This window comes from Ferrovibrio sp. (assembly GCF_025869515.1).
In the GTDB taxonomy this organism is placed as follows: Bacteria; Pseudomonadota; Alphaproteobacteria; order Ferrovibrionales; family Ferrovibrionaceae; genus Ferrovibrio.
Genome location: NZ_JAOZVR010000102.1, coordinates 1 through 41,601, shown reverse-complemented (window position 1 = coordinate 41,601; position 41,601 = coordinate 1). Strand labels below are relative to the sequence as shown.

Annotated in this window: 41 protein-coding genes; 13 read left to right on the top strand and 28 right to left on the bottom strand. The window is 65.0% G+C overall.

Annotated features, from left to right (window positions below):
* The 3 genes from OJJ21_RS17920 to OJJ21_RS17910 form a co-directional block, all read left to right on the top strand.
* Positions 1-1,239: hybrid sensor histidine kinase/response regulator (locus OJJ21_RS17920; protein WP_297688342.1), on the top strand; the 1,239-nt coding region annotated here is incomplete at its 5' end.
* Positions 1,236-1,649, top strand: a complete 414-nt coding sequence (locus tag OJJ21_RS17915) for a response regulator (protein WP_297688341.1) — start codon at positions 1,236-1,238, stop codon at positions 1,647-1,649. The genes OJJ21_RS17920 and OJJ21_RS17915, both read left to right, overlap by 4 nt.
* A gap of 177 nt (positions 1,650-1,826) precedes the next feature.
* On the top strand, positions 1,827-2,726 hold the full coding sequence (locus OJJ21_RS17910) for a DUF2971 domain-containing protein (RefSeq protein ID WP_297688340.1): 900 nt from the start codon (positions 1,827-1,829) through the stop codon (positions 2,724-2,726).
* A 104-nt stretch (positions 2,727-2,830) separates the two neighbouring features.
* Here the strand turns inward: OJJ21_RS17910 and OJJ21_RS17905 are convergent, their stop codons facing one another.
* Positions 2,831-3,244 carry a helix-turn-helix domain-containing protein gene (locus OJJ21_RS17905; protein ID WP_297688338.1) on the bottom strand — a complete coding sequence of 138 codons (414 nt, stop codon included), beginning with the start codon at positions 3,242-3,244 and terminating at the stop codon, positions 2,831-2,833.
* Positions 3,245-3,392: 148 nt separating this feature from the next.
* On the opposite strand from OJJ21_RS17905, the gene OJJ21_RS17900 reads away from it, so the two are divergent.
* Positions 3,393-3,983: a flavodoxin family protein gene (locus OJJ21_RS17900; RefSeq protein WP_297688337.1), complete on the top strand. Its 591-nt coding sequence runs from the start codon at positions 3,393-3,395 to the stop codon at positions 3,981-3,983.
* Positions 3,984-4,057: 74 nt separating this feature from the next.
* On the opposite strand, the gene OJJ21_RS17895 is transcribed toward OJJ21_RS17900, so the two are convergent.
* The gene (locus OJJ21_RS17895) at positions 4,058-4,477 is read right to left on the bottom strand and encodes a nuclear transport factor 2 family protein (protein ID WP_297688335.1); all 420 of its coding nucleotides are present in this window, start codon (positions 4,475-4,477) and stop codon (positions 4,058-4,060) included.
* A 148-nt stretch (positions 4,478-4,625) separates the two neighbouring features.
* Between OJJ21_RS17895 and OJJ21_RS17890 the strand changes: the two genes are divergently transcribed.
* On the top strand, positions 4,626-6,956 hold the full coding sequence (locus OJJ21_RS17890) for a pentapeptide repeat-containing protein (protein WP_297688333.1): 2,331 nt from the start codon (positions 4,626-4,628) through the stop codon (positions 6,954-6,956).
* Positions 6,957-7,005: 49 nt separating this feature from the next.
* Here the strand turns inward: OJJ21_RS17890 and OJJ21_RS17885 are convergent, their stop codons facing one another.
* The 7 genes from OJJ21_RS17885 to purC all read right to left on the bottom strand — a co-directional run bounded on the left by OJJ21_RS17885 (position 7,006) and on the right by purC (position 12,201).
* Positions 7,006-7,422 carry a VOC family protein gene (locus tag OJJ21_RS17885; protein WP_297688331.1) on the bottom strand — a complete coding sequence of 139 codons (417 nt, stop codon included), beginning with the start codon at positions 7,420-7,422 and terminating at the stop codon, positions 7,006-7,008.
* A gap of 7 nt (positions 7,423-7,429) precedes the next feature.
* The gene (grxD, locus tag OJJ21_RS17880; protein ID WP_297688329.1) at positions 7,430-7,771 is read right to left on the bottom strand and encodes a Grx4 family monothiol glutaredoxin; all 342 of its coding nucleotides are present in this window, start codon (positions 7,769-7,771) and stop codon (positions 7,430-7,432) included.
* A 23-nt stretch (positions 7,772-7,794) separates the two neighbouring features.
* Positions 7,795-8,025: a BolA family transcriptional regulator gene (locus OJJ21_RS17875; protein ID WP_297688327.1), complete on the bottom strand. Its 231-nt coding sequence runs from the start codon at positions 8,023-8,025 to the stop codon at positions 7,795-7,797.
* Between the two features lie 30 nt (positions 8,026-8,055).
* Complete coding sequence (gene purL / locus OJJ21_RS17870) at positions 8,056-10,209, bottom strand: phosphoribosylformylglycinamidine synthase subunit PurL (RefSeq protein ID WP_297688343.1); 2,154 nt, start codon at positions 10,207-10,209, stop codon at positions 8,056-8,058.
* Between the two features lie 38 nt (positions 10,210-10,247).
* On the bottom strand, positions 10,248-10,943 hold the full coding sequence (purQ, locus tag OJJ21_RS17865) for a phosphoribosylformylglycinamidine synthase subunit PurQ (protein WP_297688325.1): 696 nt from the start codon (positions 10,941-10,943) through the stop codon (positions 10,248-10,250).
* Between the two features lie 156 nt (positions 10,944-11,099).
* Positions 11,100-11,354, bottom strand: coding sequence for a phosphoribosylformylglycinamidine synthase subunit PurS (gene purS / locus OJJ21_RS17860; protein ID WP_297688324.1), 255 nt, complete (start codon positions 11,352-11,354; stop codon positions 11,100-11,102).
* Positions 11,355-11,436: 82 nt separating this feature from the next.
* A complete protein-coding gene (gene purC, locus OJJ21_RS17855) occupies positions 11,437-12,201 on the bottom strand; it encodes a phosphoribosylaminoimidazolesuccinocarboxamide synthase (RefSeq protein WP_297688322.1) in 765 nt (254 codons plus the stop codon).
* A 223-nt stretch (positions 12,202-12,424) separates the two neighbouring features.
* Between purC and OJJ21_RS17850 the strand changes: the two genes are divergently transcribed.
* Positions 12,425-12,742, top strand: coding sequence for a DUF1476 domain-containing protein (locus OJJ21_RS17850; protein ID WP_297688320.1), 318 nt, complete (start codon positions 12,425-12,427; stop codon positions 12,740-12,742).
* 71 nt (positions 12,743-12,813) lie between these two features.
* Here OJJ21_RS17850 and OJJ21_RS17845 read toward each other — a convergent pair whose 3' ends face one another.
* The 7 genes from OJJ21_RS17845 to OJJ21_RS17815 form a co-directional block, all read right to left on the bottom strand.
* Positions 12,814-13,698, bottom strand: coding sequence for a DMT family transporter (locus OJJ21_RS17845; protein WP_297688318.1), 885 nt, complete (start codon positions 13,696-13,698; stop codon positions 12,814-12,816).
* Positions 13,695-14,693, bottom strand: coding sequence for a helix-turn-helix domain-containing GNAT family N-acetyltransferase (locus OJJ21_RS17840; protein ID WP_297688316.1), 999 nt, complete (start codon positions 14,691-14,693; stop codon positions 13,695-13,697). The genes OJJ21_RS17845 and OJJ21_RS17840 overlap by 4 nt, the downstream gene beginning before the upstream one ends.
* A gap of 48 nt (positions 14,694-14,741) precedes the next feature.
* Positions 14,742-16,163 (bottom strand): alpha,alpha-trehalose-phosphate synthase (UDP-forming), encoded by a 1,422-nt coding sequence (gene otsA / locus OJJ21_RS17835; RefSeq protein ID WP_297688314.1) that lies wholly within the window; start codon positions 16,161-16,163, stop codon positions 14,742-14,744.
* A complete protein-coding gene (locus tag OJJ21_RS17830; protein WP_297688312.1) occupies positions 16,148-17,965 on the bottom strand; it encodes a glycoside hydrolase family 15 protein in 1,818 nt (605 codons plus the stop codon). The genes otsA and OJJ21_RS17830 overlap by 16 nt, the downstream gene beginning before the upstream one ends.
* Complete coding sequence (gene otsB / locus OJJ21_RS17825; RefSeq protein ID WP_297688310.1) at positions 17,962-18,765, bottom strand: trehalose-phosphatase; 804 nt, start codon at positions 18,763-18,765, stop codon at positions 17,962-17,964. The genes OJJ21_RS17830 and otsB overlap by 4 nt, the downstream gene beginning before the upstream one ends.
* A 99-nt stretch (positions 18,766-18,864) precedes the next feature.
* Positions 18,865-19,722 (bottom strand): alpha/beta hydrolase, encoded by an 858-nt coding sequence (locus OJJ21_RS17820; protein ID WP_297688308.1) that lies wholly within the window; start codon positions 19,720-19,722, stop codon positions 18,865-18,867.
* An 11-nt stretch (positions 19,723-19,733) separates the two neighbouring features.
* Entirely contained in the window at positions 19,734-20,474 is a 741-nt protein-coding gene (locus OJJ21_RS17815) for an NnrU family protein (protein ID WP_297688306.1), read from the bottom strand.
* A 217-nt stretch (positions 20,475-20,691) separates the two neighbouring features.
* Here OJJ21_RS17815 and OJJ21_RS17810 point away from each other — a divergent pair, with 217 nt between their 5' ends.
* Positions 20,692-21,216 carry a MarR family transcriptional regulator gene (locus OJJ21_RS17810; protein ID WP_297688304.1) on the top strand — a complete coding sequence of 175 codons (525 nt, stop codon included), beginning with the start codon at positions 20,692-20,694 and terminating at the stop codon, positions 21,214-21,216.
* 33 nt (positions 21,217-21,249) lie between these two features.
* On the opposite strand, the gene OJJ21_RS17805 is transcribed toward OJJ21_RS17810, so the two are convergent.
* Positions 21,250-22,578: a tetratricopeptide repeat protein gene (locus OJJ21_RS17805; RefSeq protein ID WP_297688303.1), complete on the bottom strand. Its 1,329-nt coding sequence runs from the start codon at positions 22,576-22,578 to the stop codon at positions 21,250-21,252.
* A gap of 213 nt (positions 22,579-22,791) precedes the next feature.
* On the opposite strand from OJJ21_RS17805, the gene OJJ21_RS17800 reads away from it, so the two are divergent.
* From OJJ21_RS17800 to OJJ21_RS17775, 6 genes are all read left to right on the top strand, one after another.
* Positions 22,792-23,487 (top strand): TetR/AcrR family transcriptional regulator, encoded by a 696-nt coding sequence (locus OJJ21_RS17800; protein WP_297688301.1) that lies wholly within the window; start codon positions 22,792-22,794, stop codon positions 23,485-23,487.
* 9 nt (positions 23,488-23,496) lie between these two features.
* On the top strand, positions 23,497-25,266 hold the full coding sequence (locus tag OJJ21_RS17795; RefSeq protein ID WP_297688300.1) for an adenylate/guanylate cyclase domain-containing protein: 1,770 nt from the start codon (positions 23,497-23,499) through the stop codon (positions 25,264-25,266).
* 155 nt (positions 25,267-25,421) lie between these two features.
* A complete protein-coding gene (locus OJJ21_RS17790; protein WP_297688298.1) occupies positions 25,422-27,350 on the top strand; it encodes a PAS domain-containing sensor histidine kinase in 1,929 nt (642 codons plus the stop codon).
* A gap of 104 nt (positions 27,351-27,454) precedes the next feature.
* Positions 27,455-28,021 carry a DUF1003 domain-containing protein gene (locus tag OJJ21_RS17785; protein ID WP_297688296.1) on the top strand — a complete coding sequence of 189 codons (567 nt, stop codon included), beginning with the start codon at positions 27,455-27,457 and terminating at the stop codon, positions 28,019-28,021.
* Between the two features lie 2 nt (positions 28,022-28,023).
* Positions 28,024-29,523 carry a thymidine phosphorylase family protein gene (locus OJJ21_RS17780; RefSeq protein WP_297688294.1) on the top strand — a complete coding sequence of 500 codons (1,500 nt, stop codon included), beginning with the start codon at positions 28,024-28,026 and terminating at the stop codon, positions 29,521-29,523.
* Complete coding sequence (locus tag OJJ21_RS17775) at positions 29,520-31,127, top strand: MBL fold metallo-hydrolase (RefSeq protein WP_297688292.1); 1,608 nt, start codon at positions 29,520-29,522, stop codon at positions 31,125-31,127. The genes OJJ21_RS17780 and OJJ21_RS17775 overlap by 4 nt, the downstream gene beginning before the upstream one ends.
* Here the strand turns inward: OJJ21_RS17775 and OJJ21_RS17770 are convergent.
* The 11 genes from OJJ21_RS17770 to OJJ21_RS17720 form a co-directional block, all read right to left on the bottom strand.
* Positions 31,093-33,753, bottom strand: a complete 2,661-nt coding sequence (locus OJJ21_RS17770) for an HAD-IC family P-type ATPase (protein ID WP_297688291.1) — start codon at positions 33,751-33,753, stop codon at positions 31,093-31,095. The two genes, OJJ21_RS17775 and OJJ21_RS17770, sit on opposite strands and share 35 nt — an antisense overlap.
* A gap of 71 nt (positions 33,754-33,824) precedes the next feature.
* Positions 33,825-35,798, bottom strand: a complete 1,974-nt coding sequence (locus tag OJJ21_RS17765; protein WP_297688289.1) for a TonB-dependent receptor — start codon at positions 35,796-35,798, stop codon at positions 33,825-33,827.
* Between the two features lie 131 nt (positions 35,799-35,929).
* The gene (locus OJJ21_RS17760; RefSeq protein WP_297688287.1) at positions 35,930-36,304 is read right to left on the bottom strand and encodes a histidine triad nucleotide-binding protein; all 375 of its coding nucleotides are present in this window, start codon (positions 36,302-36,304) and stop codon (positions 35,930-35,932) included.
* Between the two features lie 18 nt (positions 36,305-36,322).
* Positions 36,323-36,655 carry a phosphoribosyl-ATP diphosphatase gene (locus tag OJJ21_RS17755; RefSeq protein WP_297688285.1) on the bottom strand — a complete coding sequence of 111 codons (333 nt, stop codon included), beginning with the start codon at positions 36,653-36,655 and terminating at the stop codon, positions 36,323-36,325.
* 38 nt (positions 36,656-36,693) lie between these two features.
* Positions 36,694-37,455: an imidazole glycerol phosphate synthase subunit HisF gene (hisF, locus tag OJJ21_RS17750; protein WP_297688283.1), complete on the bottom strand. Its 762-nt coding sequence runs from the start codon at positions 37,453-37,455 to the stop codon at positions 36,694-36,696.
* Positions 37,452-38,189: a 1-(5-phosphoribosyl)-5-[(5-phosphoribosylamino)methylideneamino]imidazole-4-carboxamide isomerase gene (gene hisA, locus OJJ21_RS17745; RefSeq protein WP_297688281.1), complete on the bottom strand. Its 738-nt coding sequence runs from the start codon at positions 38,187-38,189 to the stop codon at positions 37,452-37,454. The genes hisF and hisA overlap by 4 nt, the downstream gene beginning before the upstream one ends.
* Positions 38,186-38,734, bottom strand: coding sequence for a GNAT family N-acetyltransferase (locus OJJ21_RS17740; protein ID WP_297688279.1), 549 nt, complete (start codon positions 38,732-38,734; stop codon positions 38,186-38,188). The genes hisA and OJJ21_RS17740 overlap by 4 nt, the downstream gene beginning before the upstream one ends.
* Before the next feature lie 24 nt (positions 38,735-38,758).
* Positions 38,759-39,403 (bottom strand): imidazole glycerol phosphate synthase subunit HisH, encoded by a 645-nt coding sequence (gene hisH, locus OJJ21_RS17735; RefSeq protein ID WP_297688277.1) that lies wholly within the window; start codon positions 39,401-39,403, stop codon positions 38,759-38,761.
* Between the two features lie 13 nt (positions 39,404-39,416).
* Complete coding sequence (locus tag OJJ21_RS17730) at positions 39,417-39,899, bottom strand: DUF2628 domain-containing protein (RefSeq protein ID WP_297688275.1); 483 nt, start codon at positions 39,897-39,899, stop codon at positions 39,417-39,419.
* Between the two features lie 8 nt (positions 39,900-39,907).
* Positions 39,908-40,498 (bottom strand): imidazoleglycerol-phosphate dehydratase HisB, encoded by a 591-nt coding sequence (gene hisB, locus OJJ21_RS17725; RefSeq protein WP_297688274.1) that lies wholly within the window; start codon positions 40,496-40,498, stop codon positions 39,908-39,910.
* 144 nt (positions 40,499-40,642) lie between these two features.
* Positions 40,643-41,131 carry a hypothetical protein gene (locus tag OJJ21_RS17720; protein ID WP_297688272.1) on the bottom strand — a complete coding sequence of 163 codons (489 nt, stop codon included), beginning with the start codon at positions 41,129-41,131 and terminating at the stop codon, positions 40,643-40,645.
* Positions 41,132-41,601: the final 470 nt, after the last annotated feature.

The following is a 41,601-nucleotide window of genomic DNA, read 5'->3' as shown; positions in this document are numbered from 1 at the left end:
GATCTGTCGGCGCTGCGGGTGCTGCTGATCGGCCTGCCGCAGCAGCAGCAGGCGGCGGCGCGGCAGGCCCTGGCCGCCCTGCCGGCAGCCAGCGTGGCGACGGCGCCGAGCGTGGCCGCCGCGCAGGCCGTCGTGGCGGACATGACAGTCGACCTGGTGATGATCGACGCGCGCTGCCCCGATGGCGCGCTGACGGCTCCGTCGGTGCTCGGCATCGTCACCACTTACGCGCTGCTGGCGCCGCGCAGCCTGGTCTCGACCATCGATGCCGCGGCGCGCACGCATTTCTCCCTCGCCCTGACCTATCCGCTCAGCCTCGCCGGCCTGCGCCGCGCCGCCGGCATCGCGCTCGGGCAGATCGCGGCCGGCAGCACCGAGGCGGCCTTCCGCGCCGACATGGCCTTCGCGCCGCCCGGCCTGGAGCTGGCGCGTGCCGCCAATGCCGTGATCCTGGTGGCGGAAGACAACGCCACCAACCGCCTGGTGATCCACCAGCTGCTGGCGCGCATGGGCTATGCCTGCGAGGTCGCCGATAACGGCGCCGCGGCGCTGGCGCTGTATGAACGCCACCCCTATGGCCTTTTGCTGACCGATTTCCACATGCCGGAAATGGACGGGTTCGAACTCACCGCGCGCATCCGCGCCATCGAGGCCGGATCGCCGACGCCGGGCCGGCCGCGCCTGCCGGTCATCGCGCTGACCGCCGATGCCCTGACCGGCACCGAGCAGCTCTGCCTCGATGCCGGCATGGACGGCTATCTGACCAAGCCGGTCAATTCCCGCGCCCTGGCCGCGATGCTGGCGCAATGGCTGCCGCAGGCGCTGCCGCTGCGCCGCCCGGCCCAGGCCGAACCCGGCGCGGCCGCGAACGATCCGGACTGGGACCGCGACATCTTCGACCCGACGCCGCTGACCGAGGCCTTCGGCGGCTTCGATGCCACCGCGCGACAGCTGCTGCAGGAATTCGTCGTCGATGCGGCCGGGCGGATCGCCGCCATCGAAGCGATGGCCGGCACGGCCAGGGCGGCCGAGCTGCGCGGCCAGGTGCATATCCTGAAAGGCGCGGCCCGCTCGGTGGGGGCGCGACGGCTCGGCACCATCGCCAGCGACCTGCAGGATGCCTGCGATGCCGGGGATGACGAAACAATCGTCCTGCTGGCCGGGATTCTGGTGCCCTGCCTCGACGAGCTGCGGCTGGCGCTGCCCCTGATTCTGAACTCCGACGGTGCCACGACATGATCGACGACAGCGCACGCTACAGGGATCTGCGCATCCTGGTGGTGGAGGATGAATCCTTCGCGCGCCGCATCATCACCGGCCTGCTGCGGCAGATCGGCTTCACCCTGATCGAGGAGGCGATCGACGGCGAGAAGGGATTCCGCGAGGTGATCCGGACGCGGCCGCAGCTGGTGCTGTGCGATGTGCATATGGAGCCGGTCGACGGCCTCGGCTTCCTCAGCCAGCTGCGCGAATTCGCCGGCGTCGAGATCGCCGCCACGCCGGTGATCTTCCTCACCGCCGACAAGCAGCAGGAAACCGTGATCTCGGCCAAGCAGCTCAAGGTCGACGGCTACCTGGTCAAGCCGGTCTCGCTGGCGGCGCTGAAGCAGCGGCTCGACGCCGTGCTGAAATTCCATAACCTGATCTGACGCGGCGGGCGCCGCCGGGCCGTACCCGGTGAAGACGGAACCGAACATGGTCGTCGAGTCTTACTCGCGCTAAGCGCTCCGGTTCAGTACGAAACAACGAAGGCCGCTCGCAAGAGCGTCCTTTTTAGTTATAAAATTAAAAAGGCTATTTCAAAAAAAGACTCAATTGGGGTACCCATGTCTGAAATCGGCGACCAAGTTCCCACCATTTTTCACTATTGCAGTGCCGCTGCTTTCAAATCCATCATTGAGAGTAAGTCGCTATGGTTGACCGACCTACACCAAACCAACGATGCAAGAGAAGGTAGAGAGGTTACCGAAGCAGTCGTCGATTTGCTTAGAGAAATGAAAGTGGAGGAATACCAAATTAAACGTTGGAGAGAAACCTACGATTCTTCGTACGACCTCTGTCAAGGATATGGGTTCTGCCTATCAGAAGATGGGGATTTGCTTAGTCAGTGGCGTGGATATGCTGATGACGGACATGGTTTCGCAATAGGCTTTAATGGGAATCTATTGCGAGATATTGCGAAGAAGCGAACCAGTAGTGCGGAAGGCTTCCCATTATATAGCCTCCAGCAGGTAGAATACGAACGCCACATCCAGAAGAACAGCCTTAAAAACGAAGCTGAGGTCATTCGAAATTGCGTCACTGATGGCGCATTAAATCACCATCGCATTCCAAGTTTACTGTCATTTGAATCGGACGAAGAGACAAAAATAAAACAAGAAAAGGCATGGCATACTCTTTCCATGGTTCACTTCGTTCTAAGTTACATAAGGCGCTTTGGTATTAAGCATTCATCATTTAAGGAAGAAAAAGAATGGCGCTTATTTGCTGCTCATCTCAATACTGACAGCGGATTCTCTGAGGCAGTGACGGGTGTTTTAAATTTTCTTCCACGCAGGCACTCTCTTGTGCCTTATCTAAAGTTCGAAATTGATCCTGAAGCACTGTTTACAAAAATAGTACTGGGGCCACGAAATCGTATTCCCTCGATGGCATTGAAGTCTTTTTTGCGCAAAAACCGCTTATTAAATATACAGGTTGATAAATCTGTTGCTCCGTATTTATAAATGAAAACTGCGATTATCGTAGGGGGATGATATTTTCCCCAAAGACATCAAAGGCCGCTCGCATGAGCGGCCTTTGATGTCTTTGACTTTGTTGCCGGCGCGCTTTACTCCGCCGCCTGCCTGATGCTGGCCATCGCCTGCTGCGATACAGCCTGGGCATCCTCGCTCTGCCAGCGCAGCGCGATATCCTTCAGCGCATCCAGCATCGGATTGAGCTCGGCGCCGCGCGACGCCAGGCTGTAGGTCACCTGCGGCGGAATCGTCGCCTGGTAGTCGCGATGCACCAGGCGGGCCTCTTCCAGCATGCGCAGCCGCTCGGTCAGCACCTTGGCCGAGATGCCACCGACCTCGCGCTTCAGCTCGCCGAAGCGGCGCGGCCCCTGGGTGCGCAGCACATAGAGGATGTAGGTGGTCCACGGCCCCATCAGCAGCCGCAGCACGGCATCGACCGGGCATTCGTGGCGCTCGCCGCCCGGGCCTGGGGCAGCAGTCTTGGGCAGGGACGCGGACGTGACCATGGGAAGCTCCGGTTCAGAATCTGCACTGGTTACTTTTAAGTACCTACTTTACTCAGGAAATCAAGGGGACATATTCATAGTCACCTGAAGTAACTGACTTGCTTCAGGTTATCTAATTCTTTCCTGAACGAACAAGGACTTAGCGAAAATGACCCAGGTAGCGATCGTTTATCACAGCGGCTTTGGCCATACCCAGAAACAGGCGGAAGCCGTGGCGGCGGGCGTCGCCGCCGGTGGCGCGAAGGCCATCCTGGTGCCGGTGGCCGAGGCCGAGGCGCGGATCGCCGAGATCAATGCCGCCGATGCCATCGTCTTCGGCGCGCCCACCTATATGGGCAGCGCCTCGGCGCCGATGAAGACCTTCATGGATTACACCGGGCAGATCTGGTACGGCCGCGGCTGGAAGGACAAGCTTGCCGCCGGCTTCACCAATTCGGCCTCGCAGTCCGGCGACAAGCTCAGCACGCTGCAGCAGTTCGCCGTCTTCGCCGCCCAGCATGCGATGATCTGGGTCGGCCTCGACCTGCTGCCGGGCAACAACAATTCCAAGGGCAGCGTCAACGACCTCAATCGCCTGGGCAGCTTCCTCGGCGCCATGGCGCAGTCGAACAACGACCAGGGGCCGGAGGACGGCCCGATCGCCAGCGACCTGAAGACCGCCGAGCATCTGGGCCGGCGCGTCGCCACGCTGACCCGGCAGTTCGCCGCCGCGAAGCAGCGCGAGCTGGTCGACGCGTAAAGTCTCCGAAAGTACGAAAGCCGGCTGCAGCCCTGCAGCCGGCTTTTTTTATGCCTGCCGCATTCAGGCCCGCATCAAGCCTGGGCGGGATTCAGCGCGTCGCCGGGATAGGGATTGGAGACGCGCGCCACCTTGCCGTCGCGAATCTCGAAGACCGCGCCGGCCGGGCGCGCATAGCGCTGGCCTTCCGCCTCGGGCAGGCCGGCGTCGGTTTCGAGATAGACGCCGAGCAGGGTGAATTCGGCCGTCGCGCCGCTGCCGTCCGGGCTGGCCATGACGAAGAGATCGACCACCTTCTGCTCGTAGCAGCGCGTGGTGCGGTCGAGGAAGGCGCGGAAGGCGGGCTTGCCGGTCTCGCGCGCGGTGCGGCCGTCATCCTGGCCGATCTCATGCACCACATCGTCGGTCAGCAGATCGAGAAAGCCTTCCGTATCGCGCGCATTGAAGGCGTCGAAATAGCGCTGGATCAGCGTATCGGCGGCGATATCGGTCATCGGACGGAACTATCGGAGAAATCGGCCGGCATCGCAACAGCGGAATGCATACGGGAGTAAGCAGCGGCGCCGAAGAATTGTGAATCCGATTTTCGTGATCGCGATGTGGTGGCAGACTGCAGCAGCAACGGGGTCGGGGGACACCAGGATGGGCAATCGCGCGGACCGTGAGCCGGCCAGTCCAGCCATTCCACTGGATACATTGCGCAAGGCGATCGACGACAACGCCAAGCTGGTCCGTACGATCTATACCGCATTTATGGGCTTCTGCCTCTACGTTGCTGTGCTGGCCGGATCGACGACGCATGAACAGCTGCTGAGTGACAAGGCGCCCAAGATTCCATTGCTCGATATCGAGCTGCCCATCGTCGGCATCTATCTCGTCACGCCGCTTCTGCTGCTTCTGTTCCATTTTGATCTACTGCTGCAGATGTATTTCCTCGCCCGCACCAGCTGGCAGTTCAAGGACAGGCTGGACCAGGAGCGGCTGCCAAATGAGATGGAAGTCGACCATCTCGACATGCTGAATTCATCGCCCTTCGTATATATGCTGATCGGCGAGCATTTCGGCAGCACGGTGCGCTTCCTGATCAGGACGATGATCGGGCTTACCGTCTTCTGCGCACCCCTGATCGTGCTGCTCAGCCTGCAGGGCGCTTTTCTGCCTTACCACCATCCCTGGCTGCACGATCTGCATATTGCAGTCATTATTGCCGACTGCATCATCGTGCTCTTCTTCTGGCACCTCTACTATCAACCGCCGAAACATGCGACTCCGGACACGGAATCATCGCAGGGGGAGCACCGATCCACCTTCTCGGAAATTCGCAGCTACTGGAAATCCGACAATAAAAGAGCCTGGAAAATTCTTGGCCAAGGCCTCGTGCCGTCAATGCCCGATATCGGCTGGATCGTGCTGATCTGGTGGATAACCTTGGCCTTTGTAAGCGCATTCTCGATCAAGCCCACGATCATTTGGCAGGCCCTCATGCTGGCCGGCATATGGCTGGCGGCGACCTTGGTAACGATTTTCATGGTCGACCGTGGCCGCGGACTGGCCAGATTCGCCTTTTGCGCGATCATAGCCGCGATGGCCTTCATCGGTCCCTATCGTCCATTCGACGGCTGCGGCGATCAGTTTTTCTCTGCCATGGTGAACGATCCATTCTGGGGTGCGGCCGAAGATTCGCGCGATCACCTGACGGGAAAAAGGCCGTGGCCGATACAAAACCATTCGTGTCATTACGCAGGCATGAAACTGGCCGACATGCTCGCGTCGCAATCGCCCAAACTCGACACCCGACGAAGCGGAGCCGAGCTTCGCACAATCGCCAGCTCCTTCTATAAGAGCCTCCCCTTCATTTCCGATGTCCGGCCGGCACGCGTGATCGAATATCACGGATCATTGTTGAAGATCGCGGAAACCGAAATTCAGGATGGAGTGAAGAAAACAACCAGGAAAGAAAACCTCGGAATCGATCTGTCATCCCGCGATCTGCGCGGAGCGAATCTTTCCTCGGCTGTCCTCTACAAGGCGAATCTGCAGAACGCGAATCTTGCGACTGCGGATCTGCGGAATGCGGTCCTGCATTCCGCCAAGATGCAGGGAACGATTCTTCATCAGGCCGATATGCGGAGCACTGAGCTTCAAGGCGCAAACCTGATCAATGTGAAAGCGCATGGTGCCCAGTTAAGCGCCGCCAAACTCCATGCTGCAAACCTCACAGGTGCGCAATTCATAGGGAGCAATTTCACCAGGTCCGAGCTCTATGGTATTCATGCCGACCGGGCAGATTTTATGGCTGCCACCCTAAAAGAAGCTAAATTGCATGGCGCTGATCTTGGATCAGCCGAGTTGAGACTGGCTAATTTTTCCAACGCACAACTTTATGCTACGAAAATCCGCAGGTTCGCTGCAACCAAGATAAATCCCAACAGAATGCCGGATACAGATGTGAGCGGCCTTGCTCGCGTCAATCTTAGCGAGGCGGAAAAGGAAGCCCTCCTCGCACTGGTCCGACCGTACGATAGTACATTCTCGCTGAATGAAACCGGCCTCCGCTGTATCGAGAAAAACGCAAGTCTGTTGTTAGATCTCGGATCTCGCGAGACTTTGCTGTTATGTCCGAAGGAAGGCGAGATAGGGAGCCAGAAAGTCGATCGTTACAGCCGCCTGATTGCCGCATTTCCGCAAACCGACACCGAACAAAGCAACGATGGGATTTGCAATACGTTTGCGGTCCGTCAAATCCTATTATCTGAATTTGATGAACGCTTATTTCGTGTTCCACAGAGGTTGATCAGAATCTTTACATCGGATTCTGCTACCGGCTTGGTGTTGCGCGATTTGGTCAAGCCACTTGTCGCCGCTATCCGGGGTGCGGACACCAAAAAATGCCCAGGAGCTGTCCACTATAGGCAGCAGAATTTCCGAGAATTATCCAGCATCGAGGGGATAATTCGGTTGGCCACAGAATAGCGAGGCTATCGGCAGACATTTCCAGACCAATGCCGCCGGCCGATGAATGTCATTCCCCACCCTTCAGCTCCACCACATTGCCTTCGGGATCGGAAAGATAGATCGAAAGGCCCTCACCCCCGGCACCGTAACGATTGGCCGGCGGCTGGATGGCAATGCCATGCGATTCGAGATGCGCGGCAATCGCATCATGGTTGAACGGATCGATGCGCAGGCAGATGTGATCGACATTGCGCCGCGCGCGCTCGGGCGCCGCGTCGCCGGGCGACGCCAGCGCGCCGCTGCGATCCATGATGTCGATGAGAGCGCTGCCGGCGCGCAGGTGGGTGAGGCCGATTTTCGGCTGGTCGTGATCGACCGTGCAGCCGAGTATATCGCGGTAGAAAGCAATGAGGCGCTGCGGGTTATCCGCCCGCAGCACCACATGGTCGAGTCCGAGAATGGAGAATGGCGGCGCGACGCTCACGCCGCACTCAGGCGTCCTGGGTGGCGACGCCCTTCTCGGTGAGATAGGTCTGCAGCTCGCCGTTCTGGTACATCTCTTTCACGATGTCGCAGCCGCCGACGAATTCGCCCTTCACGTAAAGCTGCGGGAAGGTCGGCCAGTCGGAGAATTCCTTCAGATGGGTGCGGATCGCCGGATCGGCCAGGATGTCGATGCCTTTGAACTTCAGGCCGAGGCGCGACAGCACCTGCACGGTGACGGCGGAGAAGCCGCATTGCGGGAAGACCGGCGTGCCCTTCATGAACAGCACGACATCGTTGCCGGAAAGCTCCTCACGGATGCGCTCGAAAGTCTGTTCCTTCTCGCTCATGGCGATCGTCCTCTGGTCGTAAGTTAAGGGGTTTGCGTGGTGAGCTGCAGGGCATGCAGCTGGCCGCCCATGCGGCCCTTGAGCGCAGCATAAACCATCTGGTGCTGCTGCACCCGGGTCTTGCCGGCGAAGGCGGCCGACACCACGGTGGCGGCGTAATGGTCGCCGTCGCCGCGCAGGTCGTCGATGCGCACCTGGGCGTCGGGCAGCGCGGCCTTGATCATGGTCTCGATTTCGCTGGCGTCCATTGCCATCTGTCAGCGTCCTTTTTGACTGGTTTTTCTTTACTTGCCAGCCATATAGCCCGGCAGCCAGCCCTCATGGGCCGACTTCAGCGCCGCCACCGATATGGTGCCGAGACCCTGGAAGGTCAACGCATCGCCGCCGGTGAGGCCGAGTTTCATGATCGGCGCGCCGGCGGCCTCGACCGCCGCGATCACCGCTTCGGCCTGTTCGGCCGGGCAGGTGAGCAGATACCGCGCCTGGTCCTCGCCGAAGCCGATCTCGAAAGCATCGCCGGACGGCAGCGTCACCTCGGCGCCGAAGCCGGCCGCCATGGCCATTTCGGCCAGCGCCACCGCCAGGCCGCCGTCGGAACAGTCATGCACGGCCGAGACCATGCCCTTGCCGATCAGCAGGCGGACGGCATCGCCGTTGGTGCGTTCGGCCTTGAGGTCGACGGAAGGAGGAGGTCCGGCTTCCTGGCCGCAGATGTCGCGCAGGTAAACCGACTGGCCGAGATGACCGTTGGTCCGGCCGACCAGCAGAATGGCCTCGCCCGGCAGCTTGAAGGCCAGCGTCGCCATGGTGGCGACATCGTCGAGCACGCCGACGCCGCCGATGGCGGGCGTCGGCAGGATGCCCTTGCCGTTGGTCTCGTTGTAGAGCGACACGTTGCCCGAGACGACCGGATAGTCGAGCGCCAGGCAGGCCGCGCGGATGCCTTCGACGGCACCGACGAACTGCCCCATGATATCGGGGCGTTCCGGATTGCCGAAATTCATGTTGTCGGTGATCGCCAGCGGACGCGCGCCGACAGCGGTGATGTTGCGCCAGGTTTCGGCCACCGCCTGCTTGCCGCCCTCGACCGGATCGGCAAAGACGTAACGCGGCGTGCAGTCGGTGGTCATCGCCAGCGCCTTGGTCGGATGGCCCTCGACGCGCACCACGGCGGCGTCGCCACCGGGGATCTGCGCGGTGTCGCCGCGCACCAGGTGGTCGTACTGTTCCCAGATCCAGCGGCGCGAAGCCATGTCGGGCGCACCGATCAGCCTGCCGAGCGCCTCGACGAACGGCAGCGGATGGTTGACGCGGCCGAGCGGCTTCTGCGGCGGCGTCTTCACCCACGGTCGATCATACTCAGGCGACGCCGCCGCCAGCGGATCGATCGGCAGATCGCCGACCTGTTCGCCGTTGAAGCGCAGCACCATGCGGCCGGTATCGGTGAGATGGCCGATGACGGCGAAATCGAGTTCCCACTTTTTGAAGATCGCCTCGGCCTGCGGCTCGCTGCCGGGCTTGAGGATGATCAGCATGCGCTCCTGGCTTTCGGAGAGCATGAATTCGAACGGCGTCATGCCGGTTTCGCGCGCCGGCACCTTGTCGAGGTCGATGACGATGCCCATGCCGCCTTTTGAGGCCATCTCAAACGACGACGAGGTGAGGCCGGCGGCGCCCATATCCTGGATGGCGACGATGGCATCGGTGTTCATCAGTTCGAGGCAGGCCTCGATCAGCAGCTTTTCGGTGAAGGGGTCGCCGACCTGAACCGTAGGCCGCTTCTCTTCCGAATCGTCGGTGAACTCGGCCGAGGCCATGGTGGCGCCATGGATGCCGTCGCGGCCGGTCTTGGAACCGACATAGACGACCGGGTTGCCCAGGCCCGCAGCGGCCGAATAGAAAATCTTGTCCTGTTTCGCCAGACCCACGGTCATGGCATTGACCAGGATGTTGCCGTTGTAGCTGGGGTGGAAATTCACCTCGCCGCCCACGGTGGGCACGCCGACGCAGTTGCCGTAACCGCCGATGCCATGCACCACGCCCGAGACCAGATGGCGGGTCCTGGCATGCTCGGGCGCGCCGAAGCGCAGCGCGTTGAGATTGGCGATCGGCCGCGCGCCCATGGTGAAGACATCGCGCAGGATGCCGCCGACGCCCGTCGCCGCGCCCTGGTAGGGTTCGATGAAGGAGGGATGGTTGTGGCTTTCCATCTTGAAGATGGCGGCGTCGCCGTCGCCGATATCGATCACGCCGGCATTCTCGCCCGGGCCGCAGATCACCCAGGGCGCCTTGGTCGGCAGGGTCTTGAGCCACTTCTTCGACGACTTGTAGGAGCAGTGCTCCGACCACATCACCGAGAAGATGCCGAGTTCGACAGTGTTGGGCACGCGGCCCATGATCTGCAGCACCAGATCGTATTCGGCCTTGCTCAGGCCCATCAGATCCTTGGGGTACTGCACGGCTTTTTTGACTTCACTCACGCCAGGCTCTCCGCAATGCTCTCGAACAGGCCGTAGCCATCCATGCCGCCGCAGACCGGGTCGGTGGCGTTTTCCGGATGCGGCATCAGGCCGAGCACCGTCTTCTTCGCGTTGTAGATGCCGGCGATATTCGACACCGACCCATTCAGGTTGGTCTCCGGCGCGACCGTGCCGAGCGGGTCGGCATAGCGGAAGGCGATGCGGTCCTCGTCTTCCAGCTTTTTCACGCTGTCGGCATCCAGCGTGTAGTTGCCGTCGTGATGCGCCACCGGCACGCGGATCGTCTGGCCCTTGCGGTATTTCCTGGTGAATTCGCTCGCCGTGGTCTCGATGCGCAGGTTGACCTCCCTGCAGATGAACTGCAGGCCGGCATTGGTCATCAGCGCGCCGGGCAGCAGGCCCGCTTCACACGCAATCTGAAAGCCGTTGCACACCGCCAGCACGCGGGTGCCGCTGTCGGCGCGCTTCTTCACCTCGCGCATGATCGGCGAATTCGCCGCCATGGCACCGCAGCGCAGATAGTCGCCGTAGGAAAAACCGCCGGGCAGCACGATCAGGTCGATATCCTTCGGCAGCTCGCTGTCGCCATGCCAGACATCCAGCGGCGCCTTGCCGCCATTGGCCTTGGTCAGCGCCATGCGCATGTCGCGCTCGCGGTTCGATCCGGGGAAGGTGATGAGGGCGGCTTTCATGTCAGCCTTTCACTCCTGAGAGATCACCAAAAAACACGCCGTCATGGCCGGGCTTGACCCGGCCATCCACGTGGCAGGATTCCGTCCAGAAATAAGACGTGGATGCCCGGATCAAGTCCGGGCATGACGATTTATGTTGAACGAGCATCACCTCGTTCAGCCCACCAGTTCGACCGAGTAGTTCTCGATCACCATGTTGGCGAGCAGCTTCTGCGCCATGTCCTTCACGGCGGCCTCGATCTCGGGCTTCGGCTTCGCCGCCAGCGCGCCGGTCAGTTCCAGCTCGATCAGCTTGCCCTGGCGCACTTCGCCGATATCGGCGAAGCCTAAGCTGTGCAATGCCTGGCCGATGGCGCGGCCCTGCGGATCGAGCACACCGTTCTTGAGGGAAACATGCACGCGGGCTTTCATCGTCTCTGCAATCCTTCTTCAAATGACAGCGGCGGCCCTTGCTGTGGCCGCCGCGGTATTCTCACGGCGCTTTGCTGGCGCCTCACTGCATGGTGTCGGGACCCTTGATGTCGCGCGGGCCGCCTTCGGGGAGAATCCCGAGCCGCCGCGCCACTTCCTGGTAGGCCTCGGCGACATTGCCGAGATCGCGGCGGAAGCGGTCCTTGTCCATTTTCTCGTTGGTCTTCAGATCCCACAGACGCGCCGAGTCCGGGCTGATCTCGTCGGCCAGGATGATGCGCATCTCGTCATTCTGCCACCAGCGGCCGAATTCCAGCTTGAAGTCGACCAGGCGGATGCCGATGCCGAGGAACAGGCCCGACAGGAAATCGTTGATGCGCAATGCCAGATGCATCAGCTCGTCGATTTCCTGCGGATTGGCCCAGCCGAAGCAGGTGATGTGCTCTTCCGAGACCAGCGGATCGCCCAGCTCGTCGTTCTTGTAATAGAATTCGACGATGCTGCGCGGCAGCATGGTGCCCTCGGCGACGCCGAGGCGGGTGGCCAGCGAGCCGGCGGCGACATTGCGCACGACGACCTCGAGCGGCACGATCTCGACTTCCTTGATCAGCTGCTCGCGCATGTTGAGCCGGCGCACGAAATGCGTCGGGATGCCGACCTCGCCCAAGCGGGTCATCAGGTATTCGGAAATCCGGTTGTTCAGGACACCCTTGCCGGTGATGGTGCCCTTCTTCTTGTTGTTGAACGCCGTGGCGTCGTCTTTGAAATACTGCACCAGAGTGCCCGGCTCGGGACCCTCGAAGAGGACCTTCGCCTTGCCCTCGTAAACCTGTCTGCGGCGCGTCATGGCACACCTGTCCGGCTGTAGGGAAAGCTCGCGCCCTAGATAGCGCAAGGGGCCTCGCGCCGCAATCCGCCCAAGACCATTATCCGGCGGAAAACAGCCCCGGCGCAGACAGTCTTATGGCGCGGTTTTCCGTCATAAATGTCAAACAGGCCGGAGACTTGCGGGCAGGGCCGCCGCACCCCTATATATCGGACACGCTGATCCAAGATTGCACGAGGCCCGGATGACCACCTTCGACGACCGCAAGGATGCCTTCGAGAAGAAGCATGCCCATGACGAGGAGCTTGCCTTCAAGGCCACCGCGCGGCGCAACAAGCTGCTCGGCCTGTGGGTGGCGGAGCAGATCGGCCTCTCCGGCGAGGCCGCCGATGCCTATGCCAAGGAGGTCGTGGCGGCCGATTTCGAGGAAGCCGGCGACGCCGACGTGATCCGCAAGGTGCAGGCCGACCTGAAGGCCAAGAACGTGGACATTTCCGACCATCGCCTGGCCGCCAAGCTGGCCGAGCTGATGGACGTGGCGAAGAAGCAGATCGCCGGCTAAATATCTGAAATTCCTTGACTAACTGACGCTGGCGGCGCTCAGATACGGCGCGGCTTGTCCTGCGCCGTTTCTCAGCCCGGCTTCGCCTCCGGTCTGTGCGCCAGCCACAATCCCGTGAGCAGCACGACCAGGCCGAGCAGCAGCGGCAGCGTCACCGGCTCGGCCAGCAGCCAGGCGCCGAGCAAAGCCGCCGTCACCGGGCTTAAACCGAGAAACACCGTGACCCGCGTCGGCGAGGCATGGCGCAGCGCCCAGAGCCAGCCGTAATAGCCGATGCCGCTGCTGATGCCGATGAAGATCACCGCCGCCCAGCCGGTCGGGCTGTAGCCCGACCATTGCGTCCACACCCCCTCCCAGGTGGCCAGGAGGGCGAGGAAGCCGACGCTGGCCAGCATGGCGAAGGCGCCGATGCTGAGCGTGGGATAGCGCTGCAGGTAAGGACGATAGAGCACGCTGCACAATGCGCCGCAGAAGGCGGCCAGCAGCACGATGGCCTCACCGATCCAGTGCTCGGCGCTGGAGGCATCGAAGACCTTCTCGCCCAGCGCCAGGCCAACGCCGGCCATGGTGAGCAGCACGCCCACGGTTTTCACCGCGGTGAGTTTTTCGCGGCCGAGCAGGGCGGCGATCACCATGGTCATCAGCGGGAAACTGGCGAACAGCAGGGCGACGCGCGCCGCCGTGATATAGGACAGGCCGTAATTGATCAGCGCGATCAGGATGCCGAACTGCACGATGCCGAGCCCGGCAATCGGCAGGATGTCGCGGCGCGCGAAACGCAGCGGAATTTTCTGGATATACAGCACCGGCAGCAGGCAGAGCGCGCCGATGGCATAGCGGAACATCGCCAGCGTGGCCGGGCCGCTTTCGCCCACCACATAGCGGGTGGCGACCAGCGCCAGGCCGACCTGCACGCCGACGGCGGCGGCGACCGCCACCGGCTGCCAGCTTTTCACAGTTTCAGCTCCCAGGTTTCGCCGGTCAGGTCATGGCCGAAACTGCGATGTTTCTCGCTTTTCACCAGCCGGAAGCCGGCCTTCACATAGATGGCGCGCGCCGCCAGCAGGATACTGTTGGTCCACAGCGTGATCCTGCGATAGCCTTTTTCACGGGCGAAATCGATGCAGGCCTGCACCAGCGCCGTGCCGACGCCGAGGCCGCGTGCCTGCGGATCGACGATCAGCACGCGCAGCTTGGCCACCGTGGCGCTGTTGCGGATCAGCAGGACGCAGCCGACGCGGGTGCCATCGGGCCGTTCGGCGATCCAGGCACGCTCGCAGGCCGGATCGAAATGGCGCAGGAACTGCGCGCCGACCTCGGCCGCCAGCGCCTCGAAGCTGCTGTCCCAGCCGTATTCCTCGGCATAGATTTCGGCATGGCGCTGCACCATCCAGCCGATATCGCCGGGCCGGTGCGGCCGCAGCGTGAAAGCCGGCTCTGCCTGCGGCGTCTCGCCCAGCAGCCGCGTGACGGTCTCCAGCGCCGCGGTCAGCTGCGCGCGGCCGGCCGGCGGCAGGCGCTGCAGCAGCGGACGCAGCACGCGGCGCGACACCTCTTCCTGCGGCGCGAAGGCGCGGCGGCCGGCCGCGGTGAGGGCGAGCAGGCTCTGGCGCGCGTCTTCCTTCGCCGCCCTGCGCGCCACCAGTCCCTGCTTCTCGAAACCGCGCAGCATGCGGCTGAGATAACCGGCATCGAGACCGAGATCGCGCACCAGATCAGACGCCGTGACCCGCTCGCGATGCGCAAGCTCGTAGAGCACGCGGGTCTCGGTCAGCGAAAACGGATCGTAGAGCCGGCTGCCTTCGAGCAGGCCGATCCTGTGGGTATAGAAGCGGTTGAAACGCCGCACGGCCTCGACCTGGACCTCGACCGGGACCTCGACCGGTCCGGCCATGGCCGGACCGGCGGAAACGGCAGGACGCCGCCTGGCGGCAGCGGACGATCTGGACATGGTGATTTCCTCCCATGTCCATCTTGCCAAAATACTTGACTAAGTCAACTATCTACCGGCGGCGTCCAGCACCTGCGGCGGATGACCCTCGGCCTGCAGCGCGGCGAGATAGGTTTCGCGCCAATGCGCGATGGTATTGACCCGCAGCACCGCCATCATCGCCTCCCAGCGCTGGCGGCGCTCTTCCAGCGGCATGATCAGCGCGCGATGCAGGGCATCGGCGATATGTTCGGTATCGTAAGGATTCACGATCAGCGCGCCTTTCATCTCGCGCGCCGCGCCGGCAAAGCGCGACAGCACCAGCACGCCCGGATCGGCCGGATTCTGCGAGGCGACATATTCCTTGGCCACCAGGTTCATGCCGTCGCGCAATGGCGTGACCAGGCCGACCTTGGCATGGCGGTAAAAGCCGGCCAGCGAATTGCGCGCAAAGGCCTTGTTGAGATAGCGCACCGGCATCCAGTCGAATTCGGCGAATTTGCCGTTGATGCGGCCGGTGAGGCCATCGAGTTCGCTGCGCAGCTTGCGATACTGCGCCACCTCGCCGCGCGAGATCGGCGCGATCTGCATGAAGGTGACCTTGCCGCGATGTTCGGGCCGGCTGCCGAGCAGCTGGTGGAAGGCCTCGAAACGCTGCGGGATGCCCTTGGAGTAATCCAGCCGGTCGACGCCGATCACCAGGCTGCGGCCGACCAGGCTTTCGCTCAGGCGCTGGGTCTCGTCGCTGCCCGCCTCATGGGCGGCGAGCTGGGCGAAATCGGCGGTGTCGATGCCGATGGGAAAGGCGCCGACGCGCAGGTCGCGGCCGAAGGCGGAAACGCGCACATCCTCGGTGCTGGTATTGCCGATCACGGTGCCCTCGGCCTCGTGCAGGATGTATTCGGTCAGCGCCCGCACATCGCCGCGGGTCTGGAAACCGACCAGGTCGTAGGCGCAGAGATCGCGCACCAGCCGGTCATGGCCCGGCAGGGCGGCCAGCACCTCGGGCGCCGGAAACGGGATATGCATGAAAAAGCCGATGCGGTTCTGCACGCCGCGGCGGCGCAGTTCGGCGGCCAGCGGGATGAAATGGTAGTCGTGGATCCAGATGATGTCGTCGGGCCTGAGCTGCGGCACCAGCTGTTCGGCGAAACGCGCATTGACGGCGAGATAGCTTTCCCAGGCCGAGCGGCGGAATTCGATCAGGCCGAGACGGTAATGGCAGAGCGGCCACAGGATGCCGTTGGCGAAATCGAGATAGAAGCCCTTGTGCTCCTCGGGCGTGAGATCGAGCACGGCATAGTCGATGCGGCCCTGGCGGGCGCGGCGCGGCGCCGGATCGGGCGTATCGGCCACCTCGCCGCTCCAGCCGAACCACAGGCCGCCCTGCTGCTGCAGCGATTCCTTCAGCGCCACGGCCAGGCCGCCGGCGCGGCTGGCGCGTTCGCGCGGCATCGCCACCCGGTTGGAAACGATTACGAGCCGCGCCAAAACGCCTCCTCCCAGCTTTTGGACAGCCGCATCGCGCAGACGATCAAACCAACCATCGAATAGGTCTGTGGGAAATTTCCCCATAACTCACCTGTTGCCGTATCGAGGTCTTCCGAAAGCAGCCCGAGATGGTTGCGCGCGGCGAGCAGCCCTTCGAACATCTGGCGTGCCTCGTCGCGCCGCCCCACCGCCGCCAGCGCATCGACATACCAGAAGGTACAGATCGAAAAGGCGTTGTGCGGCTGGCCGAAATCATCGGGTGCGACATAGCGCATCAGATGATTGCCGCGCTTCAGCTGGCGCCCGACGGCATCGACGGTGCCGAGAAAGCGCGGATCGTCGGCCCCGACGAAGCCGATTTCCTGCAGCAGCAGCAGCGAGGCATCGAGATCCGTGCCATCGAAACTCTCGACGAAGCTGTTCAGTTCCGGATTCCAGGCGTGATCGAGGATCGCCTTGCGGATGCGTTCGGCATGGTCGCGCCAGTAACCGACCCGGGACTCCAGGCCGAGAATGCCGGCGATCCTGGCAAGCCGGCGGCAGGCCGCCCAGCACATGGCGGCGGAATGGGTATGCACGCGCGCCCGGCCGCGGAATTCCCACAATCCTGCATCTTCGGTGAGCGCCAGGGCGGCGGCCTTTTCGCCGAGGCCTTCGAGCTGTTCGAACAGCGCGATATCGCCCTGCCTGGGCAGGCGGCGGTCGAAGAACATCTGCGCCACCGCCAGCACGATGGAACCGTAGGTGTCGTTCTGCCGCTGCGCGAAGGCCGCGTTGCCGCGCCGCACCGGCCCCATGCCGCGATAGCCGCGCAGGCCCGGCAGGGTGATTTCCTCCAGCGACGCCGCCGGGTCGAGGCCGTAGACCGGCTGCAGCTCGCTGTCCGGATTGAGCGCCACTGTGGTGGTGATGTAGCGCAGGAAATCCTCCATCGTCTTGGTGGCGCCCAGACGATTGAGTGCCTGCACGACGAAATAGGCATCGCGCATCCAGCAGAAGCGGTAGTCCCAGGTGCGCGGCGTGTCGGCCGCTTCGGGGATCGAGGTGGTGAGTGCCGCGAGAATCGCGCCGGTTTCCTCATAAGCGCAGAGTTTGAGCGTGATGGCGGCGCGGATCACCGCTTCCTGCCACTCGAAAGGCACCGAGAGATAGCGCACCCATTCGATCCAGTATTCGATGGTGCGTTCCTGGAATTCGCGCGCCATGTGGGTGAGCGAGGCGGTGAAGCTCTCGTCCGGACCCAGCACCAGGGTCATCGGATGGGTGAGAGCGAATTCGCTCTCGGCATCGATGAAGGCGATCGGCGCATCGGTGGTCAGCCGCAGGGCCGCGCCCGGCGCGGTGAAACGGATATGGTTGGAACCCAGCGTGCGGCTCGGCCTGGTCACGCCGTAATCGAACAGCGGCCGGATACGCACGCGCACCACCGGCGTGCCGCTGAGCGGTTCGATGCGGCGGATCAGCATGGCCGGGCGGTAGGTGCGGTCATACTGCTTGAAGCGCGGGCAGAAATCGGTGATGCGGATGCTGGCGCCATTGGCATCGGTCAGCGTGGTGACCAGCACGGCGGTATTATCGATGTAATGCTGCGCGGTCTGCTGCAGGCCGCGCAGTTCAATGGCGAACACGCCTTCGCCTTCGACCTTCGGCTGCAGCAGATCGCAGAAGACCGGATCGCCATCCAGCCGTGGCGCACAATGCCACACGATGCGCGCCTGGCGGTCGATCAGCGCCGCGATCACCGAATTGCCGACGATGCCGAGATCGAGCGAGCTGGCTTTGGTTGCCGTGGTCCTGCTCATCCGGCGAATCCCGTTCTGATGCTGTCGGCCGGTGAAGCGGCAAAGGCGGCGAGCCAGTCGCGCACCTGCGCCGGCGTGGCGAAGCCCGGCCCCTGCGGCCGTTTCAGCGCCAGCGGACCGACCGGCAGGGCGAGGCCGCCGAGGTTTTCGACGGCATGAAAGCCGTCTTCGTCGGTGCGGTCGTCGCCGACGAAAACCGCCACGCGATCGGCGAAGGCGGGCTGGCGCATGAACAGGCCGACGGCGGTGCCCTTCGACAGGCTGGCATCCTTGATCTCCCAGACGAATTTGCCATGCAGCAGCATCAGGCCGTCGAAATCCGCCATCGCGGCGGCGAGCCGGCCGCCGATCTCGGCGCCGAAATCCTGCGCATTGCGGTAATGCACCGCGAGCGCATGACTCTTGCGTTCGATCACGATGCCGGGATGCAGGCCATTCAGCCGTGCGGCGGCTTCATGCAGGCCGGCCGGCAGCGGCACCTCGGCCACGGCCTGGGTTGCCGCGCCGGGCACCGGCCGCCATTCGCTGCCATGCTGGCCGCTGGCCGCGAGCTTCAACGGATCGAACAGTTTGTCGATGGCTGCGATGGCGCGGCCCGAGACCAGTGCGAGCGCGCCGTTCAGCCGTTGCTCGGCGGCACGCAGATCGTCGAGCAGGGCCGGCGGCACGGCGACACGGTCGGGCGATTCGGCAATATCGAGCAGCGTGCCATCGATATCGAGGAACAGCGCCCAGTTCGGCTGTGGCAATGGCGGTGGCCGCAAGGCAGCGGACTGCCCTGCTGAAAGAGAATCTGTCATCGCTCCGCTTCCCCGGCCCCGGATAGGCAGGAAAATTAATTTTCTCGGTTTTCCGAGATTACTTAGGAAGCGAAACGATGGATTGCAACCCAGGTTCCCTCAGCCGGCGCGCTGCAGGCCCCGTCCGGCTAGCTGGGCCGCGATATTGAGGAAATCCGTGAACAGCGGATTGACCAGATCGGGCCGCAGCAGCGGCGCCATATGGGTCGCACCGGCCAGATCTATATGCCGCGGAGCCGGCAGCAGGCGGCGCAGTTCGGCAATCACGCCACGCACCGCCAGCGTGGTTTCGCTGCCGCAGAGCAGCAGCACCGGCATGGTCAGGGATTTCAGGTCGTCAGCCGCGGTTCCGCCCGCCTGCAACAGCTCGCGGAATTCGCTCGCCACCGGACGCATGCAACCCGTGACATAGGCCTGCATAGGCTCGGGCATCGCCAGCAGGGCGCCGGGCCCGACCCAGTAATCGAGGAAGGCGATGGCGGCGGCACGCGCATCGCCGTTTTCCACCAGATCGATATGGCGCTGCGCCACCAGGGCGATTTCACGCCAGGCATCGCGCTGGCTGCTGTCGCGCAGCAGGCCGAAAGCCACCGGCTCATACATGGCCAGCGAGGCGATGCGCTGCGGCTGGCGGCGCGCCAGTTCCAGCGCCATGGCACCGCCATAGGAATGCCCGATCAGATGCACCGGACCATCCATGCGCTCAAGCAGAGCGGCGAGCAGGGCAACCTCATCCTCCAGCGTGGGCCTGCCGTGATCGGGCATCGGCGTTTCGCCATGACCGACCAGATCGGGCGCCACAATATGCCAGCCGCGGCCGAGCGCTGCGATCAGCGGCCGCCACTGCCGGTGCGAGGCGGCGCCGGAATGCAGCAGCATCAGGCGGGGCGCATCGCCTTCGACACAGCCATTGTCGAACCAGGACAGGCGGCCGGCGGTGGTCTCCAGCATCGGCATCGCAGCAGCTCCTAGATCTTCAGGCCGGGGATCAGGGCGGGCACGCGACGGCGGTAGTCGCGATAGCGGTCGCCGAAGGCGGCGATCAGATCGCGTTCCTCGTAGAGGATACCGACCAGGATGTAGGCGCTCATGCCGATGGCGAAGAGCAGATGCCCCGCTGACATCTGCGGCGTGGCCCAGAAGATCACCAGCCAGCCGGAATAGATCGGATGCCGCATATAGCGGTAGAGCCAGGAGGTGCGGAATTCGTCATTCGGCGGCGGCAGGCCGCGCCAGCGGCGAAACGGCTGGGCCAGGCCGAAGAGTTCGAAATGGTCGATCATGAAGGTGGCGGCGACCAGCAGCAGCCAGCCGATGCCGTAGAGCATCCAGACCAGCATGGCGTTGAAGCCGTCCTGCATCTGCCAGACCATGGCCGGCAGCGGCTGCCACAGCAGGATCAGCAGCGCCACCATGACGGATGTCGCCACCACATAGACGGCGCGCTGCAGATGCGCCGGCACGGTGGCCGACATCCACTGCTTGAAGCCCGGCCGCGCCATCACGCTGTGCTGCAGGCCGAACAGCGCGATCAGGCCGAGATCGAGGGCGCCGGCGAGCCAGGGCGACAACGCGGGAAAGATCGAGGCATCGATATGAACGGGCAGCCCCAGACCAGCAGTGAGCGGGCCGGCGATGAACAGCGCCAGCGCCGCGGTGGCAAGGCCAAAACCGAGATAGGCAAAAACGGCAAACAGCAATCCGACCATGAAGTGACTCCTTACGGTGTGCGGCAACGGAATGCGCGAGAACATATCAATGATATTGATATTATCAACATCATTGATATTACTTTTGCGTGAGCTGGCCGCGCCCGGTCCGCTCCGGTCGATGCCAGGCCGTTGCCGGTAGCCCTTTGGAATCCTTTGTGTATGCTCGACAGACGTTGCTGTTTTCCGCCCAAAAACCTCCGCTGGGACATCTGCCATGACGGCCCCGAAAAAAAGCCCGTCTTCCAGGAAAAGCCCGTCTTCCCAGAAAAGCGCTGGCCCGCGCCGGGACGTGCTCGACGCGCCACGCGGCTCGGTGGACGAGACCATTTCGCTGTTTTACCTGGGTTATCGCGCCGGCGTGGCCGGGCCGAAGCGGGTGCTCGACAAACTGGGCTTCGGCCGGCCGCATCACCGCATCCTCTATGTGGTGGCGCGCCAGCCCGGCATCGCCATCGCCAGCCTGATCGATGTACTGGAGGTCTCGCGGCAGGCCCTGCACCGGCCGCTGGGCGACCTGGTCAAGCAAGGCTATGTCGCGCAGAAGGCGGCGCCGACCAACCGCCGGCTGGCCATGCTGACGCTGACGCCCCGGGGCGCGGCGCTGGAAGCCAGGCTGACCGAGCTGCAATACCAGGCCTTCGCCATGGCCTTTGCCGCGGCCGGGCCGGAAGCCGAGCAGCAGTGGAAAGCCGTGATGCGCGCGCTGGCCCACCAGGTGCGTCCCGCCTTCACCGTATAGGCGGCGGCCCCTGCCGGTATTGATGCGCCGCGGTCAGGCGGCGGCACGCTCCTTCGACACCGCGAGATAGCGCAGTGCCAGCGGACTGTTCGGCTTGGCATGCAGCCGTTCGGCCGCCAGTGCCCGTACCAGCGCCAGATCCTGCGCCCGGCGCGCCGCTTCGATCAGGGTGAGATCGAGCAGGTCACGCTGCGCATGACTGCCGCCGAAGCGATTGGCGATGCTGCGCACGGCACGCAGCGGCGCGATGCAGTCCTGGTAGCGGCCGGCATCGAAGGCGACCAGCGCCTCGGCGACCGGCAGGCCGATCTGCGCCGTCATCGCCGCGTTGCTGAAATTCTGCCGGCCGGCGGTGCGGCGCAGGGTTTCGAGCTGACGCTCGACCAGATCGCGGCGGCCGGCGCCAAGATAGGCGATCAGGCCATGCACATCGTTGAAGGCATAGATGCCGTCATCGACCGTACCGGCCCAGGCTTCGGCCAGTTCGGCCCAGCGCGCCGCGCCGATCTCGACGCCGCGCAGGTGAAGGCGCCACAGCATGGCCGAGGCGTCGATCATGTCGAGTATCACGGTGGACTTGCCGGCACGCACATGCCGGTCATACAGGCCCAGCACTTCGGCATGTTCGTCGCGGTCGAGATGATACAGCATGAGATGCCACCAGTTGTGGATCGCCATCATGTTGTCGGGTGCCCAGTGCGGTTCGCGCGCGGTGGCCCAGCGGATGCCATCCTCGGTGCGGCCCTGCATCTCCATCACATGCAGCACGGCGTGATGCGCCCAGGCATCGCGCGGATTGAGGTCGCAGGCGCGCCGGCCGGTCGTCTCGGCGGCGGCGTAATCGGCGGTTTCTTCCAGGCCGAAAGCCAGCATGCCGAGCACGGCATGGAAATGCGGCAGCGCATCGCTCCAGGCCGGCAGCACGCGCAGCACGCGGTCGCGCAGGTTGCGCGCATCGCCGCGGTAGTAGTCGAGCAGATGCCCCATCTGCAGCGCCAGGCTGTCGCGCGGATGCTGGATCAGGATGTCGTCGAAGCGTTCGGCGGCGGCATCGAAGCGGCCGCCGGCCCAGGCTTCGGCCGCCACGGCATGCAGCGTCTCGCGTTCGGTTCTGGCCAGGCGGCGGGCGACCGCGATGCTCTGCAGCGCCGGGGCGATGCCGGGCGCTTCCATGCCCGAGAGATACAGATGCGCGCGCAGCAGATGCGCCATGGCGAAATCCGGCGCCGCGGCGATGGCGGCTTCGGCGCTCTCCAGCGGATTGCCGGTATAGCAGTGGAACTGGCCGAGCGCGGTCTCATAGAGCGGCAGGGCGGCGGCACTGGCGCCGCTCACGGCCTGGCCGGACTGGTCTTTCAGCATCGTGGTCTCCAAGGCGTAGCGAACAGACCAGTCGGTATAGATAAGAGGCCGGTCTCGCGTCAAGGTATACATTGTATCGGTACAACAACTTTCCGGCCCGGCCTTATAAATTGATTATATTATGTTTTTTATGAAACCGCTGAATCGGCTCACGCCCTTGTGAAACCGACCGTCCCGTACAATAATCAGCTTTGTCCAGTCTGGAGACGAGATTTGGCCCGCGACGGTTCCGCCACCCGCAAAGCCATCATGGATGCCGCCCAGGCGCTGATCCTGGAGACCGGCTTTTCCGCCGCCTCGGTGGATGCGGTGATCACCCGCGCCGGCATCACCAAGGGCGCCTTCTTTTACCATTTCAAGACCAAGGCGGAGCTGGCCCTGGCGCTGGTGCAGCGCGATGCCGAAGCCGATGCCGCGCATCTGGAAACCAACCTGCAGCGCGCCGAGAGCTTAAGTCGCGATCCGCTGCAGCAGCTGCTGATCTGCATCGGCCTCTATGAAGAAGAGATGGCCAGGCTGACCGCGCCCTATCCCGGCTGCCTCTATGCGTCTTTCATCTACGAGGCCCAGCTGTTCGACGCGGCCACGATTGCCGTGGTGCGCCAGGTCTTCACCCACTGGACGCAGCGCATCGCCGGCAAACTGGAAGCGGTGATGCAGCTGTATCCGCCGCGCCTGCCGGTGGAGGTGAAAACCCTGGCCGAAACCAGCCTGGTGCTGGCCGAGGGCGCCTTCATCCTGTCCAAGGTGCAGCGCGACCCGGGTGCGGTGGCGGCGCAGTGGCGGCAGTATCGCAACTATCTCGAACTGCTGTTTTCACCGCAGCTGCCCGACCCCGTGCCTCGCCGCGGCAACGATGCCGCAGGCGTGACGCACGACAAGCTGGACGTATCCGTGCCGGCCAAATAGGCTCGCGACATGGCGGCCAGCCGACGTTTCGAGGAGATTTACAGCCGGACCAAACTGGCCTCTGGCCTGGTGCTGTTCGTCTTCCTCGCCACCCATCTGATCAATCATACCCTGGGCATCATTTCGCTGGAGGCGATGGATGCCGGCTCGACGCTGTTCAAATTCGCCTGGCGCAGCTGGCCCGGCACGGTGCTGCTTTACGCCGCGGCGATCCTGCATCCGCTGCTGGCGCTGTTCAGCTGGCTGCGCCGCGGGCATTACCGCGGCATTCACTGGCAGGGCTGGGTGCAGATCGCGCTCGGCATCTGCGTGCCGCCGCTGGTGATCGACCATATCATCGGCACGCGCGGGCTGAATGCGGCGCTCGGCCTCAACGACACCTATGCCTATGTGCTGACCGTGCAGTTCGTGCAGGAACCGCTGATCGGCCTGCGCCAGAATATCCTGATCCTGATCGCCTGGGCGCATGGCTGCATCGGCGTCTATTACTGGCTGCGCATGAAATACAGTTTCGAGCGCGCCTGGCCCTTCCTCTATGCCAGCGCGCTGATCCTGCCGATGCTGGCCACCATGGGCTACCTCTCGGCCGGCCGCGCCGTGCTGCTGGCAATGCAGCGGCCGGAATGGCTCGACCAGTTCCGCGCCGGCCTGAACTGGCCGGGGCCGATCGCCTACGAGTTCGGCATGCGCAGCATCGACATCGCCTATATCGTGATGATCGCCCTGCTCGGCGCCGGCCTGCTCGGCCGCCTGGTCGCCGCCCTGCTGCAGCGCCGGCGCGGCATCGTCACCGTCACCTATCCCGACGGCCGGCGCTTTCGCGGCCTGGCCGGCAGCCAGACCGTGCTGGAGGCGAGCCGCGCCATCGGCTATCCGCATGCCTCGGTCTGCGGCGGCCAGGGCCGCTGCTCGACCTGCCGCGTGCGGCTGAGCGGACCCGGCAGCAGCAGCCTGCCGCCGCCCGATGCCGCCGAACAGAAAGTGCTGGAGCGCATCCATGCCCCGCCCGGCGTACGGCTGGCCTGCCAGATCAAGCCGCGCGAGGATATCGCGGTGATGCCGATGCTGCCGGCCGGCGTGCCGACCCGCGCCGCCTATGGCGCCGCCAGTTATGCGCAGGGCTCGGAGCGCCGCATCGCCATCCTGTTCGCCGACCTGCGCGGCTTCACCAAACTGTCGGAGGGCAAGCTGCCCTACGATGTGGTCTTCGTGCTGAACCAGTATTTCAAGGCGATGGGTGAGGCGGTGGAACGCGCCGGCGGCAAGCTGGACAAATTCATCGGCGACGGCGTGATGGCGCTGTTCGGCATCGACGAGGGCGCCGACGAGGGCTGCCGCCGCGCCGTCGATGCGGCGCGCCGCATGGCGGAGGCGCTGGTGCAGCTGAACGACGCGCTGAAGATGGATCTCGACCAGAAACTGCGCATCGGCATCGGGATTCACTGCGGCCCCGCCATCGTCGGCGAGATGGGCCATGGCAGCGCCATGCACCTGACCGCGGTGGGCGATGCGGTGAATACCGCCAGCCGGCTGGAAAGCGCCACCAAGGATTTCGGCGCCGAGCTGGTGATCTCGGCCGAAGTGGCCGACCGCGCCGGCACGGCGGCGCTGCAGGGCATGAGCTGGCAGCGCGAAAGCGTGGCCCTGCGCGGCAAATCGGAACTGCTGGATGTACTGGTGGCCGCCAGGATCGCCCTGCCGGAGACGCGGGCCCGGCCGGATGCCGCCACCACCGGCGCCGGCGTCATCTCCCGAACGGATATCCGTCGCTCCCCTTGAGCGGGCCGGCAATACCGGCTTCAATGGCCGGGCTGGCGGGAACTTCCCCGTTGCAGCGCCGTTCCGTCCGTGGCGCCGTCCTGCGGACCGGCGCACAGCATCATAAGCCAACAGGCAGCTGACCTCCCGTGGGTCCTGCATTCCGTGGGGGACCAATGACGGCCGAGCCGCCGTTCGACATATCCCTGATCGAGGACCGGCGTTACCGGCTGCTGGTCGATTCCATCACCGACTATGCCATTTTCATGCTCGATCCGACCGGCATCGTGGCGAGCTGGAATCCCGGCGCGCAGCGCTTCAAGGGCTACAAGCCGGAAGAAATCATCGGCCAGCATTTCTCCCGCTTCTACACGGAAGACGACCGTGCGCGCGGCGTGCCGCAGCAGGTGCTTGTTATCGCGCGGGAGCAGGGCGGCTTCGAAACCGAGGGCTGGCGCCTGCGCAAGGACGGCACACGCTTCTGGGCCCATGTGGTGATCGATCCGGTGCACGACCATGACGGGCAGCTGGTCGGCTTTGCCAAGGTCACGCGCGATCTCACCGAGCGCATGCTGGCACAGGAAAAACTGCGCCGCAGCGAGGAGCAGTTCCGCCGCCTGGTGCTCGGCGTTACCGACTATGCGATCTACATGCTGGATCCCGATGGCATCGTGATCAGCTGGAATGCCGGCGCCCAGAAGATCAAGGGCTATACGCCGGGCGAAATCATCGGCCAGCATTTCTCGCGTTTCTATACCGAGGAGGACCGCGCCAGCGCCGAGCCGCAGCGCGGCCTTGCCGCGGCGGCGCTGGATGGCCGTTTCGAGAAGGAAGGCTGGCGCCAGCGCAAGGACGGCACCCGCTTCTGGGCCCATGCGGTGATCGATGCGATCCGCAACGATGCCGGCATGCTGGTCGGTTTCGCCAAGGTGACGCGCGACATGACCGACAAGCTGAAGGCCCAGCAGGCCCTGGAGCAGGCGCAGCAGGCGCTGTTCCAGTCGCAGAAGATGGATGCCATCGGCCAGCTGACCGGCGGCGTGGCGCATGACTTCAACAACCTGCTGATGGCGATCATCGGCAGTATCGAACTGCTGGGCAAGCGCATCCCCGAACATCCGCGCATCACGCCGCTGCTGGACAATGCCATGCAGGGCGCCAAACGCGGCGCGGCGCTGACCCAGCGCATGCTGGCCTTCGCCCGCAAACAGGATCTCAACCTGCGCCGGATCGATCTGCCGGTGCTGGTGGGCGACATGGCCGATCTGCTGCAGCGCTCGCTCGGCCCGACGGTGACCATCGAAATCCGCTTCCCGCCGTCGCTGCCGGCCATACGGGCCGATGCCAACCAGCTGGAACTCGCCCTGCTCAACCTCACCATGAATGCCCGCGATGCGATGCCCGATGGCGGCCCCATCGTGATCGCGGCCCGCGAGGAAACCGTGGCGGAGGGCCTGGCCGGACCGCTGCTGCCGGGCCGCTATGTCTGCCTGTCGGTGACCGATCGCGGCGAGGGCATGGACGAGGCCACGCTGAAACGCGCCACCGAGCCGTTCTTCACCACCAAGGGCATCGGCAAGGGCACCGGGCTGGGCCTGTCGATGGTGCATGGCCTGGCCGAACAGTCGGGCGGCCGGCTGCTGCTGCACAGCCGCCGGGGCGAGGGCACCACGGTCGAACTCTGGCTGCCGCAGGCCGCGGCGGAGGCCGAACGCAAGCCGCGCGACAGGGCGGCCGCCACGGCGGCAGCGGCGATCCGGCCGCTGACCGTGCTGGCCGTCGATGACGACCGGCTGGTGCTGATGAATACCGTCGCCATTCTGGAGGATCTCGGCCATACCGTGCTGGAGGCGACCTCGGGCCAGCAGGCGCTCGAGGTGCTGCGCCAGCATGCCACGCTGGATCTGCTGATCACCGACCAGGCGATGCCGCATATGACCGGTCTGCAGCTGGCCCGGGCCGTGCACGCCGAACGGCCGGCCCTGCCGATCATCCTGGCCACCGGTTATGCCGAGATGCCGGCCGATATCGCCCTGCCGAAGCTGGCCAAGCCGTTCTTCCAGGAAGACCTCGCCCGGGCGATTGCCGATGCCGTCGGCCGCTGACGGCGGTTTTCCGGTCCGGGCCATTTGATCCGCCTCAATTCCCTGCACCCCACCGGCGTGCGACACTGCAGCGACCGCATTGTGGTACCGCACCGGAGTTTGCCATGCCGACCGCCAGTTCCCATCCCGCCGCCCCCGGCCCAGGGTCTCACACTGTCGGGCCGCATGCCCTGACCGATCAGGAAAAGACCCTGCTGCGCACCCTGCGGCATCACAGCGCCCGCCGCCGCAGCAAGCTGCAGGTCGAGGTGCCCGCACCGCCGGTGACCATCGGCAACCGCATCGCCGACAGCGTGGCTGCCATTGTCGGCTCCTGGCGCTTCATCCTGATTCAGAGCGCGCTGCTGCTGGCCTGGCTGGTCGGCAACGCGCTGTCCGGCGGCACGGCCTGGGACCCCTATCCCTTCATCCTGCTCAACCTGCTGCTCTCCTTCCAGGCCGCCTATACCGCGCCGATCATCATGATGAGCCAGAACCGCCTGAGCGATATCGACCGCGAGCGCGCCGAAAACGATTACAAGATCAACATCAAGGCCGAACTGGAAATCGAATTGCTGCACCAGAAGATCGACCTGCTGCGCGAACAGGAAATCCTCGCGCTGACCCGCGCCGTCGAATCGCTGTCGGCCAAGATCGATGGCGGCAGAATCGACGGCACCAGGCAGCCCTGATCATGCTCACGCTGAAACGCATCGGCATCGACACCCATCGCGAAAGCATCGCCTATCTCAGCCGCAGCTGCGCGCATTACCATGTCGAGGAATTCCAGGCCTTCGGCAAGATCGAGGTCAAGGCCAACGGCACCCGTATTCCGGCAACGCTGAATATCGTCGATGACGATACCCTGCTGGGACCGCATGAGCTCGGCCTGTCGGAAGAAGCGTTCCGGCTGTTCGGCCTGCCGCCCGGCACGATCGTGACCATCGACCATCCGCGCGCCGTCGAAAGCCTGGATGCGGTGCGCGCCAAGATCCAGGGCCAGGTGCTGAGCGACGCGCAATATGCCGCGGTGATCCGCGATGTCGCCGCGCAGCGCTATTCCAAGATGGAGATCGCCGCCTTCCTGGTCGGCTGCGCCAGCTTCATGACCGCCGAGGAGGTGCTGGGCCTGACCCGCGCCATGGCCGAAGTCGGCCAGAAGCTGCGCTGGGACGGCAAGACCGTGGTGGACAAGCACTGCATCGGCGGCATTCCCGGCAACCGCACCTCGATGATCGTGGTGCCGATCGTGATGGCGCATGGCCTGACGATCCCGAAAACCTCGTCGCGCGCCATCACCTCGCCGGCCGGCACCGCCGATACGATGGAAGTGCTGGCACGGGTGGATATCGGCACCGACGAGATGCGCGCCATTGTCGAGGAGATCGGCGGCTGCCTGGTCTGGGGCGGCCGCGTCAACCTGTCGCCGGCCGACGACGTGCTGATCACGGTGGAACGCCCGCTGGCCATCGATACGCGCGAGCAGATGGTGGCCTCGATCCTGTCGAAGAAACTGACGGCCGGCGCCAGCTACCTGGTGCTCGACATTCCGGTCGGGCCGACCGCCAAGGTGCGCAGCCAGGCCGATGCGGTTCGCCTGCGCAAGCTGTTCGAATATGTCGGCGGCCAGCTCGGCCTCATGCTCGACATCCGCATCACCGACGGCCGCCAGCCGATCGGCCGCGGCGTCGGCCCGGTGCTGGAGGCGCGCGATGTGCTGGCCGTGTTGCGCAACGATGCCGACGCGCCCGCCGACCTGCGCGAGCGCGCCCTGCTGCTGGCCGGTGCGCTGATCGAAAGCGATCCGGCGTTGCGCGGCGGCCAGGGCATTCACCGCGCCCGCGCCCTGCTGGACAGCGGCGCCGCCATGCAGGCGATGGAACGCATCATCATGGCGCAGGGCCCGAGCGGCATGGCGCTGACGCCGAGCGCCATCATGCAGGAGGTGCTGGCGCCGGACGACGGCGTGGTGGGCAGCATCGACTGCCTGCGCATCGCCCGTGTCGCCCGCATGGCCGGGGCGCCGGCCTTCAAGGGTGCCGGCGTCGACCTGCTACATAAATGCGGCGATGCCGTGCGGCGCGGCGAGCCGCTGTACCGCATCCATGCCGGCCTGCCGACCGACCTCACCTTCGCCGCCCAGCTGGCGGCGCAGGATAACGGCTATCGCCTGACCCGGAGCAGCAGACCGTGAATCTGAATCTCACCTTCCACGGCGCCGCCGGCGTCGTCACCGGCTCCTGCTACCGGCTCGATTTCGGCAACCGCAGCATCCTGATCGACTGCGGCATGTTCCAGGGCGACAAGACGCTGAAGCAGCTCAATTACGAACCCTGGCCGTTCAATCCGGGCGCCATCGACGCGGTGCTGCTGACGCATGCCCATATCGACCACAGCGGCCTGGTGCCGAAACTGGTCAAGGCCGGCTATGCCGGCCCGGTCTATGCCACCGCCGGCACCGCCGACCTGCTGCAGTTCATGCTGCCCGATTCCGGCAGCATCCAGGAAATGGAAGTCGAGCGGCTGAACCGCCGCAACCAGCGGCGCGGCCGCGGCGTGGTGCAGCCGATCTATACCGAACAGGATGCGCAGGACAGCCTGAAGCTGATCGCGGCGCGCGACTTCGGCCAGTGGTTCGAGGTGCTGCCCGGCCTGCGCGCGCGCTACTGGAATGCCGGCCATATCCTCGGCGCCGCCTCGATCGAACTGGAAGTCGCCGCCGGCGGCACCAGGCCGCTGCGCCTGCTGTTCTCCGGCGATATCGGACCGGAACACAAGGCGCTGCAGCAGGATGCCGCCGCGCCGCAGGATCTCGATTACGTGGTGATGGAATCGACCTATGGCGGCCGGCCGCGTCCCAGGCTGGACGACCGCCAGCGCCGCGCCGCGCTGGCCGTGGAGATCAACACCGCGCTGGCCGCCGGCGGCAATGTGGTGATCCCGGCCTTTGCCGTGGAGCGCACCCAGGAACTGCTGGCCGACCTGACCAGGCTGATCGCCGAAGGCACGGTGAAGCGCGTGCCGATCTTCGTCGACTCGCCGCTTGCCACCCGGGTGACCACGGTCTTCGCCAAATACCTGCACAAGCCGGACGGCGTGCAGAGCGACACGCACCAGCCATTCGAGGGCGGCTCCTTGCGCTTTGCCCGCAGCGTGCAGGAAAGCATGCAGATCGAACAGGTGACCGGCGGCGCCATCATCATTTCGGCGTCGGGCATGTGCGAGGCCGGCCGCATCCGCCATCACCTGAAGAACAACCTGTGGCGGCCGAATGCCACCGTGCTGCTGATCGGCTATATGGCGCCGGGCACGCTGGGCGCGCTGCTGGAACACGGCGAACAGGCGGTGCGCATCCAGGGCGACGAAGTGCTGGTGCGCGCGCGCATCCGCAAGCTGGAGATTTACTCCGGCCATGCCGACCATGACGAATTGCTGGACTGGCTGCGCGACCGCCTGCCGGTGCGCCGCGGCCTGCTGCTGACGCATGGCGAGCCGGATGCCATCGGCGCCCTGCGCGCGGCCATCGCGCAATGGAAGGACGAGGCGCCGACCGTGGTGGCGCCGAAACTGGACGAGACCTACAGCCTGATCGGTGCGCATGCCAAACTGCTCAAGCAGCCGCTGCAGACCCGGCGGCTCGACCGGTTTACCGAGAGCGAGGCGCTGTCGGGCGAGGACTGGCACAACGACTATGCCCGCCTGATGCTGCAGGTGCAGCACCAGCTGCGCCATGCCAGCACCGACCAGGAGCGCCGCAAGCTGCTCAAGAAGATGCAGCGCGTGCTGGGGCGCGGCTAGACCGCCACAGCTTGTAGCCTTCCATCACGACGGTGAGCAGCAGCGCCGGCAGCGCCAGCCAGATCACGTGATGCAGTTCGACGCTTTCCAGCCGCAGCAGCGGGCCGATGGCCGGCAGCTGCGCGGCGGCGAGCTGCAGCAGCTGGGTGGCCGCCACGCCGGCGATCAGCAGCCAGTTGGCCGCGAGCGGGATGCGGAACAGCGAGCGGGTTTCCGAACGGCAGTTGAGGATGTGGACATTCTCGAACCACACCAGCAGCCACAGCATCAGGCCCTGCACCACCACCAGGCTGTAGCCCAGCGTCTGCAGCATGTAGACATAGACCGCAAACGACAGCAGGCCGATGGTGGCGCCCGAGAGCAGGACCTGCTCGATCATCGGGCGGTCGAAGATCGGGCTGTTGGCGGCGCGCGGCGCGCGGCGCAGCAGATCCGGTTCCGGCCGCTCGAAAGCCAGCGCCACATCCTGGATGCCGTTGGCGACCAGGTTGAGCCAGAGCAGCTGCGCCGCCGTCAGCGGCGGCGGCAGGCCCGACAGGGTGGCGAGCAGCATCAGCATGATCTCGGCGGCACCGGTGGAGATGCAGTGCAGGATCACCTTGCGCAGGTTGGCATAGGCCGCGCGGCCTTCCTCGATGCCGGCGACGATGGAGGCGAAATTGTCGTCGACCAGGATCAGGTCGGCGGCCTCGCGCGCCACATCGGTGCCGCCGCGGCCCATGGCGACGCCGATATCGGCCGCCTTGAGCGCCGGCGCATCGTTGATGCCGTCGCCGGTGACCGCCACGACATGGCCCTGGCGCTGCAGGCTTTCGACGATGGCGAGCTTCTGCAGCGGTTCGATGCGGGCAAAAACCCCGGCCCGCAGGACGGCGGCATCGAAGGCGGCGCGGTCATGCTGCAGGGCGGCGAGCTGCCGGCCGTTGACCAGCGTGCCGTCTGCCACAGGACCGTTGGCCACAGGGCCGTCGAGCAGATCGAGGTCGCGGGCAATCGCCGCCGCCGTGACCGGGTGGTCGCCGGTGATCATCACCACGCGGATACCGGCGGCCCTCGCGGCCTGGATCGCCGGCCGCGCTTCCGGCCGCAGCGGATCGATCAGTCCGGCAAAGCCGAGCAGCGAGAGGCCGTCGAGCGATTCCGCCGCCGGCTCGGTGACCGGTCCGGCGGCGACGGCGATCACGCGATAGCCATCGGCGGCGAGCGCCTGGATGGCAGCCTCGGCCTCGGCGCGGCGCGCCGGCTCCCAGTCGCCGGCGCCGCACAGCGCCATCAGGGTTTCCGGCGCGCCCTTGACATAGCCGACCAGGGTCTCGCCGTCGCTGTGGAAATCGGCGGCGTAGCGACGTTCCGGCTCGTAGGCGATGCGGCCGCGATGATCCATCGCCTCCATCGCCGCGTCATAGTCGAAATGCACGGCCAGCCGCAGGAAAGCGAGATCGACGGCATCGCCGATTTCCTCGCCGGTATGGTCGACACCCATGCCGTGCGATTCCGAGCAGCGCGCCGCGGCCAGCACCAGGTCGCGCACGCGGCTGTCCTGCGGCAGCAGCCGGATGCCCGGGTGGGTCTCATTGCCGGGCAGCCACAGGGTCTCGATACTGAGCCGGTTGACCGTCAGCGTGCCGGTCTTGTCGGTGGCGATCAGGGTGCAGGCGCCGAGACCTTCGACGGCGGGCAGATGCCGCACCACCACCTGGCGCAGCCCCATGCGATGCACGCTGATCGACAGCGCGATGGTCATCGCCACCGGCAGGCCTTCCGGGATCGCCGAAACCGCCAGCGCGATGGCGAGCAGGAATATATCGGCGAGATCCGCACCGCGCAGGATCTCCAGCAGCGCGATCAGGGCGATCAGCACCAGCACGCCGACCGCGATATGGCGGGTGAAGCGTTCCATGCGGCGCAGCAGCGGCGGCGGATTGCCGACCCCCTGCAGGGCCAGCGACAGACGGCCGATCTCGCTCTGCCGGCCGGTGAAGGCCACCACGGCACGGCCACGGCCGCTGCGCACCAGCGTGCCGGCAAACAGCATGTTGGTGCGGTCGCCCAGCGCGGCCGTGGCGGCGACCGGCAGGTCGGCCTGTTTGACGACCGGCAGGGATTCGCCGGTCAGCAGGCTTTCATCGACCTCAAGCCCCTCGTCCTCGATCAGGCGCAGATCGGCCGGCACCTTCAGGCCGCTTTCCAGCTGCACGATGTCGCCCGGCACCAGCTGCTCGATATCGCGCGCGGCGAGCGCACCGTCGCGCCAGACCGGGATGCGGCCGCGCACCAGCGATTTCAGTGCGCGCACGCGAATCTCGGCGCGCCATTCCTGCCAGAAGCCGATGCCGCCATTGACCAGCAGCACCACGGCGATGAAACCGGCATCGGCGAGATGGCCGAGCAGGGCGCTGAGGATCGCCGCCGCCAGCAGCAGATAGATGAAGGGCGAGACGAACTGGTGCAGCGCCACCGCCAGCATGCCGCGCAGATGCGGCTCGGGCAGGCGGTTCGGCCCGTGCTGCTGCAGACGGCGCGCGGCTTCGTCGGCGTTCAGGCCGGCGGCCGTGCTGTCGAGCCGCGCAAGGGCGGCGGCAACCGGCAGGCTGTGGAGCGGATCGTCGGAACTGGAACCGGGCATGGCGGCATCCTGCCATGCCCGGGCAGCGCTGTCCCCTGATCGAAATCAAATGCCGGCAGCAGAACCGGCGGTCAGAAGATGACGCTGGTGCCGAGCCGGACTTCGCGGCCGCGGATCGGCGCCACATCCTTGAGCAGCGACGTGTGGTTGCGACCTTCCTCGTCGGTCAGGTTGCGGCCCTGCAGCAGCACGGCGACGTCGCGATTGTCAAACGGCCGCCAGGTGAAGGCGGTGTTCAGCACGGTATAGCCGTCCGTGCGCGTTTCGTTGGCGCCCACCTTTTCCTGGTCGAGCCGGCCGGCGATCTCGATGCGCCAGTCGAGCGGCGCGGTGGCCACGGTGAAACCGGAGCGATAGCCGACCGGCGGGATGCGTGGCAGGTTGGAACCGCTGCGCGCCTCGCCGCGCACATAGTCGACGCTGCCGTCGACGCCGAGCGTATAGCCGGCGCCGCGAAAGAAGGTCCAGGCCGCCTCGATCTCGCCGCCGTGGAAATCGGCATCGGCCTGGCTGTATTGCAGCTCGTTCACATCGTCGCGCTGGTTACCGGTGAAGGCACCGAAAATATAATCCTGGAAGCGTGTGGCGAAGACATTGGCCGCGCCGGTGACGTCACCGGCAGTCTTGCGCAGACTGAGTTCGGCATGCAGGGCGGTCTCCTTGTTCAAGGCTGCATTGCCGATTTCGTAACTCTGGGTGGCGACATGCTTGCCGTCGGAGAACAACTCTTCGGCCGTGGGCGCGCGTTCGGTGCGCGACAGCGACAGGCCGGCGGTGTAGCCGGGGCTCAGTTTGTAGGTCGCGCCGGCGGAAAGCCCCAGCGGGGTGAAATCGCGCTGCCGTTTCAGTGTCGCGGCGTCGATCTCGACGTGTTCGGCGCGGCCGCCGAGCGAAAAGCCCCAGGGACCGGTTTCGTAACGTTCGAGCACGAACAGCGCATGGCTGTCGGTCACCGTCGGCGTGATGAAGGCTTCCGCACCGGTGGCGGTGAGATCGCGCCGGTTGCTCTGCAGGCCGACCACGCCCTCGATGCCAGCGAAGATGGGCTTGTGCACGGCTTCCAGCCGCGCTTCCCAGCTTTCGGAATCGAAGCGCGTCGCCGGCTGGCCGTTCGGCTCGATCTCGTCATGCAGATAGTCGGCATAGCCGAATTTCAGTTTCACCTCGTCGAGGAAACGCAACGGCTCATAGAGGCCGAATTTGGTATCGAGCCGGGTCTGGCTCATGTCGATGCGCACCGGATCGCTGCCCGGCACGCCGTAATAGCTGTTGAACTGCGTGACACTGGCGCCGGCATAGCCGGCCTCGCCCAGGTAAGACGCGCCGACGCTGCCGTTGCGGTTGCGGATGCCGGTATTGTCGACCCGGCCCTTGCGGCCGGCCGCGCGCGCCGCCGTGCTGGCATAGCCGTCAATGCTGTAGTCGTCGGCATTCAGCGCGCCGGCCTCGCCATGCACCACGAAACGGTCGGTCACCGCCTGGTCGATGGCGGCGAAGCCGCTTTTCTCGCTGGCGCCGCTGCCGTAATCGAGCCGCGCGGTTCCTGCCGTGCCATTTTTCGGTGCCGCCTCGGGGATGCGGCCGTCGATCACATTGACCACGCCGCCGATGGCCGAGCTGCCATAGAGCAAGGCGGCCGGGCCGCGCAGCACCTCGATCCGCTGCGCGCCGCCGACCGGCGCCACCACGGCATGATCGGGGCTGACGGTGGAAGCGTCGAAGGTGTCGATGCCGTTATTCAGCACGCGCACGCGCGGCCCGCTCTGGCCGCGAATGACCGGCCGGCCGGCGCCGGGACCGAACTGCGTGGAACTGACGCCCGGCGTGCCGTCCAGCATCTCGCCCAGCGTGGCGGCGCGGCGGCGGTCGAGCGCCTCGCCCTGCAGCACGGTGGTGCCTTCGGCCAGCTCATCCTGGCTCTGCTGCAGCGGCGCGGTGACGACCACGGGGGAAAGCGTGGTCGGCGTTTCCTGGGCGACGCCGGCGGCGGGCAACAGAAGAAGACTGCCGCCCAGCAACAGGCGGCGACGGATGGCAGACGACATGGCGGGACCCCCGGAAGATTGTTACTCTATAACGTTATAAAGTAACAATCCGAAACGCAAGTCCCGATACGGATGAAAAACCGGCCGGGTTATGCCCCAGCCGGCCCACAAAACCGCAAAATGGCGTCGGATTAGTCGGTATCTTTTTTCAGCATCCGGCCGAGCGGCCGGCCGCCGAAGATATGGACATGCAGATGCGGCACTTCCTGGTTGGCATCGGCGCCGCAGTTGCTGAGCAGGCGGTAGCCCGAGGCATCGACGCCCAGCTTGCGCGCCGTGTCGCCGATCGCCTTCACGTAGTCGGCGATTTCTTCCGCGCTGGCCTTGGCCGAGAAATCGTCGAAGCCGACATAGGCGCCCCGGGGGATCACCAGCACATGCACCGGCGACAGCGGATTGATGTCGTGGAAGGCGAGGCTGTGCGCGGTCTCGTGCACCTTTTTGCACGGAATCTCGCCGCGCAGAATCTTGGCGAAGATATTCTGGGGATTGTAGGCTTCGGCCATCACTCGTCTCCGTAAGCGTCAGGTCAGCTGGCGCGCCTTCTTTTCCTCGATGCCGGACATGCCTTCGCGGCGGCGCAGCTCGGCGCGGATATCCTCGATGGTGACATCGCAATCGGCCCACAGCACCAGCAGGTGAAACACCAGGTCGGCGCTTTCGGAAATCACCTCGGCGCGCGTCTCGGCCACCGCGGCAATCGCCAGTTCGACGGCTTCCTCGCCCATCTTCTGGGCGATCTTGGCGCGCCCCTTGGCGAAGAGTTTGGCGGTATGCGACACCGCCGGGTCACCGCCCTTGCGGGAGACGATCGTCTCGTAGAGACGTTCGAGCAGGTCGCGGTTCTCGCCAGACATGATTGTTTTGCCTCCCGGGCCTTCTTTGAATGGCGCCGTCAGAGCCGGACCGGAATGCCGGCGGCGGCCATATGTTGTTTCGCCTCGCCAATGCTATGCCGGCCGAAGTGGAAAATCGAGGCCGCAAGCACGGCCGAGGCATGGCCTTTGGCTACACCATCGACGAAATGGTCCAGATTGCCGACGCCGCCGGAGGCCACCACCGGGATGGTGATGCTGTCGGCGACGGCCCGGGTCAGCTCGAGGTCGAAGCCCTTCTCCGTGCCGTCGCGATCCATCGAGGTGAGCAGGATCTCGCCGGCCCCCAGGCTGGCCATGCGCTGCGCCCAGTCCACCGCATCCAGCCCGGTGGCGGTACGGCCGCCATGGGTGAAGACTTCCCATTTTCCGGGCGACACTTGTCTTGCATCGATGGCGACCACCACGCACTGGCTGCCGAATTTCTCGGCCGCTTCGCGCACGAAATCCGGCCGGCTGACGGCCGCCGTGTTGATCGAGGTCTTGTCGGCGCCGGCCAGCAGCAATTTACGCACATCGTCCACCACGCGCACGCCGCCGCCGACGGTGAGCGGCATGAAGCAGCGTTCGGCGGTGCGCGCCACCACGTCATACAGCGTGTCGCGCGCATCCGAGGAGGCGGTGATATCGAGGAAGGTCAGTTCGTCGGCGCCGGCGGCATCGTAGACGGCGGCCTGTTCGACCGGATCGCCGGCATCGCGCAGGTTGACGAAGTTGACACCCTTGACCACGCGGCCGTCTTTCACGTCCAGACAGGGAATGATGCGAACCTTGAGGCTCATGCCGCCTCCCGCAAAGCCGCGGCCGGATCGATGCGGCCGTCATAGAGCGCGCGGCCAAGGATGGCGCCATCGATGCCGGCGCCGTTGGCGGCTTCTTTTTTCAGCGCGATGACATCCTCGATGCCGGCGAGGCCGCCAGACGCGATCACCGGAATCGGCACGGCGCGCGCCAGCGCCGCCGTGGCCGTGACATTGACGCCCTTGAGCAGGCCGTCGCGGTCGATATCGGTGTAGACGATGGCGGCGACGCCGGCATCGACGAATTTTTTCGCCAGATCGATGGCGTCGAGATCGCTGGCCTCGGCCCAGCCTTCGACCGCGACCCGGCCGGAGCGCGCATCGATGCCGACCACGACACGCCCGGGCCAGCGCTTCGCCGCGCGCTTCACCAGATCGGGATCGCGCACCGCGATGGTGCCGAGGATGACGCGGCTGATGCCGGCCTCCAGCCAGCTTTCGATGGTGGCTTCGTCGCGGATGCCGCCGCCGAGCTGGATCGGCAGCCTGATCGCCTTGCGGATCGCCGTCACCGCCGCCGCATTGGCCGGCTTGCCGGCGAAGGCGCCATCCAGATCGACCAGGTGCAGATACTGGAAGCCGGCATCCTCCCACTGTTTCGCCTGCGCCGCCGGATCGCTGTTGAATACCGTCACGCGCGCCATGTCGCCCTGCTGCAGGCGCACGCATTCGCCATTCTTCAGGTCGATGGCGGGATAGAGAGTGAGCGCGCTCATGCCACCACCAGCGACTTGGAATAGAAATAGCCGTCGACATACTGGCCGTCGACATAGGCATAGCCGGGCTTGACGCCCCAGCGCCTGTAGCCGGCGCCTTCGGCCAGCTGGATCGCCGGCAGTTGCGTGGCGCGCATGTCGAGATCGATCTGCCGGAAGCTGGCGGCGCGGGCGGCATCTTCCACCGCTTTCATCAGGCCGCGCGCCAGGCCATGACCGCGCGCATCGGGGGCGATGAAAAACGTGGTGACCTGGGCCGAATGCGCCTGCGCCTCATTGTTGGGCGGCGGGCGCAGCAGCTGGGTCGAGCCGACGATGGCGCCATCCAGCCGGGCCACGAACAGATCGCGCTGCGGCATCAGCAGCACGCCGCGCCAGTAGCGGTCCAGCACGCCGCGCGACGGCACCTTGAGCCAGCCGAAACCATTGCCGTCGATAATCGCCTTTTCGGCGGCGTCGCAGAGCTCGTCGACTTCGTCGTCGTTCAGCCCTTCGACCTTTTCAACCACTGCATTCGGCATGCTGTCTTTGACCTTGGCATTCATGACCGGATTCCAACTCACAGACCGTTAAGGACGCCAGCGCAGGAAATTCGCCAGCAGCCGCAAACCGGTGGCCTGGCTCTTTTCCGGATGGAACTGCGTGCCCACCATGTTGTTCCGCTGCACCGCCGCCACCACCGGACCGCCATACTCGGCTTCGGCCAGCACAGCGGCGCGATCGCGCGGCACCAGGTGGTAGCTGTGCACGAAATAGGCATGCGCACCGGGCGCGATGCCGGCGAGCACCGGATGTTCGGGCTGCAGCAGACTGAGCTGGTTCCAGCCCATATGCGGAATTTTCAAAGTCTTGTCGGCCGGCATCAGCAGTTCGACGGCGCCGTCGATCCAGCCGAGCCCCTTGTGCTCGCCATGCTCGCGGCCCACGCTCGCCATCAACTGCATGCCGACGCAGATACCCAGAAACGGTTTCGCTTTTGTGATGACCTGATCATTCAGTGCGTCGATCATGCCGTCCAGGCTGCTCAGGCCGCGATAGCAATCGGCAAAGGCGCCGACGCCGGGCAGCACGATGGCATCGGCCGTCACCACATCCTCGACCCGTGCCGTCACCTTGAGGTCGAGCGTGAGCGTATTCTCGTCGGCGGCGCGCTGGATCGCCTTCGCCGCCGAGCGCAGGTTGCCGGAGCCGTAATCGATCAGGGCGACTTTCATAACCGCACATTTTTCATAGCTGTCTCGGTAAAGCATCGCTGCTGCTGCCGCTGCGCGGCAGCACGGCAGGCGGGAAGGCCTGCGGTGACGATGGTGTCACGGCAACCGGCGGCGGCGGCGTGAGGCCCGCGCCGCGGTTGCGGATATAAAGGGCCTCGGCCTCGGCAGCGTCGCCGGCGCGCAGCACGCCGCCGAAGCGCCAGCCACGCCGCTGCAGGGTCCAGCGCCGGTAATCGGCAGCGCCGGCGCCGATCAGAAAGCTGACCGCAATGCCGATGGCGGTGGCTGCCGGATCGGCGATATCGCCGGCGGCCAGCGCAATGCCGAGCACAAAGCTGAACACCATATAGGCGAGCAGGCCGAGCCAGAGGCGATGCCACAGCAGCCACAGCGGCGGCACGATGGCCGCCGACCAGCGGAAGCCAGACGCTACAGCCAGCACTTCAGGATCGCCACCGGCTCTCGCGGGGCGCTCATGCAGGGTGAAAAATCGCATGGCGGCCCCTAGAGGGTTCCTTTGGTCGACGGCACCGCATGCGGGCTGCGGGCGTCGATGGTGATGGCGTGGCGCAAGGCGCGCGCGAGTCCCTTGTAGCAGGACTCGACGATGTGATGGTTGTTCTCGCCATACAGATTTTCGACATGCAGGGTGATGCCGGCATTCTGCGCGAAAGCCTGGAACCATTCCTTGAACAACTCGGTGTCCATGTCGCCAAGCTTGGGCTTGGTGAAATTCACCTTCCAGATCAGATAGGGCCGGTTCGACACATCCATGGCCACGCGGGTGAGCGTCTCGTCCATCGGGATCAGCGCATCGGCATAGCGGGTGATGCCGGCGCGGTCGCCCAGCGCCTTGGCCACGGCTTCGCCGATCACGATGCCGGTATCTTCGGTCAGGTGGTGGAAATCGATGTGGATGTCGCCCCTGGCCTGGACCTCGAGATCGATCAGGCTGTGCTTGGAGAAGTTCTCCAGCATGTGGTCGAGAAAGCCGACGCCGGTCGACACCTTATAGGTGCCGGTCCCGTCCAGATTCACACTGACGGCAATCTCGGTTTCCTTGGTTTTCCGGGCAACGCTGGCCTTACGGGCCATGGACGCTCTCCTTCTACGCCCCCTTTTTCACGCCGGGCTGGGGCCCCGGCCGGGGTCGGGCGCGGTATAGCAGGAACCGGCAGCGGTGACCACCCGGCTTTTGGCTCGGTTTCCAGGCCGGATCCGGGTGATGTGGGGCCGCAATCAGCGGGCGGGAACGGTGACCGGCGGCCGCAGCGGCGGGGATGGCGGATCGGGGGCCATATGGCGGGCCGCCATGGCGGCAGCGGTGTTGCGATACTGGGTCAGGCGCGCGGTAAAAGCCGAGACTTCCGCCAACGGCAGGGCGCGCAGACGGCGTTCCAGCGTTTCGAGTTCCGCCAGCAACGGCCGGATCAGGCCAAGCTTGATGATCGGCGACAGGCTGCTCAGGCAGGTCTGCGGCAGGCCATCGATCATGCGATTGAAGGCCCGCATGACGCGTTCGCCACGGCTTTCATAGGCCGAGGGCGCCGCCAGCGGACCGATGGGCTGGCCGGGCACCGGACGCAGGTTGCGCAGCAGGATGACCGCCTGATGCAGATTGCCCAGCGTGACCAGCCACTGGCCGGTGCGGGCCGGATCGTCGATCAGCTCGACCGGCAACGGCGTCGCCTGCAGCAGCGACAGCACCCGCCCCAGCCGCTCGCGCATTTCGGGTTCCGCCTCAGCCGACATGCTGCCCGGACCAACCGGACCACGGGGTCCGGCGGCGGGCAGAGCAGCGGGGATTGGAAAAGTTTCCTTGGTTCACTGGTTTGGCGACCTGTTGATCGGGCCGGGTGAGCGGTTGTACTACCTCACGCCGGCCCGGGCAAAAAACCCTTTAATTACAACCAATCGGACTCGCTCTGCGAGTCCAGACTAGCCGTACTACTCTTTTTTGGCGAGTAGAAAAGACTCAAAATACCTCTTTTCCGGTAGGCTGTCGAATACAATCGTATTCGATTAAGAATAGAAATAGAACTCACCCGCATGCAATTCGCGGTATGGTTAATTGGTTAATGGCGCCAGTGTAGAGGGCCTTCAGTCGATGTGAAAGCGCGATAGCAGGGTGGTGAGCTCGGCGGCCTGATTGGCCATGGCCTGGGCGGAGGCGTTGGTCTGCTCGACGAGGGCACCGT

Bases quoted from the DNA above. Each gene is read 5' to 3' on its own strand.
- OJJ21_RS17770 (WP_297688291.1), bottom strand. From the start codon at position 33,753: ATGCCCGGTTCCAGTTCCGACGATCCGCTCCACAGCCTGCCGGTTGCC.
- OJJ21_RS17810 (WP_297688304.1), top strand. From the start codon at position 20,692: ATGACGGCCCCGAAAAAAAGCCCGTCTTCCAGGAAAAGCCCGTCTTCC.
- purC (WP_297688322.1), bottom strand. From the start codon at position 12,201: ATGACGCGCCGCAGACAGGTTTACGAGGGCAAGGCGAAGGTCCTCTTC.
- OJJ21_RS17820 (WP_297688308.1), bottom strand. From the start codon at position 19,722: ATGCCGATGCTGGAGACCACCGCCGGCCGCCTGTCCTGGTTCGACAAT.
- OJJ21_RS17755 (WP_297688285.1), bottom strand. From the start codon at position 36,655: ATGTCTGGCGAGAACCGCGACCTGCTCGAACGTCTCTACGAGACGATC.
- OJJ21_RS17780 (WP_297688294.1), top strand. From the start codon at position 28,024: ATGCTCACGCTGAAACGCATCGGCATCGACACCCATCGCGAAAGCATC.
- OJJ21_RS17840 (WP_297688316.1), bottom strand. From the start codon at position 14,693: ATGTCCAGATCGTCCGCTGCCGCCAGGCGGCGTCCTGCCGTTTCCGCC.
- OJJ21_RS17805 (WP_297688303.1), bottom strand. From the start codon at position 22,578: ATGCTGAAAGACCAGTCCGGCCAGGCCGTGAGCGGCGCCAGTGCCGCC.
- OJJ21_RS17830 (WP_297688312.1), bottom strand. From the start codon at position 17,965: ATGAGCAGGACCACGGCAACCAAAGCCAGCTCGCTCGATCTCGGCATC.
- purS (WP_297688324.1), bottom strand. From the start codon at position 11,354: ATGAAAGCCCGCGTGCATGTTTCCCTCAAGAACGGTGTGCTCGATCCG.
- grxD (WP_297688329.1), bottom strand. From the start codon at position 7,771: ATGAGCGAGAAGGAACAGACTTTCGAGCGCATCCGTGAGGAGCTTTCC.
- OJJ21_RS17730 (WP_297688275.1), bottom strand. From the start codon at position 39,899: ATGCGATTTTTCACCCTGCATGAGCGCCCCGCGAGAGCCGGTGGCGAT.
- OJJ21_RS17905 (WP_297688338.1), bottom strand. From the start codon at position 3,244: ATGGTCACGTCCGCGTCCCTGCCCAAGACTGCTGCCCCAGGCCCGGGC.
- hisB (WP_297688274.1), bottom strand. From the start codon at position 40,498: ATGGCCCGTAAGGCCAGCGTTGCCCGGAAAACCAAGGAAACCGAGATT.
- otsB (WP_297688310.1), bottom strand. From the start codon at position 18,765: ATGACAGATTCTCTTTCAGCAGGGCAGTCCGCTGCCTTGCGGCCACCG.
- OJJ21_RS17765 (WP_297688289.1), bottom strand. From the start codon at position 35,798: ATGTCGTCTGCCATCCGTCGCCGCCTGTTGCTGGGCGGCAGTCTTCTT.
- OJJ21_RS17890 (WP_297688333.1), top strand. From the start codon at position 4,626: ATGGGCAATCGCGCGGACCGTGAGCCGGCCAGTCCAGCCATTCCACTG.
- OJJ21_RS17795 (WP_297688300.1), top strand. From the start codon at position 23,497: ATGGCGGCCAGCCGACGTTTCGAGGAGATTTACAGCCGGACCAAACTG.
- OJJ21_RS17740 (WP_297688279.1), bottom strand. From the start codon at position 38,734: ATGAATGCCAAGGTCAAAGACAGCATGCCGAATGCAGTGGTTGAAAAG.
- purL (WP_297688343.1), bottom strand. From the start codon at position 10,209: ATGGGCCTGAGCAAGGCCGAATACGATCTGGTGCTGCAGATCATGGGC.
- purQ (WP_297688325.1), bottom strand. From the start codon at position 10,943: ATGAAAGCCGCCCTCATCACCTTCCCCGGATCGAACCGCGAGCGCGAC.
- OJJ21_RS17875 (WP_297688327.1), bottom strand. From the start codon at position 8,025: ATGGCAATGGACGCCAGCGAAATCGAGACCATGATCAAGGCCGCGCTG.
- OJJ21_RS17850 (WP_297688320.1), top strand. From the start codon at position 12,425: ATGACCACCTTCGACGACCGCAAGGATGCCTTCGAGAAGAAGCATGCC.
- OJJ21_RS17790 (WP_297688298.1), top strand. From the start codon at position 25,422: ATGACGGCCGAGCCGCCGTTCGACATATCCCTGATCGAGGACCGGCGT.
- OJJ21_RS17720 (WP_297688272.1), bottom strand. From the start codon at position 41,131: ATGCGCGAGCGGCTGGGGCGGGTGCTGTCGCTGCTGCAGGCGACGCCG.
- hisF (WP_297688283.1), bottom strand. From the start codon at position 37,455: ATGAGCCTCAAGGTTCGCATCATTCCCTGTCTGGACGTGAAAGACGGC.
- OJJ21_RS17815 (WP_297688306.1), bottom strand. From the start codon at position 20,474: ATGGTCGGATTGCTGTTTGCCGTTTTTGCCTATCTCGGTTTTGGCCTT.
- hisH (WP_297688277.1), bottom strand. From the start codon at position 39,403: ATGAAAGTCGCCCTGATCGATTACGGCTCCGGCAACCTGCGCTCGGCG.
- OJJ21_RS17910 (WP_297688340.1), top strand. From the start codon at position 1,827: ATGTCTGAAATCGGCGACCAAGTTCCCACCATTTTTCACTATTGCAGT.
- OJJ21_RS17760 (WP_297688287.1), bottom strand. From the start codon at position 36,304: ATGGCCGAAGCCTACAATCCCCAGAATATCTTCGCCAAGATTCTGCGC.
- hisA (WP_297688281.1), bottom strand. From the start codon at position 38,189: ATGAGCGCGCTCACTCTCTATCCCGCCATCGACCTGAAGAATGGCGAA.
- OJJ21_RS17785 (WP_297688296.1), top strand. From the start codon at position 27,455: ATGCCGACCGCCAGTTCCCATCCCGCCGCCCCCGGCCCAGGGTCTCAC.
- OJJ21_RS17895 (WP_297688335.1), bottom strand. From the start codon at position 4,477: ATGACCGATATCGCCGCCGATACGCTGATCCAGCGCTATTTCGACGCC.
- OJJ21_RS17900 (WP_297688337.1), top strand. From the start codon at position 3,393: ATGACCCAGGTAGCGATCGTTTATCACAGCGGCTTTGGCCATACCCAG.
- OJJ21_RS17915 (WP_297688341.1), top strand. From the start codon at position 1,236: ATGATCGACGACAGCGCACGCTACAGGGATCTGCGCATCCTGGTGGTG.